Annotated in this window: 50 protein-coding genes, 3 tRNA genes and 2 pseudogenes; 34 read left to right on the forward strand and 21 right to left on the reverse strand. The window is 69.8% G+C overall.

Features of this window, described 5'->3' with window-relative positions; all coding sequences use genetic code 11:
- The 14 genes and pseudogenes from tuf to FV234_RS13455 form a co-directional block, all read left to right on the forward strand.
- Nucleotides 1-128: pseudogene (gene tuf / locus FV234_RS13390) on the forward strand (elongation factor Tu); the annotation flags it as partial.
- A 197-nt stretch (nucleotides 129-325) separates the two neighbouring features.
- Complete coding sequence (locus tag FV234_RS13395) at nucleotides 326-1,123, forward strand: hypothetical protein (RefSeq protein ID WP_147829752.1); 798 nt, start codon at nucleotides 326-328, stop codon at nucleotides 1,121-1,123.
- A gap of 176 nt (nucleotides 1,124-1,299) precedes the next feature.
- A tRNA-Trp gene (locus FV234_RS13400) sits at nucleotides 1,300-1,376 on the forward strand.
- Nucleotides 1,377-1,564: 188 nt separating this feature from the next.
- Entirely contained in the window at nucleotides 1,565-1,861 is a 297-nt protein-coding gene (gene secE / locus FV234_RS13405; protein ID WP_147829754.1) for a preprotein translocase subunit SecE, read from the forward strand.
- Between the two features lie 60 nt (nucleotides 1,862-1,921).
- On the forward strand, nucleotides 1,922-2,455 hold the full coding sequence (gene nusG / locus FV234_RS13410; RefSeq protein WP_147752987.1) for a transcription termination/antitermination protein NusG: 534 nt from the start codon (nucleotides 1,922-1,924) through the stop codon (nucleotides 2,453-2,455).
- Between the two features lie 191 nt (nucleotides 2,456-2,646).
- Nucleotides 2,647-3,099 carry a 50S ribosomal protein L11 gene (rplK, locus tag FV234_RS13415; RefSeq protein ID WP_147752988.1) on the forward strand — a complete coding sequence of 151 codons (453 nt, stop codon included), beginning with the start codon at nucleotides 2,647-2,649 and terminating at the stop codon, nucleotides 3,097-3,099.
- Between the two features lie 12 nt (nucleotides 3,100-3,111).
- Nucleotides 3,112-3,810 (forward strand): 50S ribosomal protein L1, encoded by a 699-nt coding sequence (rplA, locus tag FV234_RS13420; protein ID WP_147752989.1) that lies wholly within the window; start codon nucleotides 3,112-3,114, stop codon nucleotides 3,808-3,810.
- A gap of 80 nt (nucleotides 3,811-3,890) precedes the next feature.
- Nucleotides 3,891-4,178, forward strand: a complete 288-nt coding sequence (locus FV234_RS13425) for a GIY-YIG nuclease family protein (RefSeq protein ID WP_147752990.1) — start codon at nucleotides 3,891-3,893, stop codon at nucleotides 4,176-4,178.
- A gap of 261 nt (nucleotides 4,179-4,439) precedes the next feature.
- Entirely contained in the window at nucleotides 4,440-6,083 is a 1,644-nt protein-coding gene (locus FV234_RS13430; protein ID WP_147829756.1) for a B12-binding domain-containing radical SAM protein, read from the forward strand.
- A gap of 518 nt (nucleotides 6,084-6,601) precedes the next feature.
- The gene (gene rplJ / locus FV234_RS13435) at nucleotides 6,602-7,120 is read left to right on the forward strand and encodes a 50S ribosomal protein L10 (protein ID WP_147752992.1); all 519 of its coding nucleotides are present in this window, start codon (nucleotides 6,602-6,604) and stop codon (nucleotides 7,118-7,120) included.
- Nucleotides 7,121-7,180: 60 nt separating this feature from the next.
- Nucleotides 7,181-7,558: a 50S ribosomal protein L7/L12 gene (rplL, locus tag FV234_RS13440; protein ID WP_147752993.1), complete on the forward strand. Its 378-nt coding sequence runs from the start codon at nucleotides 7,181-7,183 to the stop codon at nucleotides 7,556-7,558.
- 266 nt (nucleotides 7,559-7,824) lie between these two features.
- Complete coding sequence (rpoB, locus tag FV234_RS13445; protein ID WP_147752994.1) at nucleotides 7,825-11,949, forward strand: DNA-directed RNA polymerase subunit beta; 4,125 nt, start codon at nucleotides 7,825-7,827, stop codon at nucleotides 11,947-11,949.
- 235 nt (nucleotides 11,950-12,184) lie between these two features.
- On the forward strand, nucleotides 12,185-16,396 hold the full coding sequence (gene rpoC, locus FV234_RS13450; protein WP_147752995.1) for a DNA-directed RNA polymerase subunit beta': 4,212 nt from the start codon (nucleotides 12,185-12,187) through the stop codon (nucleotides 16,394-16,396).
- A 113-nt stretch (nucleotides 16,397-16,509) separates the two neighbouring features.
- Nucleotides 16,510-17,004, forward strand: a complete 495-nt coding sequence (locus FV234_RS13455; RefSeq protein WP_147752996.1) for a hypothetical protein — start codon at nucleotides 16,510-16,512, stop codon at nucleotides 17,002-17,004.
- A gap of 158 nt (nucleotides 17,005-17,162) precedes the next feature.
- Here FV234_RS13455 and FV234_RS13460 read toward each other — a convergent pair whose 3' ends face one another.
- The 3 genes from FV234_RS13460 to FV234_RS13470 form a co-directional block, all read right to left on the reverse strand.
- On the reverse strand, nucleotides 17,163-17,345 hold the full coding sequence (locus FV234_RS13460) for a DUF3606 domain-containing protein (protein ID WP_147752997.1): 183 nt from the start codon (nucleotides 17,343-17,345) through the stop codon (nucleotides 17,163-17,165).
- A gap of 326 nt (nucleotides 17,346-17,671) precedes the next feature.
- A tRNA-Leu gene (locus FV234_RS13465) sits at nucleotides 17,672-17,756 on the reverse strand.
- Nucleotides 17,757-17,944: 188 nt separating this feature from the next.
- Nucleotides 17,945-18,250: a FliM/FliN family flagellar motor switch protein gene (locus tag FV234_RS13470; RefSeq protein WP_147752998.1), complete on the reverse strand. Its 306-nt coding sequence runs from the start codon at nucleotides 18,248-18,250 to the stop codon at nucleotides 17,945-17,947.
- A gap of 76 nt (nucleotides 18,251-18,326) precedes the next feature.
- On the opposite strand from FV234_RS13470, the gene lipB reads away from it, so the two are divergent.
- Nucleotides 18,327-19,058 (forward strand): lipoyl(octanoyl) transferase LipB, encoded by a 732-nt coding sequence (lipB, locus tag FV234_RS13475; RefSeq protein ID WP_147752999.1) that lies wholly within the window; start codon nucleotides 18,327-18,329, stop codon nucleotides 19,056-19,058.
- 67 nt (nucleotides 19,059-19,125) lie between these two features.
- Here lipB and FV234_RS13480 read toward each other — a convergent pair whose 3' ends face one another.
- Both FV234_RS13480 and sseA read right to left on the reverse strand, forming a co-directional pair.
- Nucleotides 19,126-21,297 carry a carbohydrate porin gene (locus FV234_RS13480; protein WP_147753000.1) on the reverse strand — a complete coding sequence of 724 codons (2,172 nt, stop codon included), beginning with the start codon at nucleotides 21,295-21,297 and terminating at the stop codon, nucleotides 19,126-19,128.
- A gap of 160 nt (nucleotides 21,298-21,457) precedes the next feature.
- Entirely contained in the window at nucleotides 21,458-22,306 is an 849-nt protein-coding gene (gene sseA, locus FV234_RS13485; RefSeq protein WP_147753001.1) for a 3-mercaptopyruvate sulfurtransferase, read from the reverse strand.
- Nucleotides 22,307-22,758: 452 nt separating this feature from the next.
- Here sseA and FV234_RS13490 point away from each other — a divergent pair, with 452 nt between their 5' ends.
- Nucleotides 22,759-22,992, forward strand: a complete 234-nt coding sequence (locus tag FV234_RS13490; protein WP_147753003.1) for a hypothetical protein — start codon at nucleotides 22,759-22,761, stop codon at nucleotides 22,990-22,992.
- 42 nt (nucleotides 22,993-23,034) lie between these two features.
- On the opposite strand, the gene FV234_RS13495 is transcribed toward FV234_RS13490, so the two are convergent.
- From FV234_RS13495 to FV234_RS13510, 4 genes are all read right to left on the reverse strand, one after another.
- Nucleotides 23,035-23,307 (reverse strand): hypothetical protein, encoded by a 273-nt coding sequence (locus tag FV234_RS13495; RefSeq protein WP_147829758.1) that lies wholly within the window; start codon nucleotides 23,305-23,307, stop codon nucleotides 23,035-23,037.
- A 585-nt stretch (nucleotides 23,308-23,892) separates the two neighbouring features.
- The gene (locus tag FV234_RS13500; protein WP_147762917.1) at nucleotides 23,893-27,063 is read right to left on the reverse strand and encodes a multidrug efflux RND transporter permease subunit; all 3,171 of its coding nucleotides are present in this window, start codon (nucleotides 27,061-27,063) and stop codon (nucleotides 23,893-23,895) included.
- Between the two features lie 114 nt (nucleotides 27,064-27,177).
- Nucleotides 27,178-28,542 carry an efflux RND transporter periplasmic adaptor subunit gene (locus FV234_RS13505; protein ID WP_147829776.1) on the reverse strand — a complete coding sequence of 455 codons (1,365 nt, stop codon included), beginning with the start codon at nucleotides 28,540-28,542 and terminating at the stop codon, nucleotides 27,178-27,180.
- Between the two features lie 251 nt (nucleotides 28,543-28,793).
- On the reverse strand, nucleotides 28,794-29,225 hold the full coding sequence (locus tag FV234_RS13510; RefSeq protein WP_147762918.1) for a hypothetical protein: 432 nt from the start codon (nucleotides 29,223-29,225) through the stop codon (nucleotides 28,794-28,796).
- A gap of 254 nt (nucleotides 29,226-29,479) precedes the next feature.
- On the opposite strand from FV234_RS13510, the gene FV234_RS13515 reads away from it, so the two are divergent.
- The 3 genes from FV234_RS13515 (at nucleotide 29,480) to FV234_RS13525 (ending at nucleotide 33,262) form a co-directional block, all read left to right on the forward strand.
- On the forward strand, nucleotides 29,480-30,043 hold the full coding sequence (locus FV234_RS13515; protein ID WP_147754314.1) for a L,D-transpeptidase: 564 nt from the start codon (nucleotides 29,480-29,482) through the stop codon (nucleotides 30,041-30,043).
- Between the two features lie 160 nt (nucleotides 30,044-30,203).
- On the forward strand, nucleotides 30,204-32,348 hold the full coding sequence (locus FV234_RS13520; RefSeq protein WP_147829760.1) for an EAL domain-containing protein: 2,145 nt from the start codon (nucleotides 30,204-30,206) through the stop codon (nucleotides 32,346-32,348).
- Between the two features lie 113 nt (nucleotides 32,349-32,461).
- Nucleotides 32,462-33,262, forward strand: a complete 801-nt coding sequence (locus FV234_RS13525) for a TSUP family transporter (protein WP_147751994.1) — start codon at nucleotides 32,462-32,464, stop codon at nucleotides 33,260-33,262.
- 49 nt (nucleotides 33,263-33,311) lie between these two features.
- On the opposite strand, the gene FV234_RS13530 is transcribed toward FV234_RS13525, so the two are convergent.
- Nucleotides 33,312-34,355, reverse strand: a complete 1,044-nt coding sequence (locus FV234_RS13530; RefSeq protein WP_147829762.1) for a MaoC family dehydratase — start codon at nucleotides 34,353-34,355, stop codon at nucleotides 33,312-33,314.
- 98 nt (nucleotides 34,356-34,453) lie between these two features.
- On the reverse strand, nucleotides 34,454-34,756 hold the full coding sequence (locus FV234_RS13535; protein WP_147751992.1) for a YggT family protein: 303 nt from the start codon (nucleotides 34,754-34,756) through the stop codon (nucleotides 34,454-34,456).
- A gap of 119 nt (nucleotides 34,757-34,875) precedes the next feature.
- Here FV234_RS13535 and FV234_RS13540 point away from each other — a divergent pair.
- A tRNA-Ala gene (locus tag FV234_RS13540) sits at nucleotides 34,876-34,951 on the forward strand.
- Nucleotides 34,952-35,498: 547 nt separating this feature from the next.
- On the forward strand, nucleotides 35,499-36,020 hold the full coding sequence (locus FV234_RS13545) for a phospholipase A2 family protein (protein ID WP_238271855.1): 522 nt from the start codon (nucleotides 35,499-35,501) through the stop codon (nucleotides 36,018-36,020).
- A 40-nt stretch (nucleotides 36,021-36,060) separates the two neighbouring features.
- Here the strand turns inward: FV234_RS13545 and FV234_RS13550 are convergent, their stop codons facing one another.
- From FV234_RS13550 to FV234_RS13565, 4 genes are all read right to left on the reverse strand, one after another.
- On the reverse strand, nucleotides 36,061-36,540 hold the full coding sequence (locus FV234_RS13550; protein WP_147751991.1) for an Lrp/AsnC ligand binding domain-containing protein: 480 nt from the start codon (nucleotides 36,538-36,540) through the stop codon (nucleotides 36,061-36,063).
- A gap of 145 nt (nucleotides 36,541-36,685) precedes the next feature.
- Nucleotides 36,686-37,171: a glutathione peroxidase gene (locus tag FV234_RS13555; RefSeq protein WP_147751990.1), complete on the reverse strand. Its 486-nt coding sequence runs from the start codon at nucleotides 37,169-37,171 to the stop codon at nucleotides 36,686-36,688.
- Nucleotides 37,171-38,331 (reverse strand): M20 aminoacylase family protein, encoded by a 1,161-nt coding sequence (locus FV234_RS13560; protein WP_147751989.1) that lies wholly within the window; start codon nucleotides 38,329-38,331, stop codon nucleotides 37,171-37,173. The genes FV234_RS13555 and FV234_RS13560 overlap by 1 nt, the downstream gene beginning before the upstream one ends.
- Nucleotides 38,332-38,336: 5 nt before the next feature.
- Nucleotides 38,337-39,563: a GNAT family N-acetyltransferase gene (locus FV234_RS13565; RefSeq protein WP_147762922.1), complete on the reverse strand. Its 1,227-nt coding sequence runs from the start codon at nucleotides 39,561-39,563 to the stop codon at nucleotides 38,337-38,339.
- Nucleotides 39,564-39,741: 178 nt separating this feature from the next.
- On the opposite strand from FV234_RS13565, the gene FV234_RS13570 reads away from it, so the two are divergent.
- Entirely contained in the window at nucleotides 39,742-39,999 is a 258-nt protein-coding gene (locus tag FV234_RS13570; RefSeq protein WP_306422419.1) for a type II toxin-antitoxin system RelE/ParE family toxin, read from the forward strand.
- Nucleotides 39,974-40,336 carry a HigA family addiction module antitoxin gene (locus FV234_RS13575; RefSeq protein ID WP_147829765.1) on the forward strand — a complete coding sequence of 121 codons (363 nt, stop codon included), beginning with the start codon at nucleotides 39,974-39,976 and terminating at the stop codon, nucleotides 40,334-40,336. Before FV234_RS13570 ends, FV234_RS13575 begins: the two co-directional genes overlap by 26 nt.
- Before the next feature lie 16 nt (nucleotides 40,337-40,352).
- On the opposite strand, the gene FV234_RS13580 is transcribed toward FV234_RS13575, so the two are convergent.
- Nucleotides 40,353-41,099: a glycerophosphodiester phosphodiesterase family protein gene (locus tag FV234_RS13580; protein ID WP_147751986.1), complete on the reverse strand. Its 747-nt coding sequence runs from the start codon at nucleotides 41,097-41,099 to the stop codon at nucleotides 40,353-40,355.
- On the reverse strand, nucleotides 41,099-41,572 hold the full coding sequence (locus FV234_RS13585) for a RidA family protein (protein WP_147751985.1): 474 nt from the start codon (nucleotides 41,570-41,572) through the stop codon (nucleotides 41,099-41,101). The genes FV234_RS13580 and FV234_RS13585 overlap by 1 nt, the downstream gene beginning before the upstream one ends.
- 303 nt (nucleotides 41,573-41,875) lie before the next feature.
- On the opposite strand from FV234_RS13585, the gene FV234_RS13590 reads away from it, so the two are divergent.
- From FV234_RS13590 to FV234_RS13615, 6 genes are all read left to right on the forward strand, one after another.
- On the forward strand, nucleotides 41,876-43,069 hold the full coding sequence (locus FV234_RS13590; protein ID WP_147751984.1) for an aspartate aminotransferase family protein: 1,194 nt from the start codon (nucleotides 41,876-41,878) through the stop codon (nucleotides 43,067-43,069).
- Nucleotides 43,070-43,139: 70 nt separating this feature from the next.
- Complete coding sequence (gene argF, locus FV234_RS13595; protein WP_147751983.1) at nucleotides 43,140-44,114, forward strand: ornithine carbamoyltransferase; 975 nt, start codon at nucleotides 43,140-43,142, stop codon at nucleotides 44,112-44,114.
- Between the two features lie 124 nt (nucleotides 44,115-44,238).
- Entirely contained in the window at nucleotides 44,239-44,535 is a 297-nt protein-coding gene (locus FV234_RS13600) for a DUF1778 domain-containing protein (RefSeq protein WP_147751982.1), read from the forward strand.
- A gap of 62 nt (nucleotides 44,536-44,597) precedes the next feature.
- Nucleotides 44,598-45,020 carry a GNAT family N-acetyltransferase gene (locus FV234_RS13605; protein WP_238271859.1) on the forward strand — a complete coding sequence of 141 codons (423 nt, stop codon included), beginning with the start codon at nucleotides 44,598-44,600 and terminating at the stop codon, nucleotides 45,018-45,020.
- Between the two features lie 93 nt (nucleotides 45,021-45,113).
- A complete protein-coding gene (locus tag FV234_RS13610; RefSeq protein ID WP_147751980.1) occupies nucleotides 45,114-46,136 on the forward strand; it encodes an Hsp33 family molecular chaperone in 1,023 nt (340 codons plus the stop codon).
- 151 nt (nucleotides 46,137-46,287) lie between these two features.
- Nucleotides 46,288-47,442, forward strand: coding sequence for a hypothetical protein (locus FV234_RS13615; protein ID WP_147829766.1), 1,155 nt, complete (start codon nucleotides 46,288-46,290; stop codon nucleotides 47,440-47,442).
- Nucleotides 47,443-47,499: 57 nt separating this feature from the next.
- Here FV234_RS13615 and speG read toward each other — a convergent pair whose 3' ends face one another.
- Genes speG through apaG form a run of 3 tightly spaced genes read right to left on the reverse strand, consistent with a single transcriptional unit; the run spans nucleotide 47,500 to nucleotide 49,672 of the window.
- Entirely contained in the window at nucleotides 47,500-48,066 is a 567-nt protein-coding gene (speG, locus tag FV234_RS13620) for a spermidine N1-acetyltransferase (protein WP_147751978.1), read from the reverse strand.
- The gene (argE, locus tag FV234_RS13625; RefSeq protein ID WP_147829768.1) at nucleotides 48,063-49,232 is read right to left on the reverse strand and encodes an acetylornithine deacetylase; all 1,170 of its coding nucleotides are present in this window, start codon (nucleotides 49,230-49,232) and stop codon (nucleotides 48,063-48,065) included. The genes speG and argE overlap by 4 nt, the downstream gene beginning before the upstream one ends.
- Nucleotides 49,233-49,279: 47 nt before the next feature.
- Nucleotides 49,280-49,672: a Co2+/Mg2+ efflux protein ApaG gene (gene apaG, locus FV234_RS13630; protein ID WP_147751976.1), complete on the reverse strand. Its 393-nt coding sequence runs from the start codon at nucleotides 49,670-49,672 to the stop codon at nucleotides 49,280-49,282.
- A 161-nt stretch (nucleotides 49,673-49,833) separates the two neighbouring features.
- Between apaG and FV234_RS13635 the strand changes: the two genes are divergently transcribed.
- From FV234_RS13635 to FV234_RS13650, 4 genes are all read left to right on the forward strand, one after another.
- Nucleotides 49,834-50,310, forward strand: a complete 477-nt coding sequence (locus tag FV234_RS13635; RefSeq protein ID WP_147751975.1) for a hypothetical protein — start codon at nucleotides 49,834-49,836, stop codon at nucleotides 50,308-50,310.
- 54 nt (nucleotides 50,311-50,364) lie between these two features.
- Nucleotides 50,365-51,534, forward strand: coding sequence for a 2'-deoxycytidine 5'-triphosphate deaminase (locus tag FV234_RS13640; RefSeq protein WP_147751974.1), 1,170 nt, complete (start codon nucleotides 50,365-50,367; stop codon nucleotides 51,532-51,534).
- A 559-nt stretch (nucleotides 51,535-52,093) separates the two neighbouring features.
- The gene (locus FV234_RS13645; protein WP_147829770.1) at nucleotides 52,094-52,354 is read left to right on the forward strand and encodes a hypothetical protein; all 261 of its coding nucleotides are present in this window, start codon (nucleotides 52,094-52,096) and stop codon (nucleotides 52,352-52,354) included.
- Complete coding sequence (locus tag FV234_RS13650; RefSeq protein ID WP_147829772.1) at nucleotides 52,351-52,530, forward strand: hypothetical protein; 180 nt, start codon at nucleotides 52,351-52,353, stop codon at nucleotides 52,528-52,530. Before FV234_RS13645 ends, FV234_RS13650 begins: the two co-directional genes overlap by 4 nt.
- A gap of 108 nt (nucleotides 52,531-52,638) precedes the next feature.
- On the opposite strand, the gene FV234_RS13655 is transcribed toward FV234_RS13650, so the two are convergent.
- On the reverse strand, nucleotides 52,639-52,899 hold the full coding sequence (locus FV234_RS13655; protein WP_147829774.1) for a hypothetical protein: 261 nt from the start codon (nucleotides 52,897-52,899) through the stop codon (nucleotides 52,639-52,641).
- 204 nt (nucleotides 52,900-53,103) lie between these two features.
- Here FV234_RS13655 and FV234_RS13660 point away from each other — a divergent pair.
- Nucleotides 53,104-53,397, forward strand: a pseudogene (locus FV234_RS13660) (transposase); the annotation flags it as partial.
- Nucleotides 53,398-53,524: the final 127 nt, after the last annotated feature.

Raw genomic sequence — 53,524 nt, forward strand, 5'->3', positions numbered from 1 at the left:
CGGGCGACAACGTGACCATGGACGTCACGCTGATCGTGCCGGTGGCCATGGAGGAGAAGCTGCGCTTCGCCATCCGCGAAGGCGGACGCACCGTCGGCGCCGGCGTCGTCGCCGCCATCAACGCGTAAGCTGCTCGAAGCGAGCGATTCGGCACGGCCGGCGGTCTCCGCCGGCCGTTTTGCGTCGCCGAGGCCGTGGAATCGGGTCCAAGCCCCGTCGTCACCGCCTCAAATCGGCGTTCCCTCAGCCGCGACGGCCCCGGAGCTTGACACGAGGCCTCCGGTTTACTTTCCTGATGCCCGCGGTCTCCGGCGGACCATCAGGAATGAACACCTCGATTAGGTTTCCGCGGCCGACGCGCCGTCTGCTGCTCGCCGCCGCCGCGAGCGCGATCCTGATCCGCCCGGCCTGCGCGGACGCCCTCAGCGACGGACGCTTCCGCGCCGAGGTGGCGGCCGTCCTGCGGGCGATGCTGCCCGGGGCCGAGATCCTCCCCGACCCCGATCCGAAGCAGATCCTGTTCGGCGGCAGCACGATCGCTCTGACCAACCTCTATCCGCGCGTCGCCCCGCTCGCCGGCGACGCGCGCCGGCGACTGATCGAGGCGCACCTCGCCACCGCGCTGAAGGCCGTGAACGCGCCGCCGTCGACCGGAGAGCCGAGTCTCGCGGCGGTACGCACGCAGCTGCGGGTGCAGCTTCTGCCGCGCGAAATTCTGCGGCAGGTGCCGGACCTCGCCACGCGGACCTTCTCCGAGACCCTGGTCGTGGCCTACGTCATCGATGGGACGGACCGGATGCGCTACCTGACCCGGTCGATGCTCGACGGGTGGGGCGTCGGCGCCGGGGCGATCCCGACCGCCATCGAGGCTCTGGCGCTGGCCAACCTCGCCGAGGCCTCGAAGGACGCCGCGTTCGCGCTCGCGGTCGCCGACGGCACGCCCATCTTCGTCATGACGAGCGAGGACGACAACTACGACGCCGCCCGCCTGATGCTGCCGAGCTATCTCGACAGGGTCCGGAGCGCGTTGAAGGCGGAGGCCGTCACCGTCGCGATCCCGACGCGCGACCTGCTCATGGCGTGGCCCGCCGACAGCAAGGCCCGCGCCGGCTTCGCCGCGTAGGTGCGCGACCGGCTGCGGAAGGGGCCCTACGGCCGCAGCGACGAGCTGTTCCACGCCGACGCCGCGGGATTGCGACCGCTGACGGCGGCCGAGCGCGCCGATCACGGCCGCTGACGCATTTCCCGCCCGGCCGGGCCTTGCATCCCGGCGCCCGATCGGGCATTGGGCGACACGATAGGAGTGTAGCTCAACTGGTCAGAGCGCCGGTCTCCAAAACCGGAGGTTGCGGGTTCGAGTCCCTCCACTCCTGCCAGTCTACAGCGCCTTCCAGCCACCAGCTGCTGCCCATCTCCCATTCCCGCGACGTGCCGCGGCTGTCGACAACCCCGACGACTTGCGCTAGAGCGGGCGCACTCCGAGATCGATGGCGGCTGTCGGTTCGGGCTCGTTCGAGCGAGCTTCCGAACCCGTCGTCATTCTCGAAACCCGGTTCCTGACGCCATGGCATCGAACGAAGCGACCAAGAAGGCCGATCCGGCGCGCGGCCCGGTCCGCGGCGCGGCCTCGCAGCCGCCGCAGCGCAACGCCCCGCCCGCCCGGCCCGCGCCGAAGCGCGTCGGCCCGCTGGATTTCCTCGGGCAGGTGCGCGACGAGGGCCGCAAGGTCACGTGGCCGACCCGCAAGGAGACCACGGTCACCACGATCATGGTGTTCGTGATGGTGGTGGTCGCGAGCCTGTTCTTCACGGTGGTGGATCAGGGCCTGCGCTACTTCGTCGGCCTGATCCTGGGTCTCTAGGACAACACACACCGCCTCGGGCCCCGGCCCGCCGCGAACGCTCAGGAGTCGATCAGAACCGTGTCGAAGCGCTGGTACATCGTCCACGCCTACTCGAATTTCGAGAACAAGGTCGCCCAGTCCATCAAGGATCAGGCGGCCCAGCGTGGGCTCATGGACCTCTTCGAGGAGGTGATGGTCCCGACCGAGAAGGTCGTCGAGGTCCGCCGCGGGCGCAAGGTCGACGCGGAGCGGAAGTTCTTCCCCGGCTACGTGCTGGTGAAGTGCGACCTCACCGACGAGGTCTACCACCTGATCAAGAACACCCCGAAGGTCACGGGCTTCCTCGGCGCCGACAAGTCGAAGCCGGTACCGATCCCGGATTCGGAAGCCGAGCGGATCAAGGGCCAGGTCGCCGAGGGCGTCGATCGTCCCAAGCCCTCGATCTCCTTCGAGATCGGCGAGACGGTCCGCGTCGCCGACGGTCCCTTCGCCTCGTTCAACGGCACCGTCGAGGAAGTCGACGAGAGCCGCTCGCGCCTGAAGGTCGCCGTGTCGATCTTCGGCCGCGCCACCCCGGTGGAACTCGAATACGCCCAGGTCGAGAAGGCCTGACGTAGAGCGGACGGAGGGCGGCGGAGAGGGCAGGGGCGACCCTTCTCCCCGCAGCTCGAACTTCGCCGATCACACGCGGAAGGCCCGCCCGGTTCGCCGCCGGGGTCCACGGTCCGCACCGCGACCTGCAACCGCCCGTCCGACCGAGCCTCAGGCAGCCCGGCGGCGCGCAATCATTTGGGAGCAGTCCCATGGCGAAGAAGATCACGGGCTACGTGAAGCTTCAAGTCCCGGCCGGCGCCGCCAACCCGTCGCCGCCGATCGGTCCCGCGCTCGGTCAGCGCGGCCTCAACATCATGGAATTCTGCAAGGCCTTCAATGCGAAGACCGCGCAGATCGAGAAGGGGACCCCGATCCCAGTCGTGATCACGGCCTATCAGGATCGCAGCTTCACCTTCGAGATGAAGCAGCCGCCGGTCACCTTCTTCCTGAAGAAGGCCGCGGGCCTGAAGATCGGCAAGAAGCCGGCCTCGGGCTCCAAGACCCCCGGCAAACCCGGCTCCAACGTCGGCAAGGTCTCCGAGGCGCAGCTTCGCGAGATCGCCGAGAAGAAGATGCCCGACCTGAACTGCGACTCGGTGGACGCCGCCGTCGCGATGATCCGTGGCTCCGCGCGGGCCATGGGCCTCGAAGTCACCGCGTAAGGGGAGGGCACCATGGCAAACGAAGGCAAGCGCATCCGCGCCGCCCGCGAGGGCATCGACCCGACCAAGCTCTATGGCATCGCCGAGGCGGTCGCGATGGTGAAGGCCAAGGCCAACGCCAAGTTCGACGAGACCGTCGAGGTCTCGATGAACCTCGGCGTCGACCCGCGCCACGCCGACCAGATGGTCCGCGGCGTCTGCAACCTGCCCAACGGCTCCGGCCGGACGGTGCGGGTGGCGGTGTTCGCCCGCGGCGCCAAGGCGGACGACGCCCGCGCGGCCGGCGCCGACATCGTCGGCGCCGAGGACCTCCTCGAGATCGTCCAGGGCGGCAAGATCGACTTCGATCGCTGCATCGCCACCCCGGACATGATGCCGCTCGTCGGTCGCCTCGGTAAGGTGCTCGGCCCCCGCGGCCTGATGCCGAACCCGAAGGTCGGCACCGTCACCATGGACGTGAAGTCCGCGGTCGCCGGCGCCAAGGGCGGCTCGGTCGAGTTCCGCGTCGAGAAGGCGGGCATCGTCCACGCCGGCATCGGCAAGGTCTCGTTCGACGAGCAGAAGCTCGTCGAGAACATCAAGGCGTTCGCCGACGCGGTGGCCAAGGCCAAGCCCGCCGGCTCCAAGGGCACCTACATCCAGCGCATCGCCGTCACCTCGACGATGGGCCCGGGCGTGAAGGTCGAGCCGGGCTCCGTCCTCGGCGCCTGATCCGTCCCGCACGAACGACGAAGCGCCCGGCCCCTGCGGCCGGGCGTTTTTCGTTTGAGTCCTCCCGCTGCGGGCCACCGATGACGTCTCACGTCGACATCCTGGCCAACCAGCGGAACGGAACGCTCTATACCGGTTCCACGACGGATCTCGCACGACGCGTCTGGGAGCATCGGACTGCAGTGACGCCCGGCTTCACCAAGACCTACGGCGTCGTGATGCTGGTCTGGTACGAGGATCATCCGCGCATCATCGACGCTCGGATTCGTGAGTACGCGATCAAGCGCTGGCGGCGAGCCTGGAAGCTGGCGCTGATCGAGGCGATGAACCCGGATCGGCGTGATCTGTATCTCGATCTCAATCAGTAGCCAGAGCCGCTGCGCGGCGCTTTCCAGGCTGGGTCCCGGATCGGGTTCCGCTTCGCTTCACCCGTCCGGGAAATCGGGTGCGCATGACTCGACCCTGGCAGCAAACCCTCGCCGTTTTCCTGGACGCCTGAAGCGTCAGCGAAAGGCGAGCCGGGACCCAGCACGAGAAGCGCCGCGGAGCGGCTCCATACCCGACATCACGATGCAGATTGCCGCAGCCAAGGGGGGCGCCATCGCCCGTGCCTGTGCTAAATAGACGGCATGCGATGCACCCTCCCCGTACAGACCAAGCGACGCATCCTATGCGTCTTCCCCGCCTACACGCCGTCCTTCGGGACGTTCTCCCACGCCTACCCGTTGATGGGCGGCGTGAAGGCCTTCATGCCGCCGCAGGGGCTCCTGCTGATCTCGGCCTACATGCCGGAAGGCTGGGAGTGCCGGTTCGTCGACGAGAACATCAAGCGCGCCACGCCTGAGGAGTTCGCCTGGGCCGACGCGGTGTTCGTGTCGGGCATGCACATCCAGGAGCCGCAGATCCACGAGATCGCCAAGCGCGCGCACGCCGCCGGCAAGGTGACGGTGCTCGGCGGCCCCTCGGTCTCGGGCGCCCCGGAGAAGTACCCAGACTTCGACTACCTCCACATGGGCGAGATCGGCGACGCCACGGACGAGCTGGTATCGATCCTCGACCGCGACCTGACGCGCCCCTCGGCCCAGGTTCGGCTCGAGACGAAGGAGCGGCTGCCGCTCTCCGACTTCCCGGCGCCGGCCTACGAGGCGGCTCCGTTGAAGCGCTACCTGATCGGCTCGCTGCAATTCTCGTCGGGCTGTCCGTACCGCTGCGAGTTCTGCGACATCCCGCAGCTCTACGGGCGCCAGCCGCGGCTGAAGAGCGCCGAGCAGATGTGCGCCGAGCTCGACGCGATCATCAGCCAGCCCGGCCACCCGGCGGTGGTCTACTTCGTCGACGACAACTTCATCGCCAACCGCAAGGCGACGCGGGACATGCTCCCGCACCTGGTGGCGTGGCAGAAGAAGAACGACTACCCGCTCCAGTTCGCCTGCGAGGCGACCCTGAACATGGCCAAGCAGCCCGAGATCCTCGAGCTGATGCGCCAGGCGAACTTCATGACCGTGTTCGTCGGCATCGAGACGCCGGAGGAGGACGCGCTCAAGGGCATCGACAAGACCCACAACGCCGCCGTGCCGATGTACGGCGCGATCGAGACGCTGAACTCCTACGGGCTCGAAGTGACCTCGGGCATCATCCTCGGCCTCGACACCGAATCGGACGCTTCCGAGCAGTACCTGATCGACTTCATCGACAAGTCGGGCATCCCCGTCCTGACGATCAACATTCTTCAGGCGCTGCCGAAGACTCCGCTCTGGGACCGGCTCGAGAAGGAGGGGCGGCTGCTCCACGACGCCAGCCTCGAATCGAACGTGCTGTTCAAGCGTCCGCACGACACCGTGGTGTCGAGCTGGCGCCGGGCCATCGCGCACGCCTACGAGCCGGAAATGATCTTCGAGCGCTTCAAGCACCAGTGCGCGACGACCTATCCCCACCGGATCAAGACGCCGACCAAGGGCAAGCTCACCTTCACCAACCTGCGCCGCGGGCTGATCCTCGGGTTCAACATCATCACCCGGGTCGGCATCTTCTCCGACTACCGCCGGCCGTTCTGGTCGGCGGCCGGCTACGCCCTGAAGCGCGGGCAGATCGAGGCGGTGTTCAACATGGGCTTCGTCGCCCACCACCTGATCCGCTTCACCCGCGAGGCCCTGCGCGGCGAGCACAACGCCTCGTTCTACGCGGCCAAGGCCGCCGAGGCGGAGGCCGCGCGGCAGCGCTCGTGGTGGGAGAACGCGCGCAAGCGCTTCGTGCCGGAGCGCGAGGCGGCCTAGGGCCGCGACGGCCGGCGCGGCGCGACCACGTCGGAAAAGTCGCGTTTCGGTACTTGGCAGGGCGCTTGCTTGGCTCTATACACCGCGCTCCACGCAATTTTCATGTTTGTTGATGGAGCCCGTCCGCCCGGGCGGGCTCCGTATCGAGACGCCGCCTGGGTGACCGGGCGTCGATGGCCGGCAGGACCTAAGGGGTGAAAACCTCTGAAGGCCGTGTCCGGCCATGTCCTGTCCGAGACTGCAGGTGCCGGTTCGCCGGCTTAATCCGCAAAGCCTGCACAGACGGGGAAGACCGCAGTTTCGAAGCGCCCGACCGATGAGGGACGGCGTGAAGGCATCGGTTTGAACCATCTCAGCCCTTAGGCATCGCACCCCTCGCGGGGGCGGCACCGGGGGACAGGGCCGTGAAGCGTCGTCCAGGACGTTTTCGGCTTAACCAAGGTCGAAGTTCCGTCCCGGGCGGCACGTGCAACCGGCGGACCCATTCTCGGGTTCCGCTCAAACCGGAGAGAGCCCCAGTGGACAGGACAGCAAAAGCTGATCTCGTCTCGACGCTCAACGGCGTGTTCGCAAAGAGCGCCGTCGTCGTCGTGGCCCACTACAAAGGCCTCACGGTCGCCGAGATGCAGAAGCTGCGTTCGCAGATGAAGCTGGCCGGCGCCACCGTGCAGGTCGCGAAGAACAGCCTCGCCAGCATCGCTCTCGATGGCACGGACGTCGCCTCCATCAAGCCCCTCCTGAAGGGCCCGACCCTGCTCGCCTATTCGAGCGATCCGGTCGCGGCCGCCAAGGTGGCGGTGGATTTCGCCAAGGCCAACGACAAGCTCGTGATCCTCGGCGGCGCCATGGGTGCGACCGCTCTGAACCCGGACGGCGTGAAGGCCCTCGCCTCGCTCCCGTCCCTCGACGAACTGCGCGCCAAGATCGTGGGCCTCGTCCAGGCTCCCGCGACCAAGATCGCTCAGGTCGTCAACGCGCCGGCGGCCAAGCTCGCCCGCGTGTTCGGAGCCTATGCCATCAAGGACGAGGCGGCCTGACGGTCGTTCACCCCTTTCAAACCCATCCCTTCACACCGATATCGTTAGAGGATCATCACCATGGCTGATCTTGCCAAGCTCGTTGACGACCTGTCGTCGCTGACCGTTCTCGAGGCCGCCGACCTCGCCAAGATGCTCGAAGAGAAGTGGGGCGTCTCGGCTGCCGCCGCCGTCGCCGTGGCCGCCGGCCCGGCCGCCGGTGCGGGCGCCGCCGCCGTCGAGGAGCAGACCGAGTTCACGGTCATGCTCGCCGCCGTCGGCGACAAGAAGATCGAGGTCATCAAGGAGGTCCGCGCGATCACCGGCCTCGGCCTCAAGGAAGCTAAGGACCTCGTCGAGGCGGCCCCGAAGGCCGTCAAGGAGTCCGTCACCAAGGACGAGGGCGAGAAGCTCAAGGCGCAGCTCGAGAAGGCCGGCGCCAAGGTCGAGCTCAAGTAAGTCGACGACGGGCCGCACCCGGCCCGTCACCCACGGCGGCTCTCTCGGGAGTCGACCGTGACCGCAGCCCGCGGGTGTTCGCACCCGCGGGCTGAGGCCGCTTCAAGCGGCCGGCGAACCCTGGAACGGGTTTCGGCTTGGCACAAGCCGCTGGGAACAGTCGATTCGGGTGGCGCGGTCCGGCGGGACGCGAGCCATGGCCCGGTGCGGGAGTTGGAAAAACTTCCCCGGGCGACCAGGACGCGAAGATGGTGGAGCGAGGTCACATGGCCAATACGCTGGTCGGTCGCAAGCGCATTCGGAAGTTCTTCGGCAAGATCAAGGAAGTCGCCGAGATGCCGAACCTCATCGAGGTTCAGAAGGCGTCCTACGACCAGTTCCTGATGATGCACGAGCCCGAGGGCGGTCGCGGCGACGAGGGCCTGCAGAGCGTGTTCCGGGGCGTATTCCCGATCTCGGACTTCTCCTCGACGGCGCTGCTCGAGTTCGTGCGCTACACCTTCGAGCAGCCGAAGTACGACGTCGACGAGTGCCGCCAGCGCGGCATCACCTTCGCGGCCCCGCTGAAGGTGACCCTGCGGCTGATCGTGTTCGATGTCGATCCCGACACGGCGGCGAAGTCGGTCAAGGACATCAAGGAGCAGGACGTCTACATGGGCGACATGCCCCTGATGACGGAGAACGGCACCTTCATCGTCAACGGCACCGAGCGCGTCATCGTCTCGCAGATGCACCGCTCGCCGGGCGTGTTCTTCGACCACGACAAGGGCAAGACCCACTCGTCGGGCAAGCTGCTGTTCGCCGCCCGCATCATCCCGTATCGCGGCTCCTGGCTCGACGTCGAGTTCGACGCCAAGGACATCGTGCACGTCCGCATCGACCGGAAGCGCAAGCTGCCGGTGACGTCGCTGCTCTATGCGCTCGGCCTGTCGGGCGAGGAGATCCTGTCCACCTTCTACAACAAGGTCGTCTACGACCGGGACGGCGCCGACTGGCGCGTGCCGTTCGACGCCGAGCGGCTGAAGGGCTTCAAGGCCTCGGTCGACATGATCGACGCCGATTCCGGCGAGGTCGTGCTCGAAACCGGTAAGAAGCTGAACGCCCGCAACGCCCGCCAGATCGCCGAGAAGGGCACCAAGTTCCTCAAGGCGACCGACGAGGACCTGGTCGGCCAGTACGTCGCCGAGGACCTCGTCGACGTGAAGACCGGCGAGATCTGGGCCGAGGCCGGCGAGGAGATCTCCGAGAAGCTGCTCAAGGCGCTGGAAGAGGTCGGCGTCGCCGAGATCCCGGTGCTCGACATCGACCACGTCAACATCGGCCCCTACATCCGCAACACGTTGGCCGTGGACAAGAACTCCGCTCGCGAGGGCGCGCTGTTCGACATCTACCGCGTCATGCGCCCGGGCGAGCCGCCGACGCTGGAGACGGCGGAAGCGATGTTCCACTCGCTGTTCTTCGACAGCGAGCGCTACGACCTGTCCGCCGTCGGCCGCGTGAAGATGAACATGCGCCTTGACCTCGATGCCGAGGACACCGTCCGCACCCTCCGCAAGGAGGACATGCTGTCGGTCGTCATGGCGCTCGTGGAGCTGCGCGACGGCAAGGGCGAGATCGACGACATCGACCACCTCGGCAACCGCCGCGTCCGGTCGGTCGGCGAGCTGATGGAGAACCAGTACCGCCTCGGCCTGCTCCGCATGGAGCGCGCCATCCGCGAGCGCATGAGCCAGGTCGACATCGACACGGTGATGCCGCAGGACCTCATCAACGCGAAGCCCGCGGCGGCCGCGGTGCGCGAGTTCTTCGGCTCGTCGCAGCTGTCCCAGTTCATGGACCAGACCAACCCGCTCTCCGAGGTGACGCACAAGCGCCGCCTCTCGGCGCTTGGCCCGGGCGGCCTGACCCGCGAGCGCGCCGGCTTCGAGGTGCGCGACGTGCACCCGACCCACTACGGCCGCATCTGCCCGATCGAGACGCCGGAAGGCCCGAACATCGGCCTGATCAACTCACTCGCCACCTTCGCGCGCGTGAACAAGTACGGCTTCATCGAGACCCCGTTCCGTCGGGTCAAGGACGGCGTCGTCACCAACGAGGTCTCGTACCTCTCCGCGATGGAGGAGGCGAAGTACTACGTCGCCCAGGCCAACGCGCAGATGGACGAGAACAAGAAGCTCACCGAGGAGCTGGTGGTCTGCCGCCGCGCCGGCGACGTGATCGTCGTCGGCCCCGAGCGCGTCGACCTGATGGACGTGTCGCCGAAGCAGCTCGTGTCGGTGGCCGCGGCGCTGATCCCGTTCCTCGAGAACGACGACGCCAACCGCGCGCTGATGGGTTCGAACATGCAGCGGCAGGCCGTGCCGCTGGTGCGCGCCGACGCGCCGTTCGTCGGCACCGGCATGGAGGCCGTGGTCGCCCGCGACTCGGGCGCCGCCATCGCCGCCCGCCGCTCCGGCATCGTCGACCAGGTGGACGCCACCCGTATCGTCATCCGGGCCACCGAGGAGGCCGACGCCACCAAGCCCGGCGTCGACATCTACCGCCTGCAGAAGTTCCAGCGCTCCAACCAGTCGACCTGCATCACGCAGAAGCCGCTGGTCCGCGTCGGAGAGCCGGTGAAGAAGGGCGAGATCATCGCCGACGGCCCGTCCACCGAGTTCGGCGAGCTCGCGCTCGGCCGCAACGTCCTCGTCGCGTTCATGCCGTGGAACGGGTACAACTTCGAGGACTCGATCCTGCTTTCCGAGCGGATCGTGAAGGATGACGTGTTCACCTCGATCCACATCGAGGAGTTCGAGGTGATGGCCCGCGACACCAAGCTGGGTCCGGAGGAGATCACCCGCGACATCCCGAACGTCTCGGAGGAGGCGCTCAAGAACCTCGACGAGGCCGGCATCGTCTACATTGGCGCCGAGGTGCATGCGGGCGACATCCTCGTCGGCAAGATCACGCCGAAGGGCGAGAGCCCGATGACGCCGGAGGAGAAACTCCTTCGCGCCATCTTCGGCGAGAAGGCGTCCGACGTGCGCGACACCTCGCTCCGGGTTCCCCCGGGCGTGACCGGCACGATCGTCGAGGTCCGGGTGTTCAACCGCCACGGCGTCGACAAGGACGAGCGCGCCCAGGCGATCGAGCGCGAGGAGATCGAGCGCCTCGCCAAGGACCGCGACGACGAGCAGGCGATCCTCGACCGCAACACCTACGCCCGCCTCTCCGGCGTGCTGATCGGCCAGGCGCCGATCGCCGGCCCGAAGGGGTTCAAGAAGGAGACCACGCTGACGCGTGAGCTCATCAACGAATACCCGCGCTCGCAATGGTGGCAGTTCGCCGTCGTCGAGGACCGTCTCATGACCGAGATGGAGGCGATGCAGAAGCAGTATGACGAGTCGAAGAAGCGCCTCGAGCAGCGCTTCCTCGACAAGGTCGAGAAGCTCCAGCGCGGCGACGAGTTGCCCCCCGGCGTGATGAAGATGGTCAAGGTCTTCGTCGCGGTGAAGCGCAAGATCCAGCCGGGCGACAAGATGGCCGGCCGCCACGGCAACAAGGGCGTGGTCTCTCGGATCGTGCCGATCGAGGACATGCCGTTCCTGGAAGACGGGACGCATGCAGACATCGTGCTCAACCCGCTCGGCGTGCCCTCGCGCATGAACGTCGGCCAGATCCTCGAGACCCACCTCGGCTGGGCCGCGGCGGGCTTGGGCCGCAAGGTCGGCAAGGCGGTCGACGCCTACCTGAAGAGCCAGGACATCGAGCCGCTGCGCGCCGAGATGCAGGCGATCTACTCCCCGTCGGAGCTGGAAGGCCTGTCGGACGAGGACATGGCCGAGGCCGCCAACAACGTGCGCCGCGGCGTGCCGATGGCGACCCCGGTGTTCAACGGCGCCAAGGAAGCCGACATCGAGACCATGCTGGAGATGGCCGGCCTCGACCGCTCGGCGCAGTCGACGCTCTATGACGGGCGCACCGGCGAGCCCTTCGACCGCAAGGTGACGATGGGCTACATCTACATGCTGAAGCTCCACCACCTCGTGGACGACAAGATCCACGCGCGCTCGATCGGCCCGTACTCGCTGGTCACCCAGCAGCCGCTCGGCGGAAAGGCGCAGTTCGGCGGGCAGCGCTTCGGCGAGATGGAGGTCTGGGCGCTGGAGGCCTACGGTGCGGCCTACACGCTGCAGGAGATGCTGACGGTGAAGTCGGACGACGTGGCCGGCCGCACCAAGGTCTACGAGGCGATCGTCCGCGGCGACGACACCTTCGAGGCCGGCATCCCCGAGAGCTTCAACGTGCTGGTGAAGGAGATGCGGTCGCTCGGCCTCAACGTCGAGCTGACCTCGTCCAAGAAGGCCGCCAACGACGCCCTCGAGCCGCCCGCCGACGCGGCCGAGTAATCGGACGCCTCGTCGAGCGAAGTGGAAGCCGGTTCGCGTGAAGACGATGCGGACCACGAAGGACACGACACCTCCCGTGCCGGCAGCGATGCCGGCACGGTTCGAGCGGGGAGGGGCGGAGCCTCCGGACGGGCCGACGGCCAGCGGCGCCCCGACGGGCGCGGCGCCGAGTTGATTTCAAGACGCGGACGGCGCCGGCGCAGGGCGCGCGTTCCCGTCAAGCAAGGAGCGGATCATGAACCAAGAGGTCATGAACCTTTTCAACCAGCAGGCTCAGCCCCAGAGCTTCGACCAGATCAAGATCTCGATCTCCAGCCCCGAAAAGATCCTCTCGTGGTCTTACGGCGAGATCAAGAAGCCCGAGACGATCAACTACCGGACGTTCAAGCCGGAGCGTGACGGCCTGTTCTGCGCCCGCATCTTCGGGCCGATCAAGGACTACGAATGCTTGTGCGGCAAGTACAAGCGCATGAAGTACAAGGGCGTCATCTGCGAGAAGTGCGGCGTCGAGGTCACCCTCGCGCGCGTCCGGCGCGACCGCATGGGCCATATCGAGCTCGCCGCCCCCGTCGCACACATCTGGTTCTTGAAGTCGCTGCCGAGCCGCATCGGCCTGCTGCTCGACATGCCGCTCAAGGATCTCGAGCGGATCCTCTACTTCGAGTCCTACTGCGTCATCGAGCCGGGCCTCACCCCTCTCAAGGAGCGTCAGCTCCTGTCGGAGGAGGAGTACCTGCGCGCCCAGGAGGAGTACGGCGAGGATTCGTTCACGGCGATGATCGGCGCCGAGGCGATCCGCCGGATCCTCCAGGAGCTCGACCTCGACGGCATCGCCGACGCGCTGCGCGAGGAGATCGCGACCACCACCTCCGAGCTGAAGCCCAAGAAGCTCTTGAAGCGCCTCAAGATCATCGAGGCGTTCCAGATGTCGGGCAACAAGCCCGAGTGGATGATCCTGACCGTCGTCCCCGTGATCCCGCCGGACCTGCGTCCGCTGGTTCCGCTCGACGGCGGCCGCTTCGCCACGTCGGACCTGAACGACCTCTACCGCCGCGTGATCAACCGCAACAACCGCCTCAAGCGGCTGATCGAGCTTCGCGCGCCCGACATCATCATCCGCAACGAGAAGCGGATGCTGCAGGAGGCCGTCGACGCGCTGTTCGACAACGGCCGCCGCGGCCGGGTCATCACCGGCGCCAACAAGCGTCCGCTGAAGTCGCTCGCCGACATGCTCAAGGGCAAGCAGGGCCGCTTCCGCCAGAACCTGCTCGGCAAGCGCGTCGACTACTCCGGTCGCTCGGTCATCGTGGTCGGCCCCGAGCTGAAGCTGCACCAGTGCGGCCTGCCGAAGAAGATGGCGCTCGAGCTGTTCAAGCCCTTCATCTACGCGCGCCTCGACGCCAAGGGCTTCTCGGCCACCGTCAAGCAGGCGAAGAAGCTCGTCGAGAAGGAGAAGCCCGAGGTCTGGGACATCCTCGACGAGGTGATCCGCGAGCATCCCGTGATGCTCAACCGCGCGCCGACGCTTCACCGCCTCGGCATCCAGGCGTTCGAGCCGAAGCTGATCGAGGGCAAGGCGATCCAGCTGCACCCGCTGGTCTGCGCCGCGTTCAACGCCGACTTCGACGGCGACCAGATGGCCGTGCACGTTCCCCTGAGCCTCGAGGCTCAGCTGGAGGCGCGCGTCCTGATGATGTCGACCAACAACATCCTGCACCCGGCCAACGGCCAGCCGATCATCGTGCCCTCGCAGGATATCGTGCTCGGCCTGTACTACCTCTCCATCGTCGGCGAGGGCTTGGTCGGCGCGTTCCAGCCCGACCACAAGACCAACCCGATGCAGGGCGTCTACGGCGACATGGGCGAGCTCGAGCACGCGCTCGCCGCGAAGTCCGTGAAGCTGCACTCGAAGATCAAGTGGCGCTGGAAGGGCATCGGCCCCGACGGCCAGCCGCTGACCAAGACCTACGACACCACGCCCGGCCGGGTGATCCTGTCCGGCGCGCTGCCGCTGCACGCCAAGGTGCCCTTCGACGTCGTCAACAAGCTGATGACCAAGAAGGAGATCTCGTCGATGATCGACACCGTCTACCGCCACTGCGGTCAGAAGGAGTCGGTGATCTTCTGCGATCGCATCATGGCGCTCGGCTTCAACCACGCGTTCAAGGCCGGCATCTCGTTCGGCAAGGACGACATGGTCGTGCCCGAGAACAAGTGGACCATCGTCGACACCACGCGCACGCTGGTGAAGGACTACGAGCAGCAGTACAACGACGGCCTGATCACTCAGGGCGAGAAGTACAACAAGGTGGTCGACGCCTGGGCTAAGTGCTCGGACAAGCTCGCCGCCGAGATGATGCTCCGGATCTCGACCGTCCAGAAGGACGAGGACGGCGCCGACAAGCAGATCAACTCGATCTACATGATGAGCCACTCCGGTGCCCGTGGTTCGCCAGCGCAGATGAAGCAGCTCGCCGCCATGCGTGGCCTGATGGCCAAGCCCTCGGGCGAGATCATCGAGACGCCGATCATCTCGAACTTCAAGGAAGGCCTCGACGTGCTCGAGTACTTCAACTCCACCCACGGCGCCCGCAAGGGCCTCGCGGACACGGCGTTGAAGACCGCCAACTCGGGCTACCTGACCCGTCGTCTCGTCGACGTGGCCCAGGACGCGGTCATCCGCGAGGTCGATTGCGGCACGACCAACGGCATCAAGATGCGCGCCATCATCGATGCCGGCCAGGTCGTCGCCACGCTGGCGATCCGCATCCTCGGCCGCGCCACGGCGGAGGACCTGGTCGCCCAGGACGGCACGGTCATCGTCAAGACCGGCGAGACCATCGAGGAGCGTCACCTGCCCGCCATCCAGGCGGCCGGGATCCAGGAGGTGAAGATCCGCTCGGTGCTGGTGTGCCAGACCCGTCAGGGCGTCTGCGCCACCTGCTACGGCCGGGATCTGGCCCGCGGCACGCCCGTCAACATGGGCGAGGCCGTCGGCGTCATCGCGGCGCAGTCGATCGGCGAGCCGGGCACCCAGCTCACCATGCGCACCTTCCACATCGGCGGCGCGGCGCAGATCGCGGATTCGTCCTTCATCGAGTCGAGCTTCGAAGGCACGATCAAGATCCGCAACCGCGCGATCGCCAAGAACTCGGACGGCGACCTGATCGCCACCGGCCGAAACGTGGCCGTGGTGGTCGTCGGCTCCGACGGCACGGAGCGGGCGGTGCACCGCCTGCAGTACGGCGCGCGCCTGCGCGTCGACGACGGCGACAAGGTGAAGCGCGGCCAGCGCATCGCCGAGTGGGACCCCTACACCCGTCCGATCATCACCGAGACGGACGGCGTCGTGATGTACGAGGACATGGTCGACGGCCAGTCGATCACCGAGACCACCGACGAGTCGACCGGCATCGCCAAGCGCGTCGTCATCGACTGGCGCGGCTCGGCGCGCACCTCGGACCTCAAGCCGGCGATGGTGGTCGTCGACTCCGAGGGCAAGCCGGTCAAGCTGCCGCGCGGCTCCGACGCCCGCTACTTCCTCCCGGTCGACGCCATCATCGGCTACGACCCGGGCGGCTCGGTGAAGGCCGGCGACATCCTCGCCCGCGTCTCCACCGACTCGGCCAAGACCCGCGACATCACCGGCGGTCTGCCGCGGGTGGCGGAGCTGTTCGAGGCGCGGCGCCCGAAGGACGCGGCGATCATCGCCGAGAAGTCGGGCACCATCGCCTTCGGGCGCGACTACAAGAACAAGCGCCGCCTGTCGCTGACGCCGCATGACGGATCTGAGACGGTCGAGTACCTGATCCCGAAGGGCAAGCACATCCACCTTCAGGACGGGGACGTGGTCGAGCTCGGCGACTACATCGTCGACGGCAACCCGGCGCCGCACGACATCCTGGCGATCAAGGGCGTGGAGGAGCTTGCGGCTTACCTCGTCAACGAAATCCAGGAGGTCTACCGGCTCCAGGGCGTGTCGATCAACGACAAGCACATCGAGGTCATCGTCCGGCAGATGCTGCAGAAGGTCGAGATCACCGATGGCGGCGACTCGGACATCCTGGCGGGCGACCAGATCGACCGCACGGAGCTGACCGAGGTCAACGAGAAGCTGCTCGCCGAGGGCAAGAAGCCGGTCCAGGGCGTCCCCGTCCTGCTCGGCATCACCAAGGCCTCGCTGCAGACGAAGTCGTTCATCTCGGCTGCCTCGTTCCAGGAGACCACCCGCGTCCTCACAGAGGCGGCGGTCAACGGCAAGGTCGATCACCTCGAAGGCCTCAAGGAGAACGTCATCGTCGGCTCGCTCATTCCGGCGGGCACCGGCTCGATGGTGGCCGACATCCGCGCGGTGGCACGCCGCCGCGACAGCATGATCCTCCAGCAGAAGGCGTCCGACAGCGGCGCCCGCCCGCTGGGCGAGCTGCCCTCGGCTGCGGCCGAGTAGGCCGCAAGCGCTCCACGACATGCGAAAGGGCGGCCCGGTGGGCCGCCCTTTTCGTTTCAGGGTCGGGCGCTGCGGGCCGAAACGGGCGATTCCGCGCAAGCGGAACCATGACCTTGGCCGTTCGTTCTGAGATCATGGAACACGTCAAGTCCACAATCCTCACGACCGCCGCGCTCGTCACGGGATTGATCACGGCCGCACATGTGCTGCATCCGCGTGATCCGGCCTTCGAGACGCGTCGCGGACACTCTGTCGTCGCGACCGCCGAGGCGGCGACGGCCTGGAACGACCCGCCGGCCCGCACGGCGCCGGTGGTGGAGGCAGCTCTGGTGCGCCCGGCCTCCTTCACCCTCCTGCCGATCGCAATGACGGCGAGCCTGTCGAGCGTCGAGGATCAGGCCGAGGCGCGTCCGGTGCGCAAGGCCGAGCACGTCCACGCCCGCCGGCCGATCGCCTCCACGCCGCGCAGCCAGCCGGCGACGGCACGGGTCGCGGAGCAGGCCGCAACCCCGGTCGCCTCGACCGCACAGCCGGGCAGGGCGGCCCAGGGCGACCCGATCGGCGACCTGATGAAGGCTCTGGGCCTCAACCGCGACAGCGAAGGCTGACACCGGCCTTCAGAGCCGCCCGAGGCGGCAGCGGTGGTAGACTAGCTTGGCCGCCAAACGGGTGCGTCACGCCCGGAAACACGTCCCCGCACGCCCACGACCCGTACTTTTTGATCCGCCGCCCATTGGCCGAAGCTTGCCTACGAGCGTCAGCTCGCTCAGCGCTTCTTTCCGAGCTCGGTCGCGATGTCCTTGATCATGCGGCCGGCCTTGCGGTGCGCCGTGGTGAGCTGGTCCTGCGTCACGCCCCAGCGCTTCATCCAGTACTCGACCGCCTTCCGCTCCGAGAGATCGAGCCGGTCCTTGTCGATGAAGCCGCGCTTGTCCTTCAGCCCTGCCATGGTCGCCTTCGAAAGAATGTCCGCGCCGAAGCCGCGCCTGGTTCAGCATAGAGCAAGCGGGCAGGAGATACGCGGAGCCAAGATCGTTCGCCGATGTCGCGCAGCAGGCTGGACATTGCGTGCGCAAAGCGTCAGCTGCCCGATGAGTACCCGAGCGCGCGATCGTTCAAACGTCTGGTGTTTCGGAAGCGAGAGACCGCGCCATCCGCGTCTCTCTCGAAGTCGGGTTCGCGTAAGAACCGCTGGGAGCGCCGCCATCGAGAAGCGCGGCCGCCCAAAACCCGTCTTCATGCACCCACGTCTCGATGTCCGACATCGAAGAACGTTGGTGCGGCCAAGAGGACTCGAACCTCCACCCCTTGCAGGACTAGCACCTCAAGCTAGCGCGTCTACCAATTCCGCCATGGCCGCATCGGCACCCGTCGGGTCCCGTTCGCTTTTCCGAAATCCGGGTCCGCTGCGGCGGCCGGCGTCTCGGGTGAGCGGCGCAGCGGATACCAGATCGATCCCGATCCGACAAGCGCTGCGGCCAAGCAATTCCGAAACGTGGCTCGGCAATTCCGCGGCAGGGTCCGGCAAATCCTCGCCGGGGCCTTGGATCAGGCCGGTTCCATGCGGCTTTCGAGGAACGGCACGGCGCCGTCGCCGATGGTGACGCCGGGGATCCGCACCGAATCCGCCTTGCGGATCAGCTCCGTGACCTCGATCGAGATGCGGTTGCCGGTCACGACGATCTGGCCGCGGGCGACGGGGTGGTCGTTGGCGAGGATCTCGACGAGGTCGGTCTCGGTCGCCTCCAGTTCGATCACCGCGCCGCGTCCCATGCGCAGCAGCATGTGCAGCGGCATGCGGCAGCGCCCGAGCACCACCGTCAGATCGACCTTGAGGTCTTCCAGAACCGCCACGCGCCCACCGCCCCCATACGCCTTGCCACCGGCACGGACCGGTGGAAGGAGAGCATTCCCGAAAGAGGGTGAAGCCTTGGTAAACGCCGCGCACCGTCTCGCGATCGCGCCCGACACGTTCCTGCCGCGGGCGGGCTCCCCGCCGGTGGCGTGGCGGATCAGCGACGCACTTGTCGGGTACGACGCGGCGATGGCGTGGATGGAGGCCCGGGCCGACGCGATCGCGCGGGGGCTCGCGCCCGAATGCGTCTGGCTGCTGGAGCACCCGGCGCTCTACACCGCCGGCACCTCGGCCCGCGAGGCCGACCTCGTGGCGCCGGCGCGGCTGCCGGTGCACCGGACGGGGCGGGGCGGGCAGTACACCTATCACGGCCCCGGCCAGCGGGTGGCCTACGTGATGCTCGACCTCAACCGCCGCCGCACGGACCTGCGCGCCTACGTGGCCGCCCTGGAGGCCTGGATCATCGCGACCCTCGACGCCTTCAACGTCCGGGCCGAACGCCGCGAGGACCGCGTCGGCGTCTGGGTGCGGCGGCCGGAGAAGGGCCGGGAGAACGGAGACGCCGTGGAGGACAAGATCGCCGCGATCGGCATCCGCGTGCGGCGCTGGGTCAGCTTCCACGGGATCAGCCTCAACGTCGAGCCGGATCTCGCGGATTTCTCCGGCATCGTCCCCTGCGGCATCCGCGGCCACGGGGTGACGAGCCTGGCCGACCTCGGCCGCGTCGTCGCGATGCCCGAGGTCGACATGCAGCTGCGGGCCGGGTTCGAGGCGGTGTTCGGCGAAACCGTGGACGAGGCGGAGTAGCCGTCAGGGCATTCCCGGGCGCGGTGGAGGCCGGCTCGCGTGACGGGAATGCGCCCGCGCGAACCCCTCAGAAGTCGGCGTGCAGCCGGGTGGCGAAGAAGTCCGCAGGACCCCGGTCGCGGTTGTAGCCGGGGTTGATCACCCGCTGGTAGTCGAAGGTCAGGGTCACGGTCTTGGTCAGGCCGATGGCGTAGTAGGCTTCGAGCGCCCGCTCGGGGGCGTAGTTCAGGCGCCCGTCGCCGATCAGCAGGCCGAGGCCGCCGGTGGCGAAGTAGGCCTGGTGGGCCTCCGTGAGGCCGTTCACGGTGGCGCCGAGGCCGATGGTGTCGCCCGACCGGCCCCAGGCGGTCCCCTTCAGCGAGACGCCGCCCGACGCACTCCGGTCGACGTCGGTGAAGGACAGGCTCTCGTTGCGCCCGTCCGACAGGCTGACGCGGGCGAACACGCCGAGGTCGGCCGTGACCGCCTGCTCGAGGTTGACGTAGCCGCCGGTCTTGCGCCGCGGGCGGCGGGTGGCTGCGACCGCGTCGTTGACGTCGTCGAACACCCCCGATTGCGTCAGCGCCACGACCTGCCGGTAGTTGGCGGTGTTGCCCTGGTTCGAGAAGAAGCCGATCCGCACGCGGCCCGGCTGCTCGAGCGCGGGCAGGACGTAGCGCCCCTCGAACTCGATGTTGGCGCCCTGGCGGTCGAACACCCGCGGGTCGAGCACGTCGTTCGACGGCTCCTTGGGCACCTGCGTGTAGGCGGCGCGGATTGCGAATTCGGCGCGGTTGTATTCGACGTAGACGCCTTGCGTGAAGCCGGGGAGGTTGGCCGGGAAGTCCCAGGCCGAGGCCGCCCAGAGCGACCAGTTCATGAAGTCGACGCGGGGGTCGTGGGCGTAGACGTTGCCGTCGAAGAAGTCGCCCAGCGCGAACTTGCCGGCGACCACGGTGATCCGCTCGACGTCGCGGCGGGTCGCGACCTGGTTCGGGCCGTCGGGCACGTCCTCGGTCTCGCCGCCGAGGCCGAAGGTCTGCCGCACGAAGTAGCGGTTCGAGCGCAGCTTCGGGAACGGCGCGCCGGCCTTCTGCGCCTCGCCGTTGACGAAGCCGGCGACGCCGAGCGTCCGCGACAGGCCGAAGCCCTGGCTGAATTCCGGGTTGTAGTAGAGCTCGGTGCCCTCCAGCAGCTTGAAGCCGACGAAGGCGGTCGCCGTCGTGGTCGCCTGGGCTTGGCGTGGCACCAGGCTGTTCGGGCCGAGATAGGGCGAGCGGAACCCGCTCACGCCCTGGTTGATGAAGGTGGTCTGGCCGTGGAGCGAGAAGCGGCCGGTGTCGCCGTTGTCGGGATCGTGCGGGGCCGCCTCGTCGGGCTCGGGCGGCAGCCGCAGGCCGGCCGGATACCACGACAGCCGCGCCAGCATCTGGTTCGACGTGAAAGACGCCCGGGTCGAGACCGAGCCGAGGCCGGGCACCGCGCCGAGGTCGAGGCGGCCGGTGCCGCCGAGGTCGATGTAGCGATAGTCGAGGCCGAGGGCGAGGTGCTCGGTGATCGCGTACTGGACGCCGGCCCCGAGGGTGAAGCCGAGCGTGCCCCGGTCGGTCCGCGCCGTCGCGGTGGGGCCGCCGGCGCGGTCCGGGTAGGTGGCGAGGAAGCGCGTCTCGGCGCCGGCGAGGCCGAAGGTGGCGTAGACCAGCGCGCGCTCGAAGGCGACGCCGAGCCGCCCGCGCACGACGCCGTAGAGGTCGGTCTTGGCGCGGATCACGTCGAAGACCGGGTCGAACCCTTCGTAGCCGAAGCCGGCCGCGGTCGAGCCGACCGGGCGCTTGAGGTTGGCGCCGGCGATGTCCGCCTCGAGCCCGTAGACCCAGGGGCCGGCCTGCCAGTTCCAGCCGCCGAACACGCCGCCGACGGCGGTGGTCGCCTCGCGGCTGCGGTCGGCACGACCCGTGGCGTCGCCGGTCTTGAAGGCTGGAATGGGGCGGCCGCCGATCGTGGTCGGCCCGAAGCCGAGGGCGCCGAACGAGCCGCCGGCGCTGCCCTCGAGCCCGACATAGCCGCCCGACCAATCGACGAAGGCGGGAGAGGGGGAGGCCGCGCGCGCGACGGCGAGGTCGGCTCCGGCGGCATGTCCCGGCAGCAGGCAGGCCCCGATCAGGCAGGCCTCGATCAGACGGGTCTCGATCAACCCTCCCACGCCGCGGACGGCGACGCCGCGCGACCCGATGCCGTCCGCCCTGTTCCGGTGCCGCATCGCCCTGGTCCCCCGCACGTTCCGAACTGCGGTATAGCAAAGGCTATAATCGCGGCAATCCTGCCTTTGCCGGCCCGGGTATTCCTATCGGCGACGTTGCAAAAATGCCCCGGGATCGATGACGCCGCGATGACACGGCGGCGACGCCGGGGCGAGGGGCTCAGGCGGGGCCGGTCGCGACCGGGCGGCTCGGGTCGGCGCCCCATTCCGACCAGGAGCCGTCGTAGAGGGCGCGGGCCGGGCGGCCGATCTGCTCCAGCGCCAGGGCGACGATCGCCGCGGTGACGCCGGAGCCGCAGGTGGTGACGACCGGGCGGTCGGGGTCGATCCCGTTTTCGGCGAACACCGCGCGGAGCGCGTCCGGCGCCTTGAGGTGCCCGTCGGCCAGCAGCGCGGCGTAATGCAGGTTCCGGGCGCCCGGCATGTGCCCGGGGCGGACGCCGGGACGGGGCTCGGCCTCCTCGCCGCGGAAGCGGGGCGCGGAGCGGGCGTCGACCACCTGGGCGGTGCCGCCGGCCAGCGCCCGCGCGACGTCGGCCGCGTCGGCGACCGCGCCGTGGTCGAGCCGGGCGGAGAAATGGCGCCGGTCGCGAACCCGCGGCTCGCCCTCCTCGGTCGGGTAGCCGGCCGCGATCCAGGCCGGCAGCCCGCCGTCGAGGACGCAGACGTCGCGCACGCCGAAGGTGCGCAGCATCCACCAGACCCGGGGCGCCGAGAACAGCCCGTGCCCGTCGTAGACCACGATGTGCATGCCGTCGCCGACGCCGAGCGCCCGCATCCGCGAGGCGAACGCCTCCGGGCGCGGCATCATGTGCGGCAGCCCGGATTCGGTGTCGCTCATCGCGTCGATGTCGAAGCGGACCGCGCCGGGGATGTGGGCGGCGCGATACTCCGCCTCGGGGTCGCGCCCGGCGGCGGGCAGGTACCAGGAGGCGTCGAGCACCACGATGTCGGGCGCATCGAGGCGCTGGTGCAGCCATTCGGTCGAGACGAGCGCGGTGTCGGCCATGATGCGTCCGGTCAGTCGTTGCGGGCGGTGTCGGCGCCAGTCAATCACAGGGTGGAGGCGGATGCACGCCCCGGTTGGGCGGTCCAAGTCTGGGAAGGCGCGTCTGCCCGCGAACCCGCCGCAGCCTGGAGATCCGAGCCGGCGCGATGCCGCACAGCAAGTCGATCGTCCCGCTGCAACCCCGCAGGCTTGTGCATCCGTCAGACCCTGAAGGCTGTGCGCCGTTGCAAGATACGCGGGGCGGTCTTGTTTCCGCGGGGAACAAGACCAGTTATAACAACACCATGACACCGTCGTGCCGGCGTTTTCGCCGGACCCGTATGGACCGGACGTCTCGCCGCCACGGATCACCGTGCGTTGCAGGATCGCTCGATACGGGACGGCGTTCTCTCACCATTCCCCTGCCGGGCGGCCTTCTGCGCCAGCATGAGATTCCGCGAGCTTTCAGTGCGATGAACCAACTCGTCCGCATGTCCCAGATCGGCGAAGCCGAGACCGTCAAAGAGCCGTCGGCCGAGCTGCGCGTGCCGTTCGCGCAATCGGGCGCCTTCGTCTGCAAGTTCATCATCGGCGAGCCGAACGATCGCGCGGTGTGCTGCGGCGCGCCCGTGGCCGACGGAAAGAGCTGGTGCGCATTCCACCGCCGCATCGTGTTCGAGCCGACCCGACCCGGCCGCATCCGCTGAGCGGGCCCCTACGCCCGTGACCTGGCGACCGCGAGACGGGCTTCAATCGAGCCCGTCCTCCTCGTCGTAGGGCCGATAGCTGCGCATCATCCGGCCATCCGGGTATTGCACCGAGCGGGCGCGGACGACGAGGTATCCCGCGGCCTGCGCCGCCGCGATGCGGCGCGTCCGGTCGTCCCCCTCCGCGAAGATCGGGTTGCGTTCGCCGTCCGCCGGCCCGACGACACGACCGACCGGCAACGGCGCGTAGGGGTAGGGCGGCGCCGCCGCGAAGGTCCGCGGCGTGTAGGCCCGCGTGCCCACCCGGCGCACCACCGGCCTCGCATCCCGTCGCTCGACGAGGCGTGGCGTGGCGATTCGCGCGCGCGGTACCTCTACGACGATTTGGGGACGCGCGCGCCGCGCTTCGCGCATCGGCTGGCGTGGCGGCTTCGCGGCTTGGCGGACGCGTGCCGGCGCGCTGGCCTTGCTCGCGGTCTCCGTACGTTTCGTGTCCACGCTTCTCGATGTGGACTGGCCCTCGGCCGGACGGCTCGCGCTCACTGTCGCCGGAGCCGGCTCCTTCACGGGAGCCGGAGAGCTTGCAGCAATAGGGCTCGCGGCATCGGGGCCTGACGCAGCGGGGGCGGCGCTGCGCGCTGGCGGGTCGGTCCAGGCGCCTTGAGGAGAGGCCTGCGCCAAGGCGGCGCTGGGACCGAGCGCCAAGCCCAGCATCAGCGTCGCCCCGAGAATTCCACCAGCACCGATCGACATCGCGCACTCCCTGGCGGATGGCCACGGCGGCGCGACCGACGCAGCCTGCCTCAGTGGAAATCTTAACGAAATCCTGCCGCAGCGTCCACGAGGATCGTCGCCGCGGGGCGGCGTGCGACCGGCGCCGCCACGCCCCAAGGGCCGCAGCTACTCCGCGGGCACGCCGTGCCCGCCCGGCGCCCGCGCCGCCGGGGTCGCGGCCTCCGCCGTCTCGCCGGCGAGCACGTCCTTGCGGCGGAACAGACGCATCACGACGACGAAGAACACCGGCACGAAGAACACCGCCAGCACGGTCGCCGAGATCATGCCGCCCATCACGCCGGTGCCGATCGCCTGCTGGCTCTTGGAGGCGGCGCCGGCCGCGATGGCGAGCGGCACCACGCCGAAGATGAAGGCGAGCGACGTCATCACGATCGGGCGGAACCGCAGCGTCGCCGCCTCGATCGTCGCGTCCACGATCGAGGTGCCCGGCTTCCAGAGGTCCTTGGCGAACTCTACGATCAGGATCGCGTTCTTGGCCGAGAGGCCGATGATCGTGATCAGCCCGATCTTGAAGTAGACGTCGTTGGGCAGGCCGCGCAGGTACACCGCCGCCACCGAGCCGATGACGCCGAGCGGGATCACCAGCAGCACCGAGAACGGGATCGCCCAGCTCTCGTAGAGCGCGGCCAGGCACAGGAACACGATCAGCACCGAGAGCGCGAGCAGCATGGAGGCCTGGGAACCGGCCTGCTTCTCCTGCAGCGACTGGCCGGTCCAGGTGTAGCCGAAGCCCTTGGGCAGTTGGCCCATCAGCCGCTCCATCTCGTTGATCGCGTCGCCCGAGGTGTAGCCGGGGTTGGGCTCGCCGGTGATGCGCACCGACTGGTAGCCGTTGAAGCCGACGATCTGCTGCGGCCCGACGCTCCATTTCAGGTCGGCGAAGGAGGACATCGGCACCATGGTGCCCGACGCGTTCTTCACCCCGTAGTTCAGGATGTCGGTCGCCTGCATCCGCTGGAGATCCTCCGACTGGACGATCACGCGCTGCATCTTGCCCCGGTTCGGGAAGTCGTTGGTGTAGACCGAGCCGAGGTTGACCTGGATCGTCGCGTTGATGTCCTCGAACTTCACGCCGAGCGCCGCCGCCTTCTCGCGGTCGATGACCAGTTCGGCCTCGGGCGCCGGCGGCAGGCCCTCGATCTTCATCTTCTGCAGCACCGGGCTCTGCATCGCGAGCTTGAGGAGCTGTTCCTGTGCGGCGAGCAGCGCCGAGTAGCCCTTCTGCGCCCGGTCCTGCAGGCGGAACGAGAAGCCGGCCGCGTTGCCGAGGTTGTCCACCGGCGGCGGCTCCTGCGCGTCGACGATCGCGTCGCGATAGCCCGACAGAGCCTTGTTGGTTCCCGCCACCAGCGCCGAAGCGGAATTCGCCGCGTCGCGCTCGTCCCAGGGCTTGAGCGTCACGAAGGCCTGGCTGGTGTTCGAGCCCTGGCCGGAGAACGAGAAGCCGTTCAGCATCGTCACCGTGGCGACGCCGGGCTGCGCCAGCAGATGCTCCTCGACCTTGCGCACGGCGGCCTGCGTCCGGTTGAACGAGGCTCCGGGGGGGGTCTGGATGTCGACGGTGAAGAAGCCCTGGTCCTCCAGCGGCAGGAAGCCTTCGGGCAGCCGCGCGAAGGCGAAGGCGACGCCGGCCACCAGCGCCAGGTAGACGATCATCACCCGGCCGGACTTCTTGATGAACCACGCGGTGCCGCGGCCGTAGCGCTTGGTCTCGCGGTCGACGATCCGGTTGAACCAGCCGAACACGCCGCCCTTGGCATGGCCGTGGCCCTTCTCGACCGGCTTCAGCAGGGTCGCGCACAGCGCCGGCGTCAGCGAGAGCGCGAGCACCGCCGAGAAGGCGATCGAGGTCACCATCGCGATCGAGAACTGACGGTAGATGATGCCGACCGAACCGGGGAAGAACGCCATCGGGATGAACACCGCGATCAGCACCAGGGTGATGCCGATGATCGCCCCGGTGATCTGGTCCATCGCCTTCTTGGTCGCGTCCTTCGGCGACAGGCCTTCCTCGGTCATGATGCGCTCGACGTTCTCGACCACGACGATGGCGTCGTCGACGAGGATGCCGATGGCCAGCACCATGCCGAACATCGTCAGCACGTTGATGGAGAAGCCTGCGAGCAGCATCGTGCAGCAGGTGCCCATCAGGGCGATCGGCACGACGATGGTCGGAATCAGGGTGTAGCGGATGTTCTGCAGGAACAGGAACATCACCACGAAGACCAGAACCACCGCCTCCACGAGGGTGTGCAGCACCTTCTCGATCGAGGCCTTCACCGCGGGCGTGATGTCGTAGGGGATGTCCCACTTCAGGCCCGGCGGGAAGAACTGCGACAGCTCCTCCATCTTCTTGCGGATGGCGCCCGCCGTCTCCAGCGCGTTGCCGTCGGGGGCCAGCGTCACCGAGATGCCCGCGGCCTGGCCGCCGTTGAGGCGGGTCGAGAACTGGTAGGCGTCGCCGCCGAGTTCGATCCGCGCGACGTCGCGCAGGCGCACGTTCGAGCCGTCGGAGTTGGCGCGCAGCACGATCGCGCCGAAGTCGTCCACCGATGCGAGCTGGCCCTTGACGATGATCGGCGCGGTGATCGCCTGGCTGTAGGGGCTCGGCTGCGCGCCGACGGCGCCCGAGGCCACCTGGATGTTCTGGTTGCGGATCGCGTCCGTCACGTTCTCGGCGGTGAGCGAGAGCCCGCGCAGCTTGTCCGGGTCGACCCAGATGCGAAGGCTGCGCTCGGTCGAGTACAGCGTCGCGCGCCCGACGCCGGGGATGCGGCGGATCTCGTTGATGACGTTGCGGATCAGGAAGTCGCCCAGGCCGATCTCGTCCATCTTCCCGTCGGTCGAGACGAGCGTGATGATGTTCAGCGTCGCGGCCGACGCCTCCTCGACGAGGATGCCCTGCTGGCGGACTTCGGCCGGCAGGCGCGCCTCGACGCGCTTGAGGCGGTTCTGCACCTCGACGGAGGCCAGCGCCGGGTCGGTGCCGGGCTGGAAGGTGGCGGTGATGTTGACGGCGCCGAACGAGTCGCTGGTCGACTCGAAGCTCATGATGTTGGCCGCGCCGTTCAGCTCGTCCTCGATGAGCCGGGTCGTGCCGGTGTAGAGGCTCTCCACCGAGGCGCCGGGATAGGCGGTCGAGAGCGCGATCGCCGGCGGCGCGATCACCGGATACTGCGCCACCGGCAGCAGCGGCAGCGAGAGCGCGCCGCCGAGGATGATGAACAGCGCGACGACCCAGGCGAAGACCGGCCGGTCGATGAAGAAGCGTGCCATGGAGGTTCCGGATCAGCCTGTCGGGTGGTCGTGGGGCGGCGCTTCGAAGCGCGCCCCGGTCGGCGATGTCGCTCGGCGAGCCCTGCTCACCGAGCCTTGCTTACCGAGCCTTGCTTACCGCGGCTTGGCGGCGGCTTCGGCCTTGCCGTCCGACGCCTTGCCGTCCGACGCCTTGCCGTTCGACGCCTTGCCGTCCGACGCCTTGGTCGCGCTCGCCTTCGCGGCGCTCGCCTTGGCCTCCGCGGCCCGCGCCTCGGCGGCCTTCGCCTCCTTCATCTTGGCTTCGGCCAGCTTGGCCTCGGCCTCGGCGACCTCGTCGACGTCGTGCGGCATCGCCTCGGCGGTCGGGTGCGGCGGGGTCTTGTCCACCGGCTTGACCTGCTGGCCCGCGACGATCTTCTGGAAGCCCTCGGTCACCACCCGCTCGCCGGCCTTGAGCCCGTCGCGGATCAGCCAGTTGGTGCCGACCACCGGGCCGACCTCGACCGGCTGGAGCGCGACCCGGTCGTCCTCCTTCACGACCCAGACCTCGGCCTTGCCGTCGTTGGTGCGCTGGATCGCCTGCTGCGGCACCGCGATCGCGTCGGAATCGATGCCCTGCTTGATCCGGGCGCGCACGTACATGCCGGGAAACAGCTCGTCGTGCGGGTTGGGGATCTGCACGCGCAGCGTGACCTGGCCGGTGCTCGGGTCGGCGGTGACGTCCGAGAACAGGAGCTGGCCCGCCATCGGGTAGAGGGCGCCGTCGTCCATGATCAGGTGGACGTTCGCCGAATCGCGCTCGAGCCGCGAGAGTTCGCCGCTGGCGAGGTCGCGCCGCAACTTGTTCAGCTCGCCGACCGACTGGGTGATGTCGACGTAGATCGGGTCGAGCTGCTGGATCGTGGCCAGCACGCCGGTGGTGCCGGACTCGATCAGGGTGCCCTCGGTGAGCAGCGCCCGGCCGATGCGGCCCGAGATCGGCGCGCGGACGTCGGTCCAGTCGAGGTTGAGCTTGGCCCGGTCGCGGGTCGCGCGGGCGCCGGCGACCTCGGCCTCCGCCTGCTTCTTGCCGGCGAAGGCGGTGTCGAACTGCGCCTGGCTCGCCGACTGGCGGGTGAGCAGCGTCTCCAGGCGCTCGGCCTGCTGGTTGGCGAGCACCAGGGCCGCCTCCTGGCGCGCCAGGGTGGCCTCGGCGCTCATCAGGTCGACCTGATACGGCGCCGGGTCGATCTTGTAGAGGACGTCGCCCTCCTTGACCTGGCTGCCCTGCTCGAACAGCCGCCTCACCACGAGGCCGGAGACGCGCGAGCGCACCTCGGCGATCCGCATCGGCGCGACGCGGCCGGGCAGGTCGCGGACGTAGGGGATCGCCTGGGGCGCCACCGTGACGATGCCGACCTCGGGCGGGGGAAGCGGGACGGGGGCCGAGGCCTGCTTCTGGTTGCAGGCGGACAGCGCGACGAGGAACACCCCGAAGCCGAGCGAGGCACGGCGCATCCGGCGGGCGGGTCGAGAGAAGGTCAAGGTCGGGTCGCTCCTGCGAAACGCATCTCGGGGAGGGCGGAGACGAGGCTCGGCCGTCCGGCGTGTGTCGGTGGCGCGTGGTGCCGATCGGTCGGCAACGGTCGCCCGCAGCGGGGTTCGGGGGCCGCGCGGACAGCGCCAAAAGGCCTGGCTTAAGAATCCCACTGTCGCAGGACATCTTGGCGATCCCGCGACGGCCGGGCCGATGGCCGGGCCGTGCGCCCTCAGGCGCGCCGGGGCGGGCGGTCCGGCGGCGCGGACGCCCAGGTCCGGAAGAGGCCGGTTTCGCGCGGGTGGAAGCCGGCCTCGTCCGAGAGGCGGGGCAGGCGGTGCGACAGCGGATCGGCGAGGGCGGGCCGTCCGGCCCAGTCGTCGGCTTCGGCGACGTTCGGCGCGACCGCGTGGAGCGGGGCGCGGACGGCGTCGGACTTGGACACCGCCACCTTGGACACCGCTGCCTGGGACACCGCCGCGTGGACGAAGGCGGATGCGACGCGGCTCGACGGCGTCGGCATGTCGGCCTCACGCGGAAGGCCGACGACGAGCAGGAGCGCGGCGACGACGACGCCGGCGATCGCCCGCAGCAGCAACGGGCCGCGCACGGTCGCGAGGACCGGTGCCGGGGCCGGCGCATGGGTGTCGGGAAGGCGTGTCACGCCTTCGATAAAAGCTCTGCCGCAGCGCATCACAAGCGGCTGCGACATTCTGTCAGGCTTCGGGGCGGGAATTCGCGGAACCAATTCCGCCCCACCTGTACGAGTGCGGGGCGGCTTGCGCCGCCCGACCGGCGACAGGTGTTGCGACGATCCCACAGGCGGACCGTTCTCGGCTGACACCGCGCTTCGCGTCCGCCGCTTGCCGCAATGCCCAGCTACCCGGCAGCGGATCGAAAGAACCCTCGGAGATCCGCATGACACGTCGCATCGCCACGCTCTGCCTCGCGGCCGGCCTCGCCCTCGGAGCGGGGGCGGCGCAGGCGAGCCCGTTGGATTCCGGGCCGGTCGCCGACTTCATGAACATCTTCCGCACCCAGGCGATCCCGCGGGAGACCGTGGCCTGGAAAGGCGCGGAGAAGCCCGGGACCATCATTGTTTCGACCAGCCAACGCCGGCTCTACTACGTCCTCGGCGGCGGCGAGGCGGTGCGCTACGGCGTGGGCGTCGGGCGCGAGGGCTTCTCGTGGTCGGGCCAGAAGAGCGTCACGATGAAGAAGGAATGGCCCGCGTGGCGGCCGCCGTCGCAGATGCTCGCCCGCCGCCCGGACCTGCCGCGCTTCATGGCCGGCGGCCAGGACAACCCGCTCGGCGCCCGCGCGATGTATCTCGGCTCGTCGCTCTACCGCATCCACGGCTCGAACGAGCCCGAGACCATGGGCGCCGCGGTCTCCTCCGGCTGCATCCGCATGACCAACAAGGACGTGGTCGACCTCTACGACCGCGTCCGCGTCGGCACCAAGGTGATCGTCCGCAACTGACGGTTGGCTTCGGCGGGACGAAGCATTCGGCTTCGCCCCGCCGACTCCTGTCATCCCACCACGAAATTGCAATCCAAGATTGTATTTTTAAGCCTTTGACAGCGTTTGCCGCGACATCCTGCCGTCCGCGCCCGTTCGGGCGTCCGGGACACGGTTGCGCATGTCGGATGATCGAGCGGGTTCAGGGACGACGCGCCACACGCGGACGGCGCCGGGCGAAGCATCGCTGCGTGGCCTGCTCGACCTGGCCGCGGACCTGTTCGACGTGCCGGTCGCCGCGATCCTCGGCGACGGCCCGCCGATCGGTATCGGGGCAGGGGAGGCGCGCGCCCTCGAAGCCTTCCGCGACCGGGTGATCGCCTGCGGCGACGTGCTCGTCGTGCCGGACGCCGTGATCGATCCGCGATGGCGTGCCGGGCCGGCGGAAAGGGGCGCGTTCCGCTTCCTCGCCGGCGCGCCCCTCGTCGACGGCGACGGCCGCTGCCTCGGCGTGCTCTGCCTCGCCGATTCCGCACCGCGCCCACCCGTGGCCGACCGCGCCCGCCAGCGGCTCGCGCGGCTGTCCGGCCTCGCCGTCGCGGTGCTGGCGCAGGGGCGGCGGACGATGGCGCAGCGGGATTCGGAAGGGTTCGTCGCCGCCACAGCCTCGGCGCTGATCACCACCGACGCCGCCGGCCGCATCACCTTCGCCAACCCCGCCTGCGAGACCCTGCTCGGCTATCCCCAGGGGGCGCTGGCCGGGCGGGACGTGGCCTCGATCGTCCCCATGCGCCTGCGCGGGCACCACGTCGCCGGCATGGGCGCGCTCACCGCCGGCGGGACGCCCAAGCTCGCCGGCCGCTCGGTCGAGGTGACGGCGCTGCGCGCAGACGGCAGCGAGGTGCCGATCGAGCTCTCGCTCTGCGCCTGGGGCGAGGGCGCCGAGATGGGCGTCGGCGCGGTGATGCGCGACATCTCGGAGCGCCGCCGCCGCAACGCGCGCCTGCTCCGCCTCGCTCACGAGGACCCTGCCACCGGCCTGCCGAACCGGGTGCGCCTCGCCGCGGAGATCGATTCCCGCCTCGCCGCCCGCTCGCCGGTCGGCTTGCTGACACTCGGCGTCGACGGCCTGCGGGCGGTGACCGACGGGTTCGGCTCCGGCGTCGGCGCGGCGTTGCTGGAGGCGCTGGTGGTGCGGCTGGCCGGCCGCCTGCCGCCGGGGGCGCTCCTCGCCCGCCTCGGCGAGGACGAGCTCGCCGTCCTGCTTGCGGACGCGCCCGGCGCGGCGGATCTCGAGGCCGGCACCGAGGCCTGCGCCGAAGCCTTGTTCGCCGCGCTCGCCGAGCCCGTCACCGTCGGCCACCACGTCCTGCATGTCGGCGCGCGGATCGGCGCCGCGCACGGTCCCCGCGACGGCGCCGACGCCGCCGAGCTGATGGCGGCGGCCGACCTCGCCCTCGATCGCGCCCGCCACGCGGGCCCGCGCGGCTACCGCGCCTTCACCCCGGCGATGCGCGATGCGGCCACGGAGCGGCGCGCCCTGCAGGACGCGCTGCTCGACGGCTTGGCCGCCGGCGAGGTCGCGCTGCACTACCAGCCGCAGATCGAGCTCGCGAGCGGACGCCTGCGGGGCGTCGAGGCCCTGATCCGCTGGAACCACCCCACACGCGGGCTGCTCGCGCCGGCCGAGTTCCTGCCGGCGATCGAGGCGAGCACCCTGGCGACCCGCTTCGGCCAATGGTGCCTCGACGAGGCCTGCCGCCAGGCCGCGGCGTGGCGCAAGGCCGGCCTGCCGCGGATCGGCGTCGCGGTGAACCTGTTCGACGCGCAGATCCGCGCCGGGACCCTGGCCGAGGTGGTGATCCAGGCGCTGGCCCGGCACCGGCTGCCGCCGGAGATCCTGGAGCTGGAGGTGACGGAGATGATCGCGCTGGCCGACGCCCCGGCGACCCTGGAGCCGCTGCGGCGGCTGCGGGCGCTGGGGGTCGGCATCGCGCTCGACGACTTCGGCACCGGCTACGCCTCGCTCTCGACCCTCAAGAGCTTCCCGCTCACCAAGCTGAAGATCGACCGCGGCTTCGTCCGCGACGTGCTCCACGACGCCCACGATGCGACCATCGTGAAGGCGGTGCTCGACATCGGCCGCAGCCTCGACCTGATCGTCATCGCCGAGGGGATCGAGACGCCCGAGCAGGAGGCGGCGCTGATGGGCATGGGCTGCCGCTACGCGCAAGGATACCGCTACGGCAGGCCGATACCGGGCGAGCTTTTGGGGCTTCGCCTCGCTGAATCCGGCCCGGCCAGGACTCTCGCGCGGAGCGCATGAGCGACGCAACGCTCGGCATCAACCTTCCACCAAGCTTGACAGGGGCGGCGCCCGCGCCTCCTGAAGCGCCGGGCACGCGGCGGCGCCGTCCTGCTCGGGCAGGGCGGGAGACCATGGTGGGAAGCTTCGATCCGAGCCTGCTGGCCGCGATGTTCGGCGTGGCCCTGCTCGCGGGCGGCGTCGACGCCATCGCGGGCGGGGGCGGGCTGATCACCGTGCCGGCGCTGATCCTCGCCGGCCTCGACCCGGTGAGCGCCGTGGCGACGAACAAGCTGCAGGGCAGCGTCGGCGCCTGCTCGGCGACCCTGGCCTTCGCCCGGCGTCGGCTGATCGTGTGGCGCCAGGCCTGGCCGATCGCCGTGGCGGCGGCCGTGGGCTCGGTCTTCGGCGCCCTGTCCGTCGGACTGTTGCCGCGCCCGGTGCTCGACGCTGGCGTTCCCGTGCTGCTCGTCGGGATCGCGCTGTACTTCGCCTTCGGCGCCCGCATGCGCGAGGACGACGCGGGGGCGCGGCTCTCGCCGGCCGCCTTCGCCCTCGGCTTCGCCCCCGCGGTCGGCTTCTACGACGGCGTGTTCGGCCCCGGTGCCGGCGCCTTCTACATGGTGGGCTTCGTCACGCTTCTGGGCCTCGGCGTCGTGAAGGCGACGGCGCACACCAAGCTCGCCAACGCGGCGAGCAACCTCGGCAGCCTCGGTCTGTTCGCGCTCGCCGGCCACGTGGTCTGGCCGATCGGCATCGTGATGGCCGTCGGGGCCTATCTCGGCGCCCAGGTCGGCTCGATGCTCGCGGTTCGCCTCGGCGCCCGGCTGATCAGGCCGCTGCTGGTGACCATCGCCTGCGCGATGGCGGTGCGCCTCCTGTCAGACCCCGCCAACCCCTTGCGCGTGGCGCTGGCGGGGCTGCTGGGCGGATGAGGACCGGACGTCCGCAAGGCGCGCCCCAACGGGCACGCTACGCGGGCCGTCACTTCGGCATGAAGGCCCAGTAGTCGAGGTCGAGGATGACGCTCGGGTGGTAGCCGTCGCCCTCGCGGCCGGGATGGGCGGCGCAGGGCTGGTTCTTGGTGGCGACCGTGCGCAGCCGCAGCAGGCCGACGTCGCCGCGGCCGGTCTCGGCGGTGTCGAGCACCTCGCTCCAGGCGTAGACCGTGTCGCCGGCAAACAGCGGCGCCACATGCCGGCCGGCGTTGATGCCGGCGAGGGCGAAGGCGTTGGCAAGCCCGTTGAAGCTGAGCGCGCGGGCGAGCGAGATGACGTGGCCGCCATAGATCAGGCGGCGGCCGAAGCGGGTCTCCTTGCCGCTCAGGGCGTCGAAATGCACCTTGGCCGTGTTCTGGTAGAGGCGCGTGGCGATCTGGTGCTCGGCCTCCTCCACCGTCATGCCGTCGACGTGGTCGATCTTCTCGCCCACCGCGTAATCGGAGAAGCGATGCGGGCTGCCGGCGAGGTCGAGGTCGTAGGCCGAGACGTCGAGGGGCGGCAGGGCGCCCGCGAGGTCGGCCGGGTCGACGACCTTGGCGAAGCTCGGCACGTGCTCCTCGGCGATCGGGGCCTCCGGGTCGCGCTTGCGCACCAGCACCCAGCGGCAATAGCTCAGCACGGTCTCGCCCTCGGCGTCCGAGCCGGTCGAGCGCACGTAGACCACGCCGGTCTGGCGGTTCGAGCTCTCCTTGAGGCCGATCACCTCGGAGACCGTGGACAGGGTCTCGCCGGGATAGACCGGGCGGCGGAACCCGCCCTCGGCGTAGCCGAGGTTGGCCAGCGCGTTGAGCGAGATGTCCGGCACCGTTTTGCCGAACACCACGTGGAAGGTCAGCAGGTCGTCCAGCGGGCTCTTCGGGTAGCCGAGCGCTTGAGCGAACGCGTCCGACGACTGCACCGCGAAGCGCGGGCCGTAGAGGGCGGTGTAGAGCGCGACGTCGCCGGTGGTCACCGTGCGGGGGGTGGCGTGGCGGATGGTCTCGCCGAGGCGGTAATCCTCGAAGAAGCGGCCGGGATTGGTCTTCATGGGTCCTGGTGTCTCCGCGGCCGGGCGCGTCGTTCAGAGGTCTCGTCCGGCGCGCCGGGCGCCGGATCGCGGGCGGGGGCGGCGTCCGCGCGCCGGCCTTATCGGGCGTAGACGTAGGGGTCGGCCGGCACGAATTCGTGCAGCAGGCGGCTCACGAACAGCAGCAGCAGGATCAGGATGATCGGCGAGATGTCGACGCCGCCGAGGTTCGGCAGCAGGTTGCGGATCGGCCGCAGCACCGGCTCCGTGATCCGGTAGAGCACCTCGCCGATCTGCGAGACGATCGGGTTGCGCACGTTGACCACGTTGAAGGCGACGAGCCAGCTGAGGATCGCGCTGGCGATGAGGACGTAGATGAAGAGCTGGACGACGGTGTCGAAGAGCCAGATCAAGGAATTCATGCGCGAAACACGTGTCCTCGTGCGCCCGCGCGGGACACCGGGGACGGCGACGCGACGGCAGCGGGAATCGGGAATTGACAGTTCGATCGGCGCCGGCCTAAAAGGCCGGCGCCTTGGACGGGGCTGTAGCTCAGATGGGAGAGCGCCGCAATCGCACTGCGGAGGTCAGCGGTTCGATCCCGCTCAGCTCCACCAGGCTTTCCTGGTGGATGTCCACACGGCAAGGTCCGGCGTCGATAAGGCTGCCGTGACAGCGGGTTGAGACTCGACGTTCCCAGATTTCATCATCGTTGATCCTCGCGGCTCGCGCCGGCTGAGCGGTATTCCGGTCGGCTGGATCGCGGCGGCCTGGTCGCGCGACCGGTGCCGGGCTGGAGACCGTTCATCGCGTCGTTCGAGATGCGGGTCCGGTCGGGCGCGCAGCACCTCACCCTCGTCGGTCGTCGCCGTCGATCGACCGCGACTGCCCTCTCCGAGGTGGCGGCGCGGCGGCTTGGCGACGGACCCTTTGGAACGCTTTCGCCGCCTTCGCCGTATTGGGTCGGCGTTCTACCCACGCTTCGGGAAGGACCATCGTCGATTGCAAAGGCCGCGATGCCGGGGCCGTTCCGTCACGTCCGAATTCGATCGGGCGGGCCGCGATGATCGACGACTTCGCCTGGTTCCAGGGGAGACGAATTTGAGAATTCGGATTGCGATCGCCCTGTCCCTATTTTTGGCTGGGTGCCTGGCTCAAGGTGCCGTGGCGCAGACGGTCGAGGAGGCGCCGGACTCGGCAGACACCGAGGCCGTGAGGCCGGGACCGCCGCCGCCCTTGCCGGACCTGTCCAATCCGAACTCCCGCACCGGGGAAGGGCTCGGAGAGCCCGACGCGCAATCGGGCATCCCCAAGGCGCTGCGCGGGTCCGCGAGCAAGTCCGGCGGCCCGGCGAACGACCTCAACCCGGGCGGTAGGGCGGAAGAGCCGTCCCCGCCGAAAGGCGACCTCGCGAACGTGCTCACGGGCAAGGCGCTGTTTCACGGCAACTATTGCGGCGCGGGCCAGCGCGGCGTCGACCTGCCGCCGACCGACGCCCTCGACGCCGCCTGCCAACGCCACGACGCCTGCTACGATGCGGCCGGGCACCGCTCGTGCGCCTGCGACCAGGCGTTGAAGCGGGAGGCGACGGCGGTGTCGGAGCAACCGAAGGTCACGCTCGAGGTCCGGCGGCGCGCCTTGAGCGTCGTCGAGGCCGCCGACGCGATGAATTGCCGGGCGCCCTGACGCGGCCCCGGCCGGCGGCGGTGCGGACGTCCGCACCGCGTCACAGGGCCAGCGGCGCGTTGTCGACGACCTCCTTCATCACGAAGAACGTCCGCGTCTGGCGCACGCCGGGAAGCGCGATCAGGGTGCTGCTGTGCAGGCGGTTGAAGTCCGCCATGTCGCGCACCCGGATCTTCAGGAAGTAGTCGAAGTCGCCCGCCACCAGGTGGCAGTCGAGCACCGTCGGCATCGCGCGGGCCGCCGCCTCGAAGGCCGCGAAGCTCTCCGGCGTCGAGCGGTCGAGCACCACGCCGACGATCACCAGGGCGCCGAGGCCGACCTTGCTCGGCGCGACCTCGGCGCGGACCGACGTGACGTAACCGTCGGCGAACAGCCGCTGCGTCCGGCGGTGGCAGGTCGCCGCGCTGGTGTTCACGCGCTTGGCGATCTCGGCGTTGCCCATCCGCCCGTCCGCCTGAAGCAGGCGCAGGATCTTCAGGTCGATGCGATCGAGCCCTGCGTCGGTGGACGAATCTTTCACGAACCTGCCGCCTCACCATCCGCCGAGCGCCATTTTCCGGCGACCAGAGGAACACGGCGGCAAGGCGCGCGCCACCGGCGAGAGCACCTTCCGAAAGGCCTGAGGCGCATCGCAACGGCCGAGGCCGTTGCGGCGCGCAAGCGTCTCAGGCGGCCAGCGCGGCGGCGATGTCGCGCTCGAGGGAGGCGGGCTTGGCGGTCGGCGGATAGCGGCCGACCACACGGCCGTCGCGGCCGACGAGGAACTTCGTGAAGTTCCACTTGATGCCGGCCGTGCCGAGGAGGCCCGGCTTCTCGCCCTTGAGATGCTGGTAGACCGGGTCGGCGCCAGCCCCGTTGACCTCGACCTTCGCCAGCAGCGGGAAGCTCACGTCGTAGGTCAGGCTGCAGAACTGGGCGATCTCGGTGGCGTTTCCCGGCTCCTGCGCGCCGAACTGGTTGCAGGGGAACCCGAGCACCACGAGCCCGGCCTCGCGATGCGTCTTCCACAAGGCCTCCAGCCCCTCGTATTGCGGGGTGAACCCGCATTTCGAGGCGGTGTTGACGACGAGCACGACCTTGCCGCGATATTGGGCCAGCGGATGCGGGGTGCCGTCGGCGGCCTTCGGGGTGAAATCGAACAGCGTCGCCATCAGGCCGCGGTCCGCCGCTCGACGAGGCGGGCGAGGAAGGCGGCGCCGATCGGGATGATCGTGTCGTCGAAATTGTAGCTCGGGTTGTGCAGGCCGGCCCCGGGCGAGGCGCCGATCCAGGCGTAGGCGCCCGGCACCGCCATCGCCATGTCGGCGAAGTCCTCGCTGCCCATCTTCGGGCTCGAGTTCAGGTCGACCCGCTCGGGTCCGAACAGCTCGGTCGCGGTCTCGATCGCAGCTTGCGTCTGGTCGGCGGCGTTCTCCAGCACCGAGAACTTGTCCTGGATGTCGACCGTGATCTCGGCGCCGTAGGCCGCGCCGTAGCCCTTGGCGAGTTCCCGCATCCGGTCGCCCGCGAGCTTGCGCAAGTCGCGATCGAAGGTGCGGATCGTGCCGGCCATGTGCGCGGTGTCGGGGATGACGTTGTAGGCCGAGCCGGCCTCGAACCGGGTGATCGACAGCACGATCGACTTCAGCGGGTCGGCGTTGCGCGAGACGATCGACTGCAGCGCCTGGGCGAGGGCGGTGGCGACCACGATCGGGTCGATGCCGCTGTGGGGCTGCGCCGCGTGGATGCCGCGGCCCTTGACGTGGATGTCGAAGAAGTCGGCCGCCGCCATGATCGGGCCGGGCCGCAGCTTGATCGTCCCGTGCGGGCCGCTCGGCTGGTTGTGCAGGCCGTAGATCTCGTCGCAGGGGAAGCGCGTGAACAGCCCGTCGGCGAGCATGGCGCGGGCGCCGCCCAGGCCCTCTTCGGCGGGCTGGAACACGAACACCGCCGTGCCGTCGAAGTCGCGGGTCTCGGCGAGGTAGCGGGCGGCGCCGACGAGCATGGTGGTGTGGCCGTCATGCCCGCAGGCGTGCATCTTGCCGGGGATGGTCGAGCGGTAGGGGAGGTTGGTCTCCTCCTCGATCGGCAGGGCGTCCATGTCGGCGCGCAGGCCGATGCGGCGGCCGTTGTCGCTGCGGCCCTTCAGGATGCCGACGACGCCGGTGCCGCCGACGTTGCGGTGGACCTCGATGCCGAAGCCTTCGAGCAGGTCGGCGACGATGCCGGAGGTGCGCACCTCCTCGAAGCCGATCTCGGGATGGGCGTGGAGGTCGCGGCGGAGCGCCGTCAACTCGTCGGCGTAGGTGGTGATGCGATCGATCGGACTCATGCGCTTCAAGACTCTTCCGGGCTGGACCGTCGGAACGGCGTCAGGGTGTCGAGTTCGTCCACCATGGCTTCGACATGGGCGCGCTCGCGCTGCAAGTAGTCGGCCACCGCGCGACGCAACGAAGGGTCGGCGATGTCGTGCGCGGAGTGCATCAGCACCGGCCGGTAGCCGCGCGCGAGCTTGTGCTCGCCCTGCGCCCCGGCCTCGACCCGCTTCAGGCCCCGCGCGATCGCGAAGTCGATCGCCTGGTAGTAGCAGACCTCGAAATGCAGGAACGGGTGCTCCTCGATGCAGCCCCAGTTCCGGCCGTAGAGGGCGACGTCGCCGATCAGGTTGATCGCGCCGGCGACGTAGCGGCCCTCGCGCTTGGCCAAGATCAGCAGGACGCGCTCCGGCATCCGCTCGGACAGGAGCGTGAAGAAGCGCCGGTTGAGGTAGGGCCGGCCCCATTTGCGCGCGCCGGTGTCGGTGTAGAATTCGTAGAAGGCGTCCCAATGCGCCTCGGTGAGGTCGGCCCCGGTCAGGTGCTCGATCGTGATGCCGGAGGACAACGCGTCGCGCCGCTCGCGCTTGATGCTCTTGCGCTTGCGCGAGGCGAGCGCGGCGAGGAAGTCGTCGAAGGTCGCGTAGCCGGCGTTCTCCCAATGGAACTGCTGGTCGGTGCGCTGGAGGAAGCCGGCCGCACCCGCCCGCTCCCATTCCGGCTCCTGCATGAAGGTGACGTGGATCGAGGAGGCCTTGGTCTCGGACCGCAGCGCCCTGAGGCCCGCCACCAGGGCGGAAGTCGCGACGTCCACGTCGGCGCCGGGCGCGATCAGGAAGCGCGGACCGGTGACGGGGGTGAACGGCACGCTCACCTGCAGCTTCGGATAGTAGCTCCCGCCGGCCCGCTCGAAGGCGTCGGCCCAGCCGTGGTCGAAGATGTATTCGCCCTGGCTGTGGGACTTCAGATAGCACGGCACGACCCCGAGCAGTGCGTCGTCGCGCTCGACCGCCACGTGCAGCGGCAACCAGCCGGTCCGCCGCGAGACGCAGCCGGAATCCTCCAGCGCCGAAAGGAAGGCGTGGCTGACGAAGGGGTTGTGGGTCTCGTCGCCCGCGCCCAGCGTCTCGGCCGAGGTGGCGCAGGCGTCCCAGGCCGCCGCCCCGATCTCCTTCAGGCCGGCCAGCGCGCGGACCTTGAGGACGGTCTCGGAGGTCTCAGGCTCGTGCGGAGCGCCGGGTTTTTCCATGGCGACAATCTAGCCCGAAGGGCAGGGGGGACAAGGCGGCGCCGCGCATCCCGCCGTCGCAGCGGGGGGCAGGGCGGCTCGCTTACCTCTTGGTAACACTCAGTGATACCATCCTGTGCGTTATCCTGAGGTAGGATGCACCAGGGGGCCGGCTCTGATCCAGAGCTTCGCAGATCGCGTGACCGAGGCGGTCCATCGCGGCAGCCGGCCGAAGGGGTTCCCCGCCACGATCTTTCCCGCGGCGCGACGCACGCTCGCCGTCCTCGATCGGGCGGCCGACCTGAACGACTTGCGAGCGCCGCCCGGCGATCGGCTTCACCCTCTGACCCATGACCGCATCGGACAGCATGCGATCCGGATCGACGACCAGTATCGAATCTGCTTCCGCTGGACCGAACATGGCCCGGCGGATGTCGAAATCGTCGATTATCACTGAGGACCCGTCGATCAATGACGGCTTGGAGATCGCCGCCTTGGAGACGCTGCCGCCGCTTCACCCCGGCGAGGTGCTGCGCGAGGAGTTTCTGGTTCCCCTCGGCCTGACGCCCTACGCGGTGGCGAAGGCCTGCGGCGTCCCCCGCACGCGGATCGAACGGATCGTCCGCGAGGAGATCGGGATCACCGCCGACACCGCGCTCCGGCTCGGACGCTATTTCGGGACCTCGGCGCAGCTCTGGCTCGGCCTGCAGATCCGCTACGACATCGAGGTCGCAGCAGCGCGGGCGGGTGACGCCCTGGCGCTGATCAAGCCGCTTCCGCGCGAGGCCGCCTAAGGCCGGAGCCGGGCGTTCAGGCCGAAAACCCCTCGAACACCATCTGGTCGGCATGCGCCTGTGCGAGGCGGCGCTGGGCCTCGGTGCGCACCGTCCAGGCCATCACCGGCAGGTGCCCGAGCACGCGGGCGAGGTGCGTCGCGGCGCAGGGCAGGTCGTCGACCCGCCAGGACACGAAGTCGGGCCGGGTCTCCTCGATGTGCAGCAGGTCCGAGAGCCGGCGGCGTGCCGAATCGGTGAGGGCGGCGTAGGCCGGGTCGTCCTGGTTCGTCTCGCCGACGATGCCGCGCGGGACCGCGTCGGGCACCAGGCCGCGCAAGGCCGCGACCACCTCCGGATCGAAGGACTTCACCGCGACCGGCCCGGCGTAGGCGCTCAGCACCTCCGCGACGCGGCGGGTCAGGGTCAGGTCGCCGGTAGTGGACGACTTGATCTCGACGACGAGCGGGGTCCGCCCGGCGATCTCGGCGAGGAAGTCCGGCAGCGTCGGGATCGTCTCAGTCGTGCCCGCGACCGCGAGGCCGCGAAGGTCGGCGGCCCGCATCGCGGCGACGGGGTCGGCGACGCCCGCCAGCCGCCCCAGGGCCGCGTCGTGGAAGACCATCGCCTCGCCGTCGGCGCTGATCTGCACGTCGCACTCGATGGCGTAGTTGCCCGCGATCGCCGCGCGCGCGGCGGCGATCGTGTTCTCGGGCCGGCCCGCCGCGCGGTCGTGCAGGCCGCGATGGGCGATCGGCCGCGCGACGAGCCAGCCGAGTTCCATCACCGCACCTCGAACATCGCCTCGACCTCGACGGCGGCGTCGAGGGGCAGTTCCGCGACCCCGACCGTGGAGCGGGCGTGACGGCCGCGGTCGCCGAGCACCGCGACCATCAGGTCGGAGGCGCCGTTCATGATGCCGGCGATGCCGGAGAAGCTCGGCACGCAATTGATGAAGCCGCCGAGCCGGACGCATTGCACGACCCCGCGCTCGAGGTCGCCCACCGCCGCCTCGACCTGCGCCAGCACGTTGAGCGCGCAGAGCCTGGCCGCGGCGATCCCGTCCTCGGCCGAGACCTCGGCGCCGAGCTTGCCGACATGGCCCGCGCCGAGCTTGCCGTCCGCCCCGAAGCAGATCTGGCCCGAAACCACCACGAGGTTGCCGCTGCGCACGAAGGGCACGTAGTTCGCGACCGGCGCCGCCGCCTTCGGCAGGGTGAGCCCGAGGCTCTCGAGGCGTTCCTTGACCGTGCTCATGAAAGGGCTCCGCGTGTCCGTTCTCGGCGATGCACCGGCTCTGGAGCATGGGCCGCGGCCGGCACGCAAGGCCCTTCTCGGAGGCATCGTGGAGTCGAGCCGGCAAACGACGCCCGTTTTACAGGCATGTCCGCCACGACACCCGGCCCTCTCATTGACAGCGCGGCCGCGTTTCTTAGTAATCGCGCGCGTGCCGCCCCGGTGACGAGGCGGCACTTTCGTTTTTGCACGCAGGGCACGGGTCCTGCACGCAGCCTGACAACGCCGGGTCTTCACCCGGCCCGCCGACACGGAGACGGGATCGTGACATCCGCCCTTCTGCCGACCTATGCCCGGGCCCCCATCGCCTTCGAGCGTGGCGAGGGCGCATGGCTGGTGGCGCGCGGGGGCGAGCGATACCTCGATTTCGGCGCCGGCATCGCGGTGAACGCGCTGGGCCACGCCCACCCGCACCTCGTCGAGGCCCTGACCACCCAGGCGCAGAAGCTCTGGCACACCTCGAACCTGTTCGAGATCCCCGACGGCGAGCGCCTCGGGCAGCGTCTGGTCGACGCGAGCTTCGCCGACGTGGCGTTCTTCTGCAATTCGGGCGCCGAGGCCAACGAGGCCGCGATCAAGATGGCGCGGAAGTACCACGCCGCCGGCGGGCACCCCGAGCGCTACCGCATCATCACCTTCGAGGGCGCGTTCCACGGGCGCACGCTGGCGACGCTGGCCGCCGGCGGCCAGCAGAAGTACATCGAGGGCTTCGGCCCGAAGGTCGACGGGTTCGACCAGGTGCCCTTCGGCGACCACGAGGCGCTGCGCGCCGCGATCGGCCCCGAGACGGCGGCCGTGATGATCGAGCCGATCCAGGGGGAGGGCGGCGTCCGCCCGGTGCCGCCGCAATGCCTGCGGGGCCTGCGCGCGCTCTGCGACGAGCACGGCCTGATGCTGATCATGGACGAGGTCCAGACCGGCGTCGGCCGCACCGGCCGCCTGTTCGCGCACGAGTGGTCCGGCGCCGCGCCCGACATCATGAGCGCGGCCAAGGGCATCGGCGGCGGCTTCCCGCTGGGCCTGTGCCTGGCGACCCGCGAGGCCGCCCGCGGCATGGTCGCCGGCAGCCACGGCACCACCTTCGGCGGCAACCCGCTCGCCATGGCCGTCGGCAACGCCGTGCTCGACGTGGTGCTGGGCGACGGCTTCCTCGACCACGTCCAGCGCGTCGCGCTGGTCCTGAAGCAGAAGCTCGGGGCGCTGCCCGACCGCTACCCACACGTCGTCACCGAGATCCGCGGCGAGGGGCTGATGCTCGGGCTCAAGCTCGCCGTGCCCAACACCGAGTTCGCTGCGGCCGCCCGCGCCGAGCACCTGCTGGTGATCCCGGCGGGCGACAACGTGGTCCGCCTGCTGCCGCCGCTGATCGTCACCGAGGCCGACGTCTCCGAGGCGGTCGCACGCCTCGAAGTCACGGCGGCGGCGTTCACGGCCGCGATGCGCGGAGCCGCCGAGTGATGCCGACGTGATGCTGATCCCGGCTCCCGAAGGCGGAGCCGCCGACCGAACCCGGACATGATGTGTTGAGATGACTGCCCCCCTGAACGGCCGGACCAGCGGCCCCACGACCGGCGCGAGCGCGCCCCGCCACTTCCTCGACCTGTCGGACTTCTCCGGCGCCGACCTCCGCCGGGTGCTCGACGCCGCGGCCGCGATCAAGGGGCGCCGCCGCAAGGGCGAAGTCGCCGCCGACCGCCCGCTCGCCGGCAAGAACCTCGCGATGGTGTTCGACCGACCTTCGACCCGCACCCGCGTCTCCTTCGACGTGGCGATGCGCGAGCTCGGCGGCGAGACGTTGATGCTAACGGGCTCCGAGATGCAGCTCGGCCGCGGCGAGACCATCGGCGACACCGCGCAGGTGCTCTCCCGCTTCGTCGACGCGATCATGATCCGCATCCTGGATCACGCGCTGATGCTGGAGCTGGCCGAAAACGCCACGGTGCCGGTGATCAACGCGCTGACCAAGCTCTCGCATCCGTGCCAGATCATGGCCGACGTGCTGACCTTCGAGGAGCATCGCGGGCCGATCCAGGGCCGCACGGTGGCCTGGTCGGGCGACGCCAACAACGTGCTGACGAGCTGGGCGCACGCGGCCGCGCGCTTCGACTTCACCCTCAACGTCGCCTGCCCGCCCGAGCTGGCGCCGCCGCCGGCGCTGATGGCCTGGGCACGCGCCGAGGGCGCCCGCGTCAACGTCACCGCCGACGCCTTCGCCGCGGTCGAGGGCGCCGACGCGGTCGTGACCGATTGCTGGGTCTCGATGGGCGACGAGGACGAGGCTCACCGCCACAACCTGCTCAACCCCTATCAGGTGAACGGCGCGCTGATGCGGGCCGCCGCCAAGGACGCGGTGTTCATGCACTGCCTGCCCGCCCATCGCGGCGAGGAGGTCACCGCCGAGGTGATGGACGGCCCGCAATCGGTGGTGTTCGACGAGGCGGAGAACCGCCTCCACGCCCAGAAGGGCATCCTGGCGTGGTGCATGCGGGCGAACGGCCTGTAGCGGGTCGCGAACGGGCGGCCGATCGGACGCAGCGGCCGGACGGGTCGCGGGCCTTGACCGTATGAACATCGTGTATACGTTCAGGCTCCAAGACGCCCCCGACGAGACGTAGAAGGCGACCGCCTTGAGCATCGACGGCCTGAGCAACGTCCCGGCGCGGCGCGGGACGACGATCAACCTGCGCATCGAAGCCGAGACGCGGGACCTGATCGACGACGCCGCCTCGGTGCTCGGCAAGACGCGGACCGAGTTCATGATCGACACCGCGCGCCATCACGCCATCGACGTGCTGCTCGATCAGCGCCTGTTCGTCCTCGACGACGCGCGCCATGCCGCGTTCGTCGCGGCCCTCGACGCACCGCCGGCCGAAAGGCCGAGGCTGAGCGCGCTCATGGGGAGGAATCCCGCCTGGGAGCGCTGATCGGGCCGCCGGTTCCCCTGGGTCCGGAGCACGCCCTGGATGGATTCTCCTGCGGCCGACCGGTGCTCGACGATTGGCTGAAGCGGCAGGCACGCCGCAGCGAGGGCCGGTTCGCCCGGACTTATGTGGTCTGTGCGGACGGCGCGGTGGTGGGGTATTACTGCATCTCCGCGGGGACGGTCGCGCGGGAGGATGCCCCGGGGCGGATTCGACGCAACGCGCCGGAGCCGATCCCGGTCTCGATCCTAGGCCGGCTGGCCGTGGACCAGCGTTGGGCCGGCCGTGGGCTCGGGGCCGACCTCCTGGCCGATGCGCTGCGCCGGATCGCCAACGCGGCCGACGTGATCGGGATCGGCGCCGTCCTGATCCATGCGCTCGACGACCAGGCGCTCGCATTCTACCGCAGGCAGGCGGAGTTCCTCGAATTCCCCGACCGCTCGCGCACCCTGTTCCTGCCGATCGGCGCGCTGACCGGCGGACGATGACGACCCGAACGCTTCCAAGCCGAACGCTTCCAAGCCGAACGCTTGCAGGCCAAATACGTGCAGGCCGACCGCTTCCAGGACCGAGTTGAGACCATGACCGCCGGACACGACACAACCCCGATCAACGAAGGCAACGGTCACGACGGCGCCGACGACTGCGTGCTGCCGTTCGCGGTCGAGGCGCTCGACGTGCGCGGGCGCGTCGTCCGGCTCGGGCCCTCCGTCGACACGATCCTGCGGCGGCACGGCTACCCGGATGCGGTGGCGCGCCTGCTCGGCGAGGCGGCGGCGCTGACCGTGCTCCTCGGCTCGTCCCTGAAGTTCGAGGGCCGGTTCCAGCTCCAGACCAAGACCGACGGCCCGGTCGGGATGATCGTCGTCGACTTCGAGGCGCCCGACCGCCTGCGCGCCACCGCGCGGTTCGAGGCGGAGGCCATCGCCGCCCTCGGCGCCGGCCCGCACAAGGCCGCCGAGCTGATCGGGCAGGGGCATCTGGCCATGACCATCGACCAGGGCTCGGCCGCCAGCCGCTACCAGGGCGTCGTCGCGCTGGAGGGACAGAGCCTGGAGGAGGCCGCGCACCAGTACTTCCGCCAGTCCGAGCAGATCCCGACCGAGGTGCGGCTCGCCGTGGCCGAAGCCTTCGAGGACGGGCAGAGCCGCTGGCGCGCCGGCGGGCTGCTGGTGCAGTTCCTCCCCCAATCGATCGACCGGGCGCGGCTCGCCGACCTGCCGCCGGGCGACATCCCGGAGGGCCGCGTCCACCTCGACGAGCACGGCACCCGGGAGGACGACGCCTGGGTCGAGGCGCGCGCCCTCGTCGGCACCGTGGAGGACCACGAGCTCGTCGACCCGGCGGTCTCGAGCGAGCGGCTGCTCTACCGGCTGTTCCACGAGCGCGGCGTGCGGGTATTCGACGCGCAAGGCGTGCACGAGCAGTGCCGCTGCTCGCGCGAGCGGGTGATGGGCATGATCCGCTCGTTCTCGCCCGAGGAACGCCGCGAGATGATCGCCGACGACGGCCGCGTCGTGATCACCTGCGAGTTCTGCTCGCGCCGCTACGACCTCGACCCGGCCGAGGTCGAGGCGGAGGTGGCCGAGACGCCGAAGCAGTAGAACCGAACCCTGTCCGGTTCACGGCCAAGCTTGATCCACGGATAGACTGAACATCGATTTCTAAAAATCAGTCTCCGGCGATGAAACGGTTTTCGAACCTTCGGCGTTTCGATGCTTCCAACAACGTCGCAAGAACGCCGGAGGAAGCATCATGAAAAGAGTCGCCATCGGGCTCGCAGCCCTGCTGTTCAGCACGTCCGTCTACGCCCAGGGCGCGGCCGGAAACGCGGCCGGCGCCGGGACGGGCCGCGCGAATACCGGATCGATGGATGCAGGCGGCAAGGCGGGCGGCAACACGGGCGGCGCCGGCGCGACGGCCGGCGGCCGGATGTCGGAGACGCGGGGTGAGAGCCGGAACACCGCCGCCGGGAACGGGGCCGGAGGCCGCGAGAACGGGATGCAGGCCGGACGGGCCGACCGCCAAGGCGTCGATCGTCAGGGCGCCGACCGTCAGGCGGCCGGCCGCGAAGACCGCCGCGACGCGGATCGGGTGGAAGCTCGCGGCGGCAACCGCGACGGGATGCGCCGCGACCGCGCCGAGCGCGACACGCGCAGCGAGCGCCGGGAGACCCGCACCGACATCCGCTCCGAGCGGGCCGGCGGCGGCTTCCGCCGGGAAGGACGGTTCGTGTTCGTCGGCGGCCAGCGCGTGGTCTACGGCTCGCCCGAGTACCGCCGGCTCGTCACCGTCGAGCGCCGGGGCGGCACGCGGGTCCGCACCGTCACCATCCGCGGCCACCGCGTCCTCTACGGCTCGCCCGAGTACCGTCGCCTCGTGACCGTCCGCGAATCCGGGCCGCGCGTGCGCTACGTGACCATCCGCGGGCAGCGGGTGCTCTACGGATCGCCCGAGTACCGCCGCCTCAGCGTGACCACGACCGAGCGCCGCGGCGGCCGCGTCGCGGCCGACTTCCGCGGTCGGGACCGCATCGACGTGCGGACCCGCTCCGCCCGGACCGAGACCCGCGACGACCGCGGCTTCCGCAACGCCGACCGCCGCAACGCGGGCGAGCGCAACGCCGACCGGGGATCCGAGCGCAACGCCGACCTGCGGGGCGGCCAGGGCGGGCGCAACGGCCAGGACTTGCGGGGCGGCCAGGACCTGCGGGCTGGCCAAGACCTGCGGGGCGGCCAGGACAAGGGCGGCATCCGCAACGCCTCCGAGCGCACGGGCGGCCGTGACGGTGGCCGCCAGATGGGCGGCCAGATGAGCGGTCAGGGCGGGCGCGATGCTGGCATGACCGGCGGCGCGTCCGAGCGCGGCACCCCGGGCACCCGCGGCGGTGGGCGCGACGGTCGCAACTGATCGGCTCGCCTCACGAGCGGGGAGGGGGCGACGCCGCCTCCCCGTTCCGTTGCGCCGTCAGTTCCTGAGCACCGGCTCGGCGATGTCGACGGCATGGCGGCCGGCCAGGTATTCCGGCTGGAACAGGCACATCCGCACGGCGTCCCGGTAGCGGCCGTTCATGAAGAACTCGTCCCGCAGGATGCCCTCGGGCCGGAAGCCGCAGCTCTCGTAGATCCGCACAGCGCGGGCGTTGTCCTTGTCGACGTGCAGGTAGAGCTTGTGGATGTTGAGCACGCTGAAGGCGTAGTCCATCGCGATCCGGGTCGCCTGGCGGGCGAAGCCCCGGCCCTGGAACCCGGGGTGGATCGCGATCTGGAACTCGCAGCGCCGGTGCAGGTGGTTGATCTCGACGAGCTCGACGAGGCCCGCCGGCTGGCCGTGCAGCGTCGCGATGATGAAGCGCCGCTCGGTCTGGTTGTGGATGTTGCGCTCGTAGAGCTGCGCCAGCTCGGCGAAGGACTCGTAGGCCTCCTCGAACCAGTAGCGCATGATGCTGTCGTTGTTGTTGAGCTGATGCACGAACATCAGGTCCTCGCGCTCCAGCGGGCGGAGCTTGACCCTGTCGGGAACGGTCTCGTTCATGCGGCGCAGGCCTCGATCAGCCGGCGCAGGAACGCCTCCCCGTCCCTCAGCGCCGCCAGGGTGATGAACTCGTCGGGCTGGTGCGCCTGGTCGATCGAGCCCGGCCCGCAGACCACCGTCGGGATGCCCGCCTGCTGGAAGCGACCGGCTTCCGTGGCGTAGGGCATCGACACGGTGCGGTTGCGGTTGGCCATCCGCAGCGCCAGCCGCTCGGACTCCGAGCCCGGATCGGGCAGGAGGCCGGGGATCGCGATCTCCTCGACGGTCTCGATCCGGCCGAAGGGGCCGTAGCGGTTCAGGCGCTCGCGGGTCACCGCCTCGGCCTTGGCCTGGAACAGGCGCGGGATCTCGGCCATGTCGAGGTCGGGCAGGCCGCGGAACTCCCAGTGGAAGGCGCATTCCTTCGGCAGGATGTTGCGGGCGGTGCCGCCGTGGATCGTGCCGACATGCACGGTGGTGGCGGGCGGATCGAACCGGCCCGACGCGTCGCCGCGCGCGATCATCCGGTCGGCGATGGCGTTGAGCCCGGAGACGAGGTCGCAGGCCGCCATCACGGCGTTGGCGCCCAGCATCGGCTTGGCCGAATGCGCCTCGTGGCCGTGCACCGTGGTGTGGAAGGTGACGATGCTCTTGTGCGCGTCGGCGACCTCGAGGTCGGTCGGCTCGCCGACGATCACCGCGCCCGGCCGCGGCAGGTCGAGGCCGAAGCGGGCGATCGCATCCATCACGCCGAGGCAGGTGGTCTCCTCGTCGTAGGACAGCAGGATGTGGATCGGCCGTTTCAGGTCGGCGGCGAGGTAGTCCGGCACCAAGGCGAGGGCGGTGGCGCAGAAGCCCTTCATGTCCACCGCGCCGCGACCGTAGGCCCGGCCGTCGGCCACGCGCAGGGTGAACGGGTCGGCGGTCCAGGCTTGGCCTACGACGGGGACGACGTCGGTGTGCCCCGACAGCACGACGCCGCCGTCGACCGGCGGGCCGATCGTGGCGAAGAGCGCGGCGCGGTCGCCGGCGGCGTTCGGGATGCGGGAATAGGGGACGCCCCAGCCGTCGAGGTAGGCGGCGACCCAGTCGATCAGGGCGAGGTTCGGCTTGGAACTCTCGGTGTCGAAGGCGACGAGGTGGGCGAGGATGTCGAGCGGGGTCATCCGCTCGCCGGAACCGGGCATCGGTCGTGTCCTTGGGCGGCCGGCCCCGGGCGCCGGCCCGAAACCGATCAGTGCAGGCTGCGGCGGATATGCGGGCTGTCGAGGGAGAAGGCCGGGATCTCGGCCTCGAAGCTCTCGCCCGCGACCGTGGCCATGGTGTAGCTGCCGGCCATCAGCCCGTCCGGCGTGGTGAGCGGGCAGCCGCTGGTGTAGCAGAACGACTCGCCCGGCTCCAGCACCGGCTGCTTGCCTACGACGCCGGCGCCACGCACCTCCTGGCAGTCGCCGCGCCCGTCGATGATGCGCCAATGGCGCGAGCGGAGCTGCACCTGCTCGGCGCCGTTGTTCACGATCTCGACGGTGTAGGCGAAGAAGTACCGGCTTTCGCCCGGCGAGGATTCCTCCTCGACGAAGCGCGGATTGACGGTCACGCTGATTCCGCGCGTCTCGGCCTTGTACATCGTCCCTAATTGCCCTCTTCAGCGGCGACCGAGTTCGGTCTAGCTCGGGTCTAGACGGCTCGAAGCCGCTTTTCGATGCGACTTTCATCGTGGTAGTTGCCGGGAGAATTCCCGTCAATCGCGGTGAAGTACGTCGCGGCGGCGGCAGGGGCAGGGCCGGCATGGTCGAGGGTTTGACGGGCCGCCCGAGGCGGTTCGGGGGCGCGCGGCCCTCGCTGCCCGCGCTCGCGCACGGCGCCGCCTGGACGGCGCTCCTGGCGGTCGCGGGCTTCCTCGCCTGGCGCGATCCCGGCACGAACCTGCCCCCCGCGGCGGCGCTCGCGGCGGCGCTGATCCTCGACGGCGGGGCCCGGATCGCGGCGGCCCGGATCGCGGGACGGACAGGCCCCGATCCGCGGCTTTCCGGCCTGCCCTCCCTGGTGCTCGGCGTCGGCGGCGCCCTCGGCCTCCTCGCCGGCGGGGCCGCGTTGCTGCTGTTCCCTCGCGCGGTCCCGGTGCTCGCGAGCGCGCTCGCCGGCCTGATCGCGATCGGCGCGCTGGCCCGGCTCGCCCTGATCCGGATCGTCCTCGCCCTGCCCGGCGAGGAACCGGGCGAGCCGCGCCCGGCGCCGGCCGAGCCTCCTTTAAGCCGGCGTTAGGCGCTTTGCCCGAAAACGACCGATGGTGACGGCCGGACGGGGCGCGCGAGAGACATGAGCACGACGCCGAGCCCGGTTGCCGGGACAAGCCCTTCAGCCGGGAACGCTTCTTCTGCGGGGCAGGGCGCCGCGGCGGCACCCGGAGCGCCGCGCGACGGCATCCTGTCGGCCGAGGGCATCGCCGCCCTGGCGCAGGCGGGCGGCATCCTGACGGCTTCCCCCTTCGCCGCCGACCAGATCCAGCCCGCGAGCCTCGACCTGCGCCTCGGGGCGCGGGCCTGGCGCGTGCGCACCAGCTTCCTGCCAGGCGCGTCCCGCGCGGTCTCGGCCTGCGTCGCGCGCCTTTCGTTCCACGAGATCGACCTGCGGCCCGGCGCGGTGCTGGAGACCGGCTGCGTCTACATCGCCGAGCTGCAGGAATCCCTGGCCCTGCCCGAGACCCTCGCGGCGGCGGCCAACCCGAAGAGCTCGACCGGGCGGATCGACGTGTTCACCCGCGTCATCACCGACCGGGCGGAGGCGTTCGACCAGGTCGAGGCCGGCTATCGCGGGCCGCTCTACGCCGAGATCTCGCCGCGCACCTTCCCGGTCCTGGTCCGCACCGGCTCGCGCCTGTCGCAGATCCGCTTCCGCCGCGGCACGGTGCGGCTGCGCGACGACGAACTCGTCGCGCTGCACGCGCGCTCGCCGCTCGTCACCGCGGCGGCGCCGTCCTTCCACGGCGGCGTCGCCGTCTCCGTGGACCTCGCCGGCTTCGACGGGCTCATCGGCTACCGGGCCAAGCGCCATACCGGCCTCGTGGACGTGGACGCCCCCGGGCGCCACGCGGCGGCCGAGTTCTGGGAGCCGCTGCCGGCCGACGGCTCGGGCTCGCTGATCCTCGATCCCGGCCAGTTCTACATCCTGGCCTCGAAGGAATCGGTGCAGGTGCCGCCCGACCACGCCGCCGAGATGGTCCCGTTCGACCCGCTGGTGGGCGAGTTCCGGGTCCACTACGCCGGCTTCTTCGATCCCGGCTTCGGCTATGCCGGCGCCGGCGGCACCGGCGCGCGCGCGGTGCTGGAGGTGCGCTCGCGCGACGTGCCGTTCCTGCTCGAGGACGGTCAGATCGTCGGCCGCCTCGTCTACGAGCGCATGGAGGCGGTGCCGCGGATGCTCTACGGCGCCGGCGCCGGCTCGAACTACCAGGCGCAAGGGCTGAAGCTGTCGAAGCACTTCGCCTGAGGCGGCGCGGCCTTGAGTGACCCGGCCACCGCAATCCTCGCGCGGAGTCCGAGCCGGCCACGGGCGTGCCCGCGGCACGGTCGATCCAGATCACATTACCGCCGCCGACGAACCCAGGATGCCGGAGTGCTGGACGATCGCGTTGATGGGCAAGATCGCGTAGCCATCCCGGTCGGCATCTGCATCCGGAAGTCGCGGCGCCCGCTTCGACGCCCCCTGTTCGTGTAACGGCGCACCGAACCCGCCGAGCCGTGCGACCTGTCCGTGGGACGGCGCGCGAAAAAGCTCCGATTTCGCGGTGGCTTGCTGAATCCAACGCCGTCGGAAGGGAGTGGTGGGCCCGGCAGGACTCGAACCTGCAACCAGACCGTTATGAGCGGCGGCATTCAACGTAAAAAGCAAGCAATATCAGTTACATCGTTTTTGATTGGCGACGAATGTTCTCGTTCGGTTTCGTGGTTTTAGTGGGGAAACTGTGGGAGTAGGGCAGGGGGCCCTCTTTGTCCCCGCGGCTGTTCAGGCGGTAGCGCGGCAGGATGCCTGGTTCTACCATCGCCTCATGGCAGACCCCACCACCGGCGACCTGTTCAAAGCGAAGACGATCACCGACGACGAGGTGAACGCCGCCGTCGACGTGTTCATGCGCGACGCGACGGTGAGCCTGTTCCGCTTCGCGAGCGGGCATACGATCAATCCGGCTGCCGCGGTGAAGGATCACGAGCCGGCGCGGAAGGCCGTCGGCAATCCGGAAGCCGGCGATAAGTACCGCAGCAGCATGGTGCGGACGGCGATCCTTCTGGCGCGGCCGACGGTGCCGTGAGCGACGATCCCTGTCACGAGGCCGCTGAAGTCCTCCGCGTGATGGGCTTCGATGTGCAGCCAACGGGCGACGATTTCGGTTTGTGGCTCGTGGACGGCGAGATGTTCAGCGACGCTGAACTGGTCTCCCTGGCGCACGTCATCGGGCTGATGGCCGGCACCGAGACGATCCAGTGAAGCCGCCCGACATCCATCGCCGACGCCTGCCGCTATACCTGATCGCCTCGGGGTTCCTGGTGCTGCTTGCGGCTGAAGTTTGGGTGAGGCTGGCGTAGTTGCCAAGCGTCACTCCGGCTTCTCGCGCTTCGCGATGACCCGGCAAGCCTGACGCAGCGTGAGCTCCTGATCTGGGTACAGGGTCGCCGCGGCGTCGAGCACTAGGTGGCCGAGCTCGAAGCTCCACACCGTCGCCAGGTGCCATTCGATCGAGCCCGACGCCGTCCAGGCTTCGACGTTCAGACCGCGCTGGATCGGCGTCGGCACGATCTGCTTTTTCGACGGCGGCAGGATGAGCCGGGCCTGACACGCGCTCTCGTATTTGCGCACGGGTGGCGTCCCTGGGCGACGCTGGTGCCGGCACAAGCCCGATAGGTGCCGGAGCGCGTCGAGCTGCTGCATGGTGGGCCCGAAACGCGCAAGAAGGCCGTCGGTGGCGTAGACGCCCCTCCGGCTACAGCTCAGGCACTCCTGATCCTCCCCCGGTTCCACGGACACCTCTGATACGCTCCTTGCGGGCGGGGAAGGTGTTTGATGGCCAAGACGAGACGCGAGTTCACCCCAGAGTTCAAACGCGAGGCGGTAGCGCTGCTGGAGAGCAGCGGCCGCCCGCAGATGCAGATCGCGGCCGAACTCGGGATCCAACTCTCGATGCTGAGGCAGTGGCGCACGGGGCTGATGGGTGGCTCCCCACCGCCGCGGGCAGCAGGTTCACCGGGCGCCGCATCCGCGAGCCCGGTGGCTTCCCCCTCCGACCAGGCGGCCGAGATCGCCCGTCTGCGGCGTGAACTCGACCGGACGCGCATGGAGCGCGACGTCCTAAAAAAACTAGGACGGCAGAATTGGCTGTTTGAGCGTTGAGGGTGCGGGGGCGTCTACGGGGAGGCGCATGATGTCTCGCACCCAGTGTCGGACGCCGGATCGTGAGCGGGTCCTGGTTCCGGTCCGCCAGCAC

Origin of the sequence: Methylobacterium sp. WL8 (assembly GCF_008040045.1) — a bacterium.
Taxonomy (GTDB): Bacteria; Pseudomonadota; Alphaproteobacteria; order Rhizobiales; family Beijerinckiaceae; genus Methylobacterium; species Methylobacterium cerastii.

Bases quoted from the DNA above. Each gene is read 5' to 3' on its own strand.
- FV234_RS13395 (WP_147829752.1), top strand. From the start codon at position 326: ATGAACACCTCGATTAGGTTTCCGCGGCCGACGCGCCGTCTGCTGCTC.
- secE (WP_147829754.1), top strand. From the start codon at position 1,565: ATGGCATCGAACGAAGCGACCAAGAAGGCCGATCCGGCGCGCGGCCCG.
- rplK (WP_147752988.1), top strand. From the start codon at position 2,647: ATGGCGAAGAAGATCACGGGCTACGTGAAGCTTCAAGTCCCGGCCGGC.
- rplA (WP_147752989.1), top strand. From the start codon at position 3,112: ATGGCAAACGAAGGCAAGCGCATCCGCGCCGCCCGCGAGGGCATCGAC.
- FV234_RS13425 (WP_147752990.1), top strand. From the start codon at position 3,891: ATGACGTCTCACGTCGACATCCTGGCCAACCAGCGGAACGGAACGCTC.
- FV234_RS13430 (WP_147829756.1), top strand. From the start codon at position 4,440: ATGCGATGCACCCTCCCCGTACAGACCAAGCGACGCATCCTATGCGTC.
- rplL (WP_147752993.1), top strand. From the start codon at position 7,181: ATGGCTGATCTTGCCAAGCTCGTTGACGACCTGTCGTCGCTGACCGTT.
- rpoB (WP_147752994.1), top strand. From the start codon at position 7,825: ATGGCCAATACGCTGGTCGGTCGCAAGCGCATTCGGAAGTTCTTCGGC.
- rpoC (WP_147752995.1), top strand. From the start codon at position 12,185: ATGAACCAAGAGGTCATGAACCTTTTCAACCAGCAGGCTCAGCCCCAG.
- FV234_RS13460 (WP_147752997.1), bottom strand. From the start codon at position 17,345: ATGGCAGGGCTGAAGGACAAGCGCGGCTTCATCGACAAGGACCGGCTC.
- FV234_RS13480 (WP_147753000.1), bottom strand. From the start codon at position 21,297: ATGCGGCACCGGAACAGGGCGGACGGCATCGGGTCGCGCGGCGTCGCC.
- sseA (WP_147753001.1), bottom strand. From the start codon at position 22,306: ATGGCCGACACCGCGCTCGTCTCGACCGAATGGCTGCACCAGCGCCTC.
- FV234_RS13490 (WP_147753003.1), top strand. From the start codon at position 22,759: ATGAACCAACTCGTCCGCATGTCCCAGATCGGCGAAGCCGAGACCGTC.
- FV234_RS13500 (WP_147762917.1), bottom strand. From the start codon at position 27,063: ATGGCACGCTTCTTCATCGACCGGCCGGTCTTCGCCTGGGTCGTCGCG.
- FV234_RS13505 (WP_147829776.1), bottom strand. From the start codon at position 28,542: ATGCGCCGTGCCTCGCTCGGCTTCGGGGTGTTCCTCGTCGCGCTGTCC.
- FV234_RS13515 (WP_147754314.1), top strand. From the start codon at position 29,480: ATGACACGTCGCATCGCCACGCTCTGCCTCGCGGCCGGCCTCGCCCTC.
- FV234_RS13520 (WP_147829760.1), top strand. From the start codon at position 30,204: ATGTCGGATGATCGAGCGGGTTCAGGGACGACGCGCCACACGCGGACG.
- FV234_RS13525 (WP_147751994.1), top strand. From the start codon at position 32,462: ATGGTGGGAAGCTTCGATCCGAGCCTGCTGGCCGCGATGTTCGGCGTG.
- FV234_RS13530 (WP_147829762.1), bottom strand. From the start codon at position 34,355: ATGAAGACCAATCCCGGCCGCTTCTTCGAGGATTACCGCCTCGGCGAG.
- FV234_RS13535 (WP_147751992.1), bottom strand. From the start codon at position 34,756: ATGAATTCCTTGATCTGGCTCTTCGACACCGTCGTCCAGCTCTTCATC.
- FV234_RS13555 (WP_147751990.1), bottom strand. From the start codon at position 37,171: ATGGCGACGCTGTTCGATTTCACCCCGAAGGCCGCCGACGGCACCCCG.
- FV234_RS13560 (WP_147751989.1), bottom strand. From the start codon at position 38,331: ATGAGTCCGATCGATCGCATCACCACCTACGCCGACGAGTTGACGGCG.
- FV234_RS13565 (WP_147762922.1), bottom strand. From the start codon at position 39,563: ATGGAAAAACCCGGCGCTCCGCACGAGCCTGAGACCTCCGAGACCGTC.
- FV234_RS13575 (WP_147829765.1), top strand. From the start codon at position 39,974: ATGTCGAAATCGTCGATTATCACTGAGGACCCGTCGATCAATGACGGC.
- FV234_RS13580 (WP_147751986.1), bottom strand. From the start codon at position 41,099: ATGGAACTCGGCTGGCTCGTCGCGCGGCCGATCGCCCATCGCGGCCTG.
- FV234_RS13585 (WP_147751985.1), bottom strand. From the start codon at position 41,572: ATGAGCACGGTCAAGGAACGCCTCGAGAGCCTCGGGCTCACCCTGCCG.
- argF (WP_147751983.1), top strand. From the start codon at position 43,140: ATGACTGCCCCCCTGAACGGCCGGACCAGCGGCCCCACGACCGGCGCG.
- FV234_RS13610 (WP_147751980.1), top strand. From the start codon at position 45,114: ATGACCGCCGGACACGACACAACCCCGATCAACGAAGGCAACGGTCAC.
- FV234_RS13615 (WP_147829766.1), top strand. From the start codon at position 46,288: ATGAAAAGAGTCGCCATCGGGCTCGCAGCCCTGCTGTTCAGCACGTCC.
- speG (WP_147751978.1), bottom strand. From the start codon at position 48,066: ATGAACGAGACCGTTCCCGACAGGGTCAAGCTCCGCCCGCTGGAGCGC.
- argE (WP_147829768.1), bottom strand. From the start codon at position 49,232: ATGCCCGGTTCCGGCGAGCGGATGACCCCGCTCGACATCCTCGCCCAC.
- apaG (WP_147751976.1), bottom strand. From the start codon at position 49,672: ATGTACAAGGCCGAGACGCGCGGAATCAGCGTGACCGTCAATCCGCGC.
- FV234_RS13635 (WP_147751975.1), top strand. From the start codon at position 49,834: ATGGTCGAGGGTTTGACGGGCCGCCCGAGGCGGTTCGGGGGCGCGCGG.
- FV234_RS13640 (WP_147751974.1), top strand. From the start codon at position 50,365: ATGAGCACGACGCCGAGCCCGGTTGCCGGGACAAGCCCTTCAGCCGGG.
- FV234_RS13645 (WP_147829770.1), top strand. From the start codon at position 52,094: ATGGCAGACCCCACCACCGGCGACCTGTTCAAAGCGAAGACGATCACC.